Below are 57,671 nucleotides of genomic sequence, written 5' to 3'. Positions count from 1 at the left end.
TTGCTGGTTTGCCAGCAAAACCAGCCCCGGAAGCCCAGCCATATTGTGGGCATTCACCGGGTGGCTTTGCGGTTCCAGGCAAATAAACGGCTCGTCGGCCATGCGGAATACCATCAAGTACGGCGTGGCGCATTTTAACTGCACACGCATCTCGCCCGTTTCAATCAACGCGCCACCGCTCCAGCCGGAATAGCCGACATTCAGCCACTGGTTGTCCGGGGTTTTCGGGCTGATGAAATTGGTTTGCGGCGTCAATTCGCCACACCATTGCTGCGGTAAATGATTAGCACCTTCCGGCCAGAATCCAGTGGCAGAAAACTGCACTTGCGTAGCAGGCGTAAGATGGAAAAAGGGGTGAAAGCCGAGGCCATAAACCATCGGTTTGTTGGCCTGGTGAGTCAATTCCAACTCAGCAATAAAGCGTTTTCCTTCTAGCCGGTAAATCAGCCGGGCGTGATAGTCAAACCCGCAGTCATACTGACTTTCAAGGGTAAGGACGAGTTGCAAAACATCATGCTTTTCGACCTGCCAGTCTTTCAGCCAGCCGTCGCCATGCAGAAAGAATTGCTTATCCGCCGGGCTTTGCGGCAGTTCGATTTTCTCGCCATGAAGGGTAAAACTATTCCCGGCGACCCGGTTTGCCAGCGGCAACATCGGGAACAAGGCTTTTTCACCGCCATACAAAATCGCCTGCTGATGTTCCAGAGAATCCAGACTGAGAATTGCCGCCCCTTGCGGGGCGACGGTTAAACGCAGAAATTCATTTTCGAGTAATAAGGTCATAGTTTAATGCGCCGTTCTTTGCGCACGCGCTTTCGCTTCTGCGCCGTATTGGTCCGCCATGCGTTTTTCCAGCGCTTCAAGGCTGACACCTTTGGTTTCAGGCACATAACGGCGCACGTAGATAAAGCCAGCTGCGCAAATCACACCGTACAGCAGGAAACTCCCCGCCGCCCCCAGCCCCGCATTCAATAATGGGAAGGTGTAGGTCAACAGGAAACACGCCACCCACAAGGCCAGCGTCCCTATAGACATCGCAAGTCCTCGCACACGGTTCGGGAAAATCTCTGAAAGCAGCACCCAGGTCACCGGTGCCAGCGTCAGTGCATAAATCGCAATCGCCGCCAGAACCAGAATCAACACCGGCAACCCCATAATACCCAGGCCATATGCCGCGCCGATTAACGCATAAATAATGGTTAAACCCGCTGCGCCAAACAACATCAGTTTGCGACGACCAATTTTGTCCACCAGCGGCAATGCGGCCAGGGTGAAGATCAGGTTAACCAAACCGGTCGCCACAATGGATTTCAACGTGCTGTTAATATCAAACCCGGCGGAGGCAAAGATTTCCTGCGCATAGTTAAATATCACGTTAATCCCGCACCACTGCTGGAACACCGCCAGCACCATACCGATGATAATGATCGGTTTGACCTGTGGCTGCCACAACGCACTCCAGGAAACTTTTTGCGTGTCTTTGTTCAGAGTTTGCAGAATATCATTGAGCGTTTCATCGGCATATTTCTGGTTACCAATGCGTTTGAGCATCTGGTGAGCACGTTCATTTTTACCGGCGCGAGCCAGCCAGCGCGGTGATTCAGGCACAAAGAACATCAGCACTAAAAATGCCAGCGCGGGAACCAGTTCCGCACCAAACATCCAGCGCCAACCGACTTGCCCATTCCAGCTTTCAGTGATTTGCTGCATGGTCGCGGTTGAGGTCACCGGTTCGGCAATCATCAGGTTAATCAACTGAGCCGCCAGCACGCCCACCACGATAGTTAACTGGTTGATGGCAACAAACTTGCCGCGTTTTTCCGCCGGACTGACTTCTGCGATGTACATCGGACTTAACGCTGAAGCCAGGCCGATGCCCACACCGCCAACGATACGAAACACCACAAACATATCGAAGTTGCTGGCCATCGCCGTACCCCAGGCCGAGGCACTAAACAGGATAGCCGACATAATCAGCGGGACTTTGCGCCCGAATTTGTCCGCACTCCAGCCAGAAATCAATGCGCCAAAAATGCATCCAGCCAGGGCAGAACTCATCGCCCAGCCAGATTGAGCCGGATCGGTAATCGAAAAATAGGCTTCGTAGAACGGTTTCGCCCCACCAATCACCACCCAGTCATAACCAAACAGCAAACCTCCGCAGGCGGCGACCAGGCAGATAGTCCAGACATACCCCATGCGTAATTGTGTCGGTGCATTAATCATGTTGTTTCCTCAATAAAATCTTGTAGAGATACAGAGGAGCGGGATTGTTCTCCCGCCGTTTATTGTTATTTCAACGCTCAGGCAAACACACCGCGCTGCACCGCAAGCTGCAATAAATGAGCTTTATCGTGAGCCGGGTTTTGCGACAGCAAGGCTTTCCGTGCTGATTCAAACTCGGGATATTCCTCCAGTCCAAGATGCCCAAGGGCGGCGACAAACAGGCAGTGCTGTTGATGTGCAGATTGACGATCGGCATCCAGCGCGACCAGATCAGGTAGCGAGACGGCGAAGAAATCTGGCTCAGAATGGTGGTTAAAATGTTCATCCGCCCAGGCAATAAAGCTGCGGAATTGCACCTCGGCCTGGTTTTTGTCACCGATACGGCTTAACGCCATCGCTTGATAGAACAGGTAATCGACCGGCTGATCGTTGTAGTAACGCCCGACTTCCAGAGTGGAGCCCCCTTCCAGCGCGCGTTCGAAATAGCGCTGCGCACGCTCCGATTGTTGAAGTTGCTGTGCACACCAGCCGAGTAGATACCAGATATCGTTATCGCTCTGACCGACTAAGCGCCCTTCACCAAGGTTTTCGGGATAGCTCAGCGCCTGCTGTAGCAGTTCTTCCGCTTTGCCATACTGCTTATTAGCAATCGCGTTCAGCGCCCGGCATTGCAGGTTAATCAGATACTGCCCGGTGACTTTGCCCTCCCCGCCTTCCCACGGATGGAATTTACGCTGCGCCAACACCTGGGCTGCCGCGTCAGTTTCACCATGAATGTTCCACAAGCTGAGTAATTCAGCGGTCAGATCATCGCGTTTGAGGACCACATCGCGACGTACTGCAAGGAGTGCGAGCCGCTGCTCGGTTGAGCGGCCAGTGAGTTTTTGCAGATAGTCGAGTTCAAACAGGAAGCGGGCGTTTTCCGGTTCAAGTTCAACCGCTTGTTGCAGATACTGTTCCGCCGCTTGCGCATTGTGTTGTTTATTCCACGCATGAATGCCCAGCACACGCTGCACCGCGCCAAATTCAGGCAACTGCTGCGCCGCAAACTCCCAGCAGGCGACCGCTTCGCCATAACGACGTTTGCTGTACCAGAAACAACCCAGCAGATATTGCGCGAAGCCATCGTGCGGCAAGCGTTGCAGCATTTGCACTTCATCCAGCGTGTTGGGGAAACGCACTTTGCGAGCAAAGACTTGCTGCGCTTGTTTCACCAAAGCCAGTTGTTGTGCGTGGTCAGTTTCCAGAGCGGCTTGCCACAACAGCGGCATCGCTTCCTGGGCATCGAGAACGCTCAACACTTTTTTGGCCGCCGTTTCCTGACCCAAACTCACCAGCCACCCTGCCAGAACACTGGCGTTGATCCCGCGCCGTCCGGTGACTCGCAGCAGTTCTGCTTTATCAGTTTCGTTTTGCGTGCTGGCCCAACGGGCGTAATGCAGCACGTAGCTCAGCGGATATTCTTCAAGCTGCTGGTCAATCCACTGTTGTGCCTGTTTTACGGCACCCGTTTGCTGTAACAGCAGGGCTTTTAGCCCCATCGCCAGGTTATTACTGCCATTAAATTTCAGACTTTGATTCACAAACGCCAGCGCCTGGGCGTCATCACCTTTGCGCAGCGCCAGGCGCGCCAGGGCATAAAAAGCCGCATCACGGCAGTTGCCACTCCAGCTCGCTTTGAAGTAATCATCAAACGCGCCTGCAAAGTCGCCCTGCTTCTCTTTTGCCGCACCGCGTAACATGCTGGCGTCGCCGTTTTGCGGATTCTTGTTCAGGCGATGGGCGCGTTTCAGTGCCGCATCTGCCAACTGCTCAGCAAGCGCCCAGTTCGCACGGTTAAATTCAAGCTGCCCTAATGCCACGTTGCAGCGGTAATCTTCGGGATCTAACGCCAGCGCACGCTGGTAGTAATCGAATGCCGAGCGGCTGGCGTGCAGATACTGCTCCAGATGCTGGCCGATAAAATACAGCTCGTCGCAGTTAGTAATTTCTTGCGGTTTGGCGGGAACGCAGGCGGGCTGTGGCAGCGGCAAGTCTTCTGCAACATGTTCGCAATAACTGAGAATCAGCTTGCCCTGCGCATCTCGCAAATTCAGGGTCAGGCGTTGCGGCCAGCTGTCTGCGAGAGTTTCCTGCCACGCCTGCGCTGGTTGCAGCGACAACGCAGTACGCCAAAGCTTTTTGCCTGCGGATTCAATCTCAAGCGTAACGCCAGCCAACGGGGCAATAGCGTACACACCGAGATGCAGCTCACCGTCATGGCGCTCCAGTTTAATTGCCGCCTGGGTGTTGGCATTCTGCAACGTACCAAGCTGGCTATACGGCAGGAAATTCTGCACGAAGATTTTTTCTTCATACGGCGCAATCCAGGTGAAATCTGGCTGATTGTCGGTGAACACCCCGGTCATCAGTTCAATGTATGGGCCATTTTCATCCGTCAGATTACGATCCCAGGCCTGGCCGAAATCGCAATTTCCCCATGTCCACTGCTTCTTACCCGGTGAAACATGGTGATCGGCGATGTGCAACAGGCCGCCTTGTTCACCGTGATGGTATGCGCCGACAAAATCGTAATCCGATTTATCCGCCATGTACGACGTTGGAACGGGAATGTTTCTGTAGCGTGAGATATCCACGCCTGCGGAATAGTCGACTTTATAGTAAGTGCCGTGGGCAATCGGGAAGGCCGATACGTCGCGTTTGCCGTGGTCGAATACTGCCGTGACATCTGGCGGGAACACGCTTTGGTGCTCATCGCCCCCTTTCACCGCCGGGTTCGCCCACCACAAGAAATGGCGCGGAGTGGCGTTGCCGTTAAATACTTTGCCGGTGATTTCAATCAGCGCTTTTTGCGGATAGAGCGTAAAGCCGGTCATTACCTGCAAACCGCGCATCGGCTCCACTTCACCGAGCCACACCGTTTGTGCGCCGTTTTCATGTTGCTGGAAAGTCACATCCACCGGCATAAAGGTGGTTGGGCGGTGGTGCTGCGGCCAGTTAAATTCAATGCCGCCGGAGATCCACGGCCCCACTAATCCCACCAGCGCGGGTTTCACCACTTCGTTGTAGTAAACGAAATCACGCTCCATCACTTTGTCATAAGCACGGTGAATACGGCCACCCAACTCCGGGAGCAGCATGACCCTGATAAAATCGTTTTCAATCCACACGGCTTTGTAATCACGCATCTCACGCTTGCCGGTGAGAGTGTCAATCACACCGTAAGGATAAACAGCGCCTGAAGATCCCTGATAGACACGGTTTTCTAAAAACATCGGATTCGGGTCTTCCGCACCGGTGGTCCAGGTGGGTAAAGCAATAGTCTCTTGCCAGACGTTAACGGCTCCGTACATTTCGCATCTCCAGTAAACATTAAACAGTTAAATAGGATATGTTTGCAGTGTAGGGAACTCATCGCGGCTTAAAACGCTTAATGCTCACGCAATATAGTTAACGGAGTTAAGTGAAATGCAGATTTCAGGGCTGAACAATCAGCGGGTGCGGCAGGTTAATCGCCAGGCCATGATGAAGCTGGTGTGGCAGCATAAGCGGCTCAGTAAGTCGCAGTTTTCCCAGTACACCGGTCTTTCTATCCCTGCGGTCAGTAAGATTCTTGATGAGTTAGTGAATGATGGAAAGCTCAACCACTCCACTGAAAATCTCAGTAATCGCGGCCTTAACAGCGGCAGTTACCAAATCCCACCCGACGGTGATTTCATTCTTTGCATGAATGTGACACCCACCAGCATTGAGAGCCAACTGTGCGATGCGCAACTTTCGCCACTGGGCGAATTTGAACGTATTCATGTCAATGCTGCCACGCCGCAGGTTTTGCTGGCAGCGATTGAGAATATCTGGCGTCATCATCATAAAAACTGGCCGAAAAAAACCATTAACCTGGCGTTGGGCATACACGGGCAAGTCGATCCGGTGACAGGTGTTTCACAAACCATGCCGCAAGCACCATGGCGTGAACCGATTGAAATCAAATACTTGCTGGAAGAAAAACTGGGTATTACGGTACGTGTGGATAACGATTGTGTGATGCTGGCGCTAGCGGAGAAATGGCAGAATCCGGAAAGCCGCCAGGATTTTTGTGTCATCAATGTGGATTACGGTATCGGTTCATCGTTTGTGATCAACGGGCAGATTTACCGTGGCAGCCTGTACGGCAGCGGGCAAATTGGCCACACGATTGTCAACCCGGACGGCATGGCGTGTGATTGCGGAAGGTACGGCTGCCTTGAAACCGTCGCCTCGCTTAGCGCGCTGAAAAAACAGGCACGCATCTGGCTTAAATCGCAACCCAGCTCGCCTAAACTTGACCCTGAAACATTGACGTCAACGCAATTAATTGCCGCCTGGCACGATGGCAACGAGCAGGTGCGGCGCTGGGTTGAGAGCGCCGCCAATGCCATTGGGCTGAGTCTGTATAATTTTCTCAATATCCTGAATATCAATCAGATTTGGTTTTACGGCAGATGCTGTGCGTTTGGTGATGAATGGCTGGCAACCGTTGACCGGCAGATTGGCTTTAATCCCTTTGATCATGGCGATGCGCTGAAAGTGAAAGCAACGCAGATTAATTTTGGCAAGCTAACTCGTGCCCAGCAAATAATGGGAATTGGCTATTTATATGTCGAAAATGCACTGGAAGCAGAGTAGCAAAACCTGGGTGGGAAATATTAAACCTGTTTTTCCACCCGACATATTTCAATAATTCACTGCAATTATTAGTAATCTCTGTTTAGTTAAATATAAACCCCCGCGCAAAGTCCCACCGATTTTAATCCACTACGCTTAGCCACCTTCGGCATATCAGCTTAATTTACCGAATATCTTTCCGAGTTAATTGTTCCATTAACACAGGAGTGGTTCGAATGGAATTAGCCCGTTCAAGTGAAGGTTCTGGTACTGAAAAAGATAGATATCCACGTGACAAAGTGTCCTGGACTACCGCCATTTCCTATGGCATTGGCAGTTACGGCGCAAATGTGATGTACGCGTTTATCGCTATTTACTTAATGTTGTATTACACCGATAGTTTTGGCATTAAAGCCGCTGCCGTCGGATTATTATTTTTAATCGCTCGTCTGGTTGATGGTGCAACAGATATTGCCCTTGGCATTCTGGTAGATAATACCCACACCAAAATGGGGAAATTCAGACCATGGATTCTGATTGGCAGTATTCTGGTATCGCTGACGACGGTCGCCTGTTTCTTAAGCCCAGACTTATCTGAAGCAGGAAAGCTGGCGTATGCCTACTCCACCTATATTTTGTGGAGTATTTGCTTCGCCATTATCGATATTCCCTACTGGTCATTGTCCGCCGCCATCACGCAGGACCCGACCGAGCGCAGTAAAGTCATCACTATCCCGCGCACCATTGCCACCTTTGGCTTTCTCTCTGTCAGTGCCGCAACGCTGTGGTTGGTCAAATTTGTTGGTAGTTGGGCAGGCGTGGCGGTGATTTACAGCGCTATTTTCTTAATCTGCATGTTGATTACATTCTTTGGTGTCAAAGAAAAATATTCCGTACCACGCAAAGAACGGCAAAGTTTTAAAGGATTCTGGACTTTATTAAAACAACATCGCCCGTTACGTCTGCTGCTGACCGGTATGTTTTTATTAGAAATGATTGGTGTTATTCGCGGCACCTTCCAGCTTTATTTCTTCATTTATAATTTGAATGCCGAAATGATGCTGGGTATTTTCCTCACGGTTTCAATGATTGCTCAGGTTGCTGGCGCGGTCGTCTCGCCGTTTATTTCCGCAAAAATAGGCAAGAAGAACACCGCACTATATAGCAGCGCGATTATGGCTGCCGCCTGTATGTTGCTGTTCTTTTTCCAGACCAACATCACCCTTATTTTCATCATTGGCGCACTGGCACCATTCTGTGGTGGCGTGGGGCAAATATCGCTTTATTCCATGGTGGCAGACTGTGTGGAATATGGCGAATGGCGCAGCGGCAACCGCTCCGAAGGCATGGTGTTTTCACTGAATATTTTTAAAACCAAATTGTCCGGCGCTATCGGCGGTGCCATTGGCGGATTTATGCTGTCGTGGGCGGGTTATATTCCTCACCAGGTACAGGCGGTGGAAACAGCCATGTGGATTGGCCTGTTATTTACCTTAATTCCTGGTGCGTTAACGCTGATTAGCCTGATCCCACTAGCCGGTTATGAAATTACCGAGAAACGCTTTTATGAAATTCTCGACGATATTCATCAGCGTAATACCAGCAAGCCTGAAGAGGTGAAAGTATGATTACCTGGAATGCGCAACAGCAAACATTTCACCTTCACAATCAGCAAATTAGCTATGTGATGGGGATTGAACACCAACGTTATCTGGTTCACTGCTACTGGGGCAAACGCATTGCCACGTTTAATCAGTATCACGATTACCCAAAACTTGATCGTTCGTCATTTTCACCCACGCCAGCAAACTGGCCGGACAGAACATTTTCACTCGATACCGTTTTGCAGGAGTATCCCGGCCACGGCGCAGGGGATTATCGCGAACCGGCATTTGAGGTGCGCTATGCGGATGGCAACCAGGTCAGCAATTTGCACTACCTTTCGCATCAGATAGTTGCCGGTAAACCCCGCCCTGAAGGGCTGCCAGCAACGTGGGTAGAAACGCCTGACGAAGCTGAAACGCTGGTTATCACGCTTGCCGATCCGGTGACTCATTTGCAGGTTGAGCTGAGCTATACGGTGTTTCGTGACCTCCCGGTTATTGCCCGCGCGGCGCGGCTGGTTAACAAAGGTGATAAGCCCTTACGCCTGCTGCGCGCTCTGAGTTGTGCCGTTGATTTCCCGGATGGCGAATTTGAGCAGATTCAGTTTCCCGGAGCCTGGGCGCGCGAGCGCCAGTGGCATCGCCAGCCGCTCAACCCAGGCATTAGCGTCCTGGACAGCAAACGCGGAGCCAGCAGCACGCATCAACAACCGTTTATCGGCCTGGTGCGCCCGGAAACCACCGAAATGCAAGGTGAAGCCTGGGGAATGCACCTCGTCTATAGCGGCAATTTCACCGCCCGCACCGAGGTCGATGCCTTTAAACAAACTCGCGTGTTGTTAGGTATTAACCCGCACGGATTCGGCTGGCAATTGCTACCGGGTGAAGGCTTCCAGACGCCAGAAGCGGTAATGGCCTGGAGCGATTGCGGCCTTAACGGGCTTTCGCAGGCGCTGCATCGGCTTTATCGCGATAACCTGGTGCGCGGCCAGCATCGCCATCAAACGCGCCCGATTCTGGCGAATAACTGGGAGTCCACCTACTTCGATTTTAATGAAGAAAAGCTGCTGCACTTTGCCCACAACGCAAAACAGCTTGGCGTGGAACTGCTCATGCTTGACGACGGCTGGTTTGGCGAGCGAAACGGCGATACCTCATCGCTCGGCGACTGGTTTGTCAATCAGCAAAAATTCCCTCTCGGCCTGCGCCCGTTAATCGACCAGGTGCACGCAATGGAGATGAAGTTTGGCCTGTGGTTTGAGCCAGAAATGATTTCCCGCCGCAGTGAGCTGTTTGCGTTACATCCTGACTGGGTACTTAGCGCAGGCGAGCAGCCCCTTTCCGAGGGCCGTAACCAGTACATTCTCGATTTAGGTCGCCCGGAAGTGCGCAACAATATTCTTGAGCAAATGAGCACCTTCCTCGAGCAGCATCCTGTTGATTACATTAAATGGGATATGAACCGCAATATGACCGAAGTGGGGTCGCACACGGCCAGCCCCGAGCGCCAACAGGAAACGGCGCACCGCTACATACTTGGGCTGTACGCACTACTCGAGGCTCTCACCACGCGCTTCCCGCATATTCTTTTTGAGTGCTGTGCGGGCGGCGGTGGGCGTTTCGACCCGGGGATGTTGCATTACATGGCGCAAGCCTGGGTGAGCGATAACACCGACGCCGCTTCACGCGTGCATATTCAGTATTCCACCAGCCTGCTCTACCCGCCGATTGTGCAATGCGCACATGTATCGGAAGTCCCCAATCACCAAATGGGGCGATCCACCAGCATGGAGATGCGGGGCGCAGTGGCAATGAGCGGCAACTATGGGCTGATGCTGGATTTGATGCGCAGCGATACCGAGCGCGACAAAGCGGTGAGCGAACAAATTGCTTTTTATAAGCAGCATCGCGAACTGTTGCAGTTCGGCACTTTCTGGCGGCTGGTTAGCCCGTGGCAGAACCCGGACTTTGCCGCGTGGATGTTTGTCTCGCCGGATAAAAGCGAGGCATTGCTGATGGCATTTTCTCTGGTCAGCGAGGCTTCTGCGCCATTACGTAAAGTGCGCCTTGCCGGGCTGGATGCGCAGGCTACTTATCAGGTAGACGACCAGCCGCGGCCTATTGGCGGGGATGAGCTGATGTATCGGGGGATTTATATCGATCCGCCACTTAGCCGCGACTACACCAGCCGTATCTGGCACCTGAAACGCCTGCCATAGCTTTTTAGGGGGCTTATCGCCCCATTCCTTACTTATTCTAAACCCTAAATAATTCGAGTTGCAGCCAACACCCCTGCGACTCGAAGTATGACGGGTATATTCATGGAAGGATTCCCTATGCGTGACATATCCTTACGGCCCCTGTTTGCCGCAATACTGGCAACAACCCCCACCCTGATGATATCGGCCCCCGTCCAGGCCGAAGGTTTCGTGGACGACTCTCATTTAACCGGCGGCATTTATTACTCGCAGCGTTACCGTGACAAACGCGATATGACCGTGGGCAGCCCGGATTACGGCCATTACGTCGAAGACCTTCACCACGCGACCTTTAACGCTAATCTCGATTTTGTTTCAGGTTATGCCGGGGGTTTTATTGGCCTTGATGTCGCCGGGTTTGCCGCCGTCAACCTCGCCACCGGCAATGCCGCACACCCCAATGAAATCAGTTTAAGTTCGGCAAACCAGCGTTGGGATGAAGACTGGTCCGGGGACAAAGGCGGTTTCAATCTCTACAAAGCCGCGCTGAAATTAAAACATGACGATTACTGGATGCGAGCCGGTTACATCCAGCCCTCCGGCCAAACGCTGCTTGCCGTGCACTGGGGATTTGTTCCCGGTGCGTATCAGGGCGCTGAAATGGGCGGTAGCTGGGACTTCGGTCAGTACGGCGCGCTTTCCAGCTCTTATTTCTGGTCTGATAAATACAAAGCGCCGTGGTACACCGAAATGTATGAATTCCGCGGCGCGGATAACACCACCAAAATCGATTATGTTCATGCCCTCGGTATACGCTACGACTTTAAAAATAAGCTGGTGCTGGAAACCTCCTGGGCGCAGGCCGCTGATTTTATGGATCAGTACATGACCAAGCTTTCATACAGCTTCCCTGTCGCGGGCAACGATCTGCGCCTGAGTTATCAGTTTTACGGCGCCAGAGATCAGGTCGGTGACAATTCCGTTGCCGCCTACGGCTCGGTCAATGACGAATACGAAGGGCTGGCCTGGCTGCAAGGCATCACGCTCGGCTACACACTCGACACGCTGGATTTCCGTCTGGAGGCGCAAACCGTCAAGGCCGAAGGAAATCAGGGTTTCTTCCTGCAACGTATTACCCCGGCTTACGCCAGCTCCAACGGGCGGCTGGATATTTGGTGGGATGCGGCTTCTGACTTCGACGCCAACGGTGAAACCTCCGTTTTCGCGGGCGTGACGTATGACCTGAAAAATTACGAACTTCCCGGCTGGGCGGTTGGCGCAGGCTATGTCTACGGCTGGGGCGGCAAGCCCTGCACGACGTGTACCGTCAACGACGAACTGGCTGACCAGAGCCAACGCATCGACGAATCGGCCTGGACGTTCAATATTGCCCACGTCGTGCAAACGGGTCGCCTGAAAGGCACGTTGTTCAATCTCCATTACATCAATTACGACAACCACGGCAGCAACCCAAACTACAGCGGTGGCTACAACAACATGTTTCAGGATGAAATTGATATCAAATTCAATGTCATTGCACCGTTTTCTATCTTTTAAGGTGTGAAAAATGATCAACAAAATAGGCTTCACTCTGGCATGCCTGATCACATTCAACGCCGCCCACGCCGCCGAGTTTTCTCAGCAGGGGCAGCAGGTTACGGTGCGCCACGGCGAGTATAAATTGCATTACGATCTTAACCGGGGAACGGGGGATTTGCTGTGGGGCAATGTCCCCGTGATCAAAACATTTCGTAGTACGGCACAATTAAGCCAGGCAAGTCTGGACAGTGCCAAAGCGGTAGGCCGCACCGCGCTTTGGCAGAAAGTAAAAGACCCGGCTCGCGGTGAAGGTGAAACACTTACCTTGAACAACCGCTTTGCCGACGGCACCACTCTGACGGTGCGTTTTTGGTTTTTTAACGATAAACGCTGGCTGCTCAGCGACATGCAGGTATCGGCACAAAAAAATCTGCACGTGACAAAACTTACGCCCATCAGCGCCTCGTTTGCCGATATTGGAGAAGGCGGAGATAAACGAATTTACACCACGCCCTACTCCAATAATTTCGACTTTGGCGTAGCGGCGGTAAATCATTTTGGCCTGAGCCAGAACGGAACGGATCGCTTTGCCAACCCTGATGAACCGATGGTGAAGTTCAACGGTGTCAGCCATTGGGTCACCGCGCTATTCGACAATACCAACCACCACGGTTTAGTCGCCGGGGCTGCAAGCGTGCAGAAATGGAAAAGTAGCCAGCTTTTGGGGGAAGCACAGCAGGCGAATGGCGCGCTCAGCGAATTCGCACTTTATAACTGGGGCGGAACCCAAAGTGGCAAACAGGTTAGCTCGGATCTGTTTTTTATCGGCTACTTCAACGACTACCGCGACGGGCTGGAAAGCTACGGCAAAGCTTACAACCAGGGTGAACCCCGCCTCAACTGGCAGGGTGCGGTGCCCGTTGGATTTAACGCGTTTTACTCGCACGATAGCTACGGTAAAGCGCGGGATATGTATGACATCACCGATTATGTTGCTAAAAATCTCAAACCGTTGGGGTACGAGTACATCAATATGGACGGTGGTTTTCAGCCTGATGGCTATCCCGAGGGAATGAAAACCTTCACCGACTATGTGCATAAGAAGGGGCTGAAAGCGGGCGGCTATTTGACGCCCTTTGCCATCTATGAAAACTGGCTGGATCTGCCGGTAGACGACACGGGTTATAGCCATCGCGACGCCTGCCTGCATGATGAAAAAGGGCAACTGGTGAAAACCTATCTGGGCAGTTACGCGCTGGATATGTCACACCCGGCGGCGCAGTACATTGTGCGGCGTAATATCAAAAATTATCTCGCATGGGGGTATGACTACATCAAGCTCGATTTCCTGGATATGGGTTTGTATGAAGGGAAACACCACAACCCGGCGGTAAACGGCATTCAGAACTACCGCATCGGCATGAAGATTATGCGTGACGAAGTACTGGCAAGTGGCCGCCCGGTATTCCTGAATGCATCCATTGCGCCACTGCTGCCCGCCGCGTTTACTCACGGCCGCCGCGCTGCCTGCGATACTTCGCTGGGCGTTGCAAACTACAGTGGTATCGAACGCCAGGCCTTTAACAGCGCAGCCTCCTGGTGGAGCAACGGCACGCTATACGATTATAACGATGCCGATATGTTCCTGCCGGAGTACATCATTCAGGGTAATAACCGCTACGGCCAGTTAGCCGCACTGCGCCTTGCCACCACGGTAGCCCTCGGCGGCGGCCACTGGCTGGTTGGCGATAATCTGCCGTTTGTCGATGAAGACCGCAGTGCATGGCTGGAAAATAAAGCCTTACTGAAGGTTGCCGCCGATGGCAGTGCCGCACGGCCAGTTTCCATGAATAATTTCTACCACGCGGGCGAACATAGCCCAGCGATGCTGGTGCGAAAAGACGATAAAGGCGGCGTGTATGTTGGGCTAACCAACTGGCAGAGCAAACCGCAAACCTTGCAACTCACGCCTGCATCACTGGGGCTTAAAGCAGGCAGCAAGTGGCAGATAACCGAACTTTATAGCGGGCAAAGCTGGCAGCAAAAACTCGGCGTTGTGAGCTACCCGCTGGCGGGAGGGGCTGCCGCGCTGCTCCACTTCAGTAAACAATCTGGCGTGACGATTCCGGTGCCTGATAACCTCGCGCAGGGCAAAACGATTACCGCAGGAATAAACAGCTATGAACTGGATTTGGGCAAGCTGACGCAATTTAACCAGATAGTGGTTAAAGAGCCTGCACCGTTTGCGATACGCAATTATGCGCTGGCTTATCAGGAAGGCGGCGCATGGCACACGTTAACGCGTGGCTTTATCCTCGGTGATAAGCGTACCTTTTCGTTCCCGGAGATGAGCGCTCGTCGTCTGCGAGTTCAGTTTGAAAACCACGAAGGGAACCTTAACGCGCCTGAAATTGAGGTTTATCAGCACACCACGGCAGTCCCCGCCATGCACATCGTGCAGGAAAGTATTGCGCCGGGCAGCGAACGGACAGACATGCAGGGCGAGCAGCAATTGATGCAGACCTTCACCCTGCAACAGCCCGATCTGCCAAAGCTCGATTTTTGGTTGTTTGAACGCTACGTGGATGCGGTGCCAGGAGATAACTTCCGGATTCAGATTGTCTTGCTCGATAGCAAAGGTAACCCGGCACAAACGCTGTTTTCGGCAGCCCTGCCACCGTTTAATCTGCCGTCCAGCCCGGCGGTTTACTCCCTCTGGCCGCGTCTGACGGGGTTGGATATCCATAAACGCTATGCGCTGATTTTCAGCTCACAGGGATCAACCTCTCAACCTACGGGAAAAAACAGTTACAGCCTCTGGGTAAGCACAAATAATCCCTACGCCAGCGGAGAACTTCGCCATTCTGTGGACAACGGAAAAACCTGGCAGACTGCTACCAACCAGGATTTGTTATTTGCCCTTTATAGCCGCGCGCCTTTCAAATCAGGAGTGAAGTGATGTTCAAAGCAGGAGTCATACTTTGCGGGATATTATTAAGCGGATGTGCCGCCCAGACCGTTAACACGCCACCGCCGATGTCGCCAATGGACGAGTGTAACCAGGCAACAAAAAATGGCGATACCGTGACTATTGCTGAGAAATGTTCGGCAATTACGCGCGATCGGCAGTAACGCTAAAAACAACAAAGCCCACATGATGTGGGCTTTCAGATTGCTGACAAAGGGTGATAAATGTGTTTTGTAGGGTGGATAAGCGTTAGCGTCATCCACCAGTTGTGTCGGATGACGCTGCGCTTATCCGACCTACTCTTACAAGTCTGGGATTATGCGTAAACAGGCAAACGTGCGCAGATATCCAGAACTTTTTGCTTAGTACGCTCGATAACCGCTTCGTCGTTGATGCTATCCAGCACATCACACATCCAGCCAGCCAGTTCACGAACGTCAGCTTCAGTGAAGCCACGACGAGTCACCGCAGGGGTACCGATACGGATACCGGAAGTCACAAACGGGCTCTTCGGATCGTTTGGTACGCTGTTCTTGTTGACGGTGATGTTCGCACGACCCAATGCAGCATCGGCTTCTTTACCGGTCAGGTTTTTATCAACCAAGTCCAGCAGGAACAGGTGGTTGTCAGTACCGCCAGACACCACTTTGTAGCCACGCTCCAGGAACACAGCAACCATCGCTTTCGCATTTTTGGCCACTTGTTGCTGGTAAGTTTTGAACTCTGGCTCCATCGCTTCTTTCAGTGCGACAGCTTTACCCGCGATGACGTGCATCAGTGGGCCGCCCTGCGCGCCTGGGAATACTGCAGAGTTCAGTTTCTTGTACAGCTCTTCGCTGCCGCCTTTAGCGAGGATCAAACCACCGCGTGGGCCTGCCAGCGTTTTGTGCGTAGTGGTAGTCACAACGTGAGCATGTGGAACCGGGTTCGGGTAAACGCCTGCGGCAATCAGACCCGCAACGTGTGCCATATCAACGAACAGTTTCGCGTCAACCATGTCGGCGATTTCACGCATTTTTGCCCAGTCAACCACACCAGAATAAGCAGAGAAACCACCGATGATCATTTTCGGTTTGTGTTCTTTGGCTTGCTTTTCCAGGTCTGCGTAGTCGATATGACCGGATTCATCGATGCCGTAAGGAACGATGTTGTACAGCTTACCGGAGAAGTTTACCGGGGAGCCGTGAGTCAGGTGGCCGCCGTGTGCCAGGTTCATACCCAGAACGGTGTCGCCTGGTTCCAGCAGCGTGGTGTAGACCGCGAAGTTAGCCTGTGAACCGGAGTGCGGTTGCACGTTAGCGTAATCAGCGCCGAACAGCTCTTTTGCACGGTCGATAGCCAATTGCTCAACCACGTCAACATATTCGCAACCGCCGTAGTAGCGTTTGCCTGGGTAACCTTCAGCGTATTTGTTGGTTAACTGAGAACCCTGAGCCTGCATCACGCGCGGGCTGGTGTAGTTTTCGGAGGCGATCAGTTCAATGTGCTCTTCCTGACGTACTTTTTCTTGCTCCATAGCCTGCCACAGTTGGGCATCATAATCGGCAATGTTCATTTCACGCTTTAACATCCGCATCTCCTAAACTCAGCTAACAGTAAAAATTTACAGCAACGAGGGTGCCCTTTTGGGCGACGGGCAACAGTGTAAACCGAAACAGTGCTGGGTGATAGGCCTTGACAGAGGTTTTTACGCAAACGATTGGCTTGGCGTCCTGCAAGGGTTTGAAGGGGAAAGTGGCAAGCTATTTCAGCGGATATTAATTCATCATCAACATGCATAAATTTCACGTTCTGTGAGCCGAATCGACTCAGTCAGTATCCATTTACAATGTAGTGCTTTTTTTTTAGCGGAGAGTTTTATAAGATGCATTTTAAATGCACTATTAAATTTTAATGTCAGAAAATGGAGCTATACCATGCTTGATGCCCAGACTATCGCTGTTGTGAAATCCACCATTCCCCTGCTTGCAGCAACCGGCCCAAAACTTACCGCACACTTTTACGATCGTATGTTCAGCCATAACCCTGAGCTAAAAGAGATCTTCAATATGAGTAACCAGCGCAATGGCGATCAGCGTGAAGCGCTGTTTAATGCCATCTGTGCTTATGCGACGAATATTGAAAATCTGGCGGTGTTACTGCCTGCGGTAGAAAAAATCGCCCAGAAGCACACCAGTTTCCAGATTAAACCTGAGCAGTACGACATCGTCGGCGGCCACCTGTTAGCAACGCTGGATGAGCTGTTCAGCCCAGGCCAGGAAGTGCTGGATGCGTGGGGCAAGGCGTATGGCGTGCTGGCGGGTGTGTTTATCAACCGTGAAGCGGAAATCTACCAGGATAACGCGGCGAAAAATGGCGGCTGGGAAGGCACGCGTGCTTTCCGCATTGTGGCAAAAGAGCCGCAAAGCCAGCTTATCACCAGTTTTGAATTTGCACCCGTGGATGGCAAACCGGTCGCGGATTATCAGCCTGGCCAATACCTCGGCGTGTGGCTGAAACCAGAAGGGTTCCCGCATCAGGAAATTCGCCAGTATTCACTGACCCGCAAGCCAGATGGTAAAAGCTATCGCATTGCGGTGAAACGTGAAGACCAGGGCCAGGTTTCAAGCTGGCTGCACAATTACGCACAAGTAGGCGATGAACTGCATCTTGCCGCTCCGGCGGGTGATTTCTTTATGAACGTCAACGCACAAACTCCAGTGACGTTGATTTCCGCAGGCGTCGGCCAGACCCCGATGCTGGCGATGCTGGATACGCTGGCGAAAAATGCCCATCACGCCCCCGTAAACTGGTTCCACGCCGCAGAGCATGGCGACGTGCATGCGTTTGCCGACGAAGTGAATGTGCTGGGTGCGCAGTTGCCACGTTTTGATAGCCACGTGTGGTACCGCACACCGAGCGCGGACTGCCGTGCACAGTCAAAATTCGATAGCGAAGGCTTGATGGATTTGGTTGCACTGGAGAGCAAAATCAATACGCCGGATATGCAGTTTTACCTATGCGGCCCGGTGAGCTTTATGCGTTTTGCAGCGGAGCAGTTAGTGAAGTTGGGCGTTGAGCAGAGCCGAATTAACTATGAGTGTTTTGGCCCGCATAAGGTGATGTGATTTTTCAGCCGAAAACATGCCCTCCCCCTAGCCCTCTCCCACTGGAGAGGGGATTTTCTTTCCCCCTCGCCCCTTTGGGGAGAGGGCCGGGGTGAGGGGTAAAAATTAAATCGCGGCGTCGTCTTCTTCCCCAGTACGGATACGCACCACGCGCGCCACGTCAAAGACAAAGATTTTACCATCGCCGATTTTACCGGTTTGCGCGGTACGAATAATGGTGTCCACGCAGGTATCGACGATATCGTCGGTCACGACAATTTCAATTTTCACTTTCGGCAGGAAATCCACCATGTACTCAGCGCCACGGTACAGTTCGGTATGCCCTTTCTGACGACCAAAACCTTTTACTTCTGTTACCGTCATGCCGGTGATGCCAACTTCTGCCAGCGCTTCGCGCACGTCATCCAGTTTGAACGGTTTAATAATCGCATCAATTTTTTTCATAATTCTCTCTGTCATCCCGCACTTCGTCGATTGCTCAAACTACCACAGACTACTCTTTAAAGTCATTGGCATCGAGTTCATGCCGTGAGAGTAGTTTGTAGAATTCTGTCCGGTTACGCCCCGCGATGCGTGCCGCTTGAGTGACATTTCCCTTGGTCATTTGCAGCAATTTGCGCAGGTAATTCAGCTCAAACTGATTACGTGCTTCGACAAAAGTCGGCAGTGCGGTGTTTTCCCCTTCCAGCGCCTGTTGAACCAACGCTTCGCTGATAACCGGAGCGGAAGTCAGGGCCACGCACTGTTCAATCACGTTGACTAACTGGCGCACGTTACCCGGCCAGCTTGCTGCCATCAGGCGTTTCATGGCGTCGGTCGAGAAACTACGCACGAAAGGTTTATGGCGATCGGCTGATTGCCGTAACAGGTGATTTGCCAGCAACGGCACATCTTCGGCGCGTTCATGCAGTGCCGGGATCTTGAGACTCACCACATTCAGGCGATAGAACAAGTCTTCACGAAACTCGCCGCGCTCCATCGCTTTGGGTAAATCACGGTGAGTTGCCGACAGGATACGTACGTCGATATCGAGGTCGCGATTACTGCCCAATGGGCGCACTTTGCGTTCCTGCAACACACGTAACAATTTAACCTGTAACGGAATCGGCATATCGCCAATCTCATCAAGAAACAATGTCCCGCCTTCTGCGGCCTGGAACAGCCCTTCTCTGCTGCTGACTGCGCCGGTGAATGCGCCGCGTGAATGGCCGAACAGTTCAGATTCCAGCAATTGTTCCGGCAACGCGCCACAGTTAATGGCGATAAAGGCCTTTTTGCTGCGTGGGCTGGCGTTATGAATCGCCTGGGCGAGAATTTCTTTACCAGTACCGCTTTGCCCGTTAATCAGCACGCTAACATCAGACTGCGCGACCATGCGTGCTTGTTCCAGTAAACGCTGCATGACTGGGTTGCGGGTGACGATTGTATCGCGCCACATTTCATCTCCGGCGATGTGCGAGTGCGACAACGCATCGTCGATGGCTTTGTAGAGCGCGTCTTTATCAACGGGTTTGGTCAGGAAGCTAAAAACACCCTGCTGTGTGGCGGCAACCGCGTCAGGAATAGAGCCGTGGGCGGTCAAAATAATGACCGGCATCCCTGGCTGCACTTTCTGGATTTCGGCAAATAATGCCATCCCATCCATTTCATCCATTCGCAGATCGCTGATAACCAGGTCGATTTTTTCTCGACCCAACAGACGCAACCCCTCAGCACCACTTTCCGCGGTTGAGACGGTGTAACCTTCGCTGGTCAGACGCATGCCAAGAAGTTTTAGCAGACCAGGATCGTCATCAACCAACAGCAATCTGGCGGGTTTACGCTGTGTCATGGTTTCGCCTCCTGCGCGGGTTTGGTGTTGTCCGGTAGTTCGGCAACAGCCGGTTTACGGTTCGAAAGCTGGCGTTCAATATCCGTAAGGTTTTCCAGTTTCCGGGTGGTCAAACTTAACTGGCTTCTGAGCCGTTGCTGCTGCTCACGCAGCGTATCGAGTTCATTGTCTGAACTTTGCTGCAATTTGCTATAGCGCGAGCGTTCGTCAGAAAGCGCCAGTAGAGAAGCCTGGCCATCACGCCAGACCTGGAACAACGAACGCACTTGCGCCGGGACATCAGCGGCCATGGCATCCAACTTCGTCATGTAACGACGACGCTCAGTTGGGGAAATTTTGGCGTTAGAGAGCAAAATGCCGCGCTTGAAGGTGTCACGCCAGTTATCGGCCGGCCAGCGACGGGCTTCCGCTCGTGCTTCTGCGGGCGCTAAACGTTCAGAGCAATCCATCGCACGCAGCCAGTACAGCGGGTTGCTCATGGAATCCTGGCTCTGGTTTTGCCAGATATCATCACAATTCGTCGACAGGTAATCAGCCAGTTGTTGTTCTGGTTCTTCAACGTGTGGCGGGTGTTTAACATCTTTCGGTGCTGTGTTTTGTACACAACTCGCCAGCAACAAAGGCAGTAGCAATGCTGACAGCGGACTAAAAATCGTCACTTTCATTTTTTATTTTTCTCGGGAAATACAGGTAACTCGATCCGGAAGCAAACATCTGCCGTTTCATCGTCAATCAGGTGCAATTCGCCACGCATGCGACGAATACAATCCAGGGCAATACTCAGACCCAGACCGCTACCTTTTACCGCACCTTTACGCTGGTGGCTTCCCTGATAAAAAGGTACAAAAATCATCTCTCGCTCTGCAGCCGGAATGGGGTCGCCGGTATTCGCGACATCAATCAGTAGCATGTTTCCGACCTGCGAGCTTCGCAGATAAATGGTACCGGATTCAGACCCATAGTGCACCGCATTGGAATAGAGATTATCCAGCACACTGGCTAACAACATGGGTTCAGCGAGGCAAGCCTGCGGGCTAAAGTGGCACTCGGTACGCATCATTTTAGCCCGTGCTGGCAAACTGTGAGCGGCGATAATCACATCCATCAGCGGTTTGATCTCAACTTTTTCAAGTTCGACCGGAACATCCGCTAGTTTGCGGTTGTAATCCAGTAATTGCTCAATCAATTTTTGTAAGTGACGGCTACTATTATCGAGAATTTCTACCACTTCTTTTTGGTCGTTAGTCAGTGGCCCGACGACCTGGTCGGCAAGCAGTTCGGTGCCTTCACGCATACTGGCGAGTGGCGTTTTTAGTTCATGGGAAATATGGCGCAAAAATTCATGGCGCTGGGATTCGAGCCACGACAAGCGCTCGCTTAACCAGACAATCCGCTGCCCGACAGAACGCAGTTCGCGCGGCCCGCCTTTAAACAATACCGTATTGCCCAGTGAATGCCCTTCGCCAAGCAAATTAATCATCCGCTCAATCCCTTTTACCGGACCGATAATCATGCGCGTAAAGATCATTACCAACGCGAAACTCAACAGGAATAAAACCAGCGCCTGCCAGCCAAAGAATTGCCCGCGCTCGGCGATTTCTTGCTGAAGTTGTTGCCCACGGGAAAAGACCACCGCGCGTGTGGCTTGTACCATTTCGGCATTTTTGGTGGCGAAGGTTTCAAGGTGTGCAGAAGCGGCGACATCTGGCCCGCTATTTTTACATTGTATTTCGGCAAGATCGTTTAGCGACTGGCGTAGAGCGCTATAAAGTTGATTGTCCGGTAAAACCCCTTGATGGGCTTCTAGCATTTGCGCATAACGCTTACGCTGCCCTTGATAAAGCGTGGCAAGCGTGGCGTCATCCAGCACACAGTACTGCCGGTAGCTACGTTCCATTTCCAGCGCCACGTTCGTCATAGCCTGGCTACGACGGGCATCCACCAGCGTAGTGCGGTTGGTGAGTGCCGCTTGATCGCTAAGTGCATTGAGGCTTTGCCAGGCTTGCCATGCCAGAACCAGCAGCGGCACCAACACCAACAAAAAAGCCATCATCACAAGCTGGCGTAAAGAGCGCGGGAAAAAATGCCACTGGTTCAATAGCTTCATCTCATTGGGATTGTGAATAATTCGATGCTAGCTGGGAATGGGGGGAGTTTAAAGTTCAGAAATGACAAAGGCAGAGAATAATCTCTGCCTTTGTTCTGAAATCAGGCGGTGCCTTACTCAACGTTTCGCCCGGAGCATGATAAAGCAGCACGAAGCTGGCAATAATCAAAAGTCGGACGGCAGGCACCTTGTGTGCGTCATTCTATGGTTTATGTAGCACTACCCTTGCGGGGGCTGACATAAGAAGGTGAATGAGCCACTGCGCAGTATTATGCAGTATGTGTGCCACATTTGCTACAAAATAGACAACTAAATGTTTTTATTATGTTTATTTGCAGTAATGCTTGTTTATGAATTTGTTTGTTTTTTGCACATAGTGTCGCTAATTTGCAACAATATTATTAATGAAAAATTAAACCACTTTAAATCAATAAGATAAATGTCTCCTTTAGGAGACATTCAGGGTGAGGTAGTGTCGGGGATTGGGGACATATTTGTTTGCCCTTACCCCGGCCCTCTCACACGGGAGCTGTCTCTTATACATACACAACTTACCCTGGCAATTTTGTCAGGGTAAGATCTGTTAGCCTCGCAGGTATTCCGTTCACCCGTGCGTTCAGCTATCTCTTTAATTCCTGAAAACGGTGAACGTATCAAGGTGTTAACGCCAACACCTTGATAATCCAGGCGCCCGGCAAATCAATCGCCGCTAAAGCGGTAAACACCGTTTTTTACCCTTCATTCGGGGTCGTTCGCGATTCGTTCCCGACGATCGCTCTCTCACGAGGTTCCCGACCACGTGCCCCCGACTGAAGGGCGAAAAACGGTGCGATTGAAGCCGGGAACAAGGTCAAAACCGGCCTGGTTTTTGACTTTGACCTTGAATTTCTGGTCCGGCTTAAATCGCCTCCATTTTGACTCCAGGTGGCAGGGTCCAGCCGTCGGGAGCGGCCCTCAAAGATGTGACTAAGAGACAGCCCCCAGGAGAGGGGGAAAGTCAAAGTCCCTTCTCCCTCAGGGAGAAGGTCAGGATGAGGGTGGTTAATTAACCCAGTTGCTTACGCGCATTGCGGAAAATACGCATCCACGGGCTATCTTCGCCCCACTCAGCAGGGTGCCAGGAGTTGCTAACGGTACGGAACACGCGCTCCGGGTGCGGCATCATAATCGTGACGCGCCCGCTTTCGTTGGTGACCGCCGTGATGCCGTTTGGTGAACCGTTCGGGTTCGCCGGGTAGTTTTGTGTCACTTTGCCGAAGTTGTCGATAAAGCGCAGCGCCACCAGACCTTTGCTTTCGAGTGCCGCGAGATGTGCCGTATCGCGTACTTCAACATGCCCTTCACCGTGAGAAACCGCGATTGGCATGTGCGAGCCCACCATGCCTTGCAGCAGCAACGACGGGCTAGAAGTGACTTCCACCAGGCTGAAGCGCGCTTCAAAGCGGTCTGAATGGTTGCGCACAAAACGCGGCCACAGTTCGCTGCCCGGAATCAGTTCACGCAGGTTCGACATCATCTGGCAGCCGTTACACACGCCCAACGCCAGGGTTTGTGGACGGTGGAAGAAGGTTTCGAACTCATCACGCACGCGGGAGTTAAACAGAATGGACTTCGCCCAACCTTCACCTGCGCCCAGTACGTCGCCGTAAGAGAAGCCACCACAAGCTACCAGCGCCTGGAAATCTTCCAGACCGCGACGGCCTGCCAGCAAGTCACTCATATGCACGTCGATGGCATCAAAGCCCGCACGATGGAAGGCCGCAGCCATTTCAACGTGTGAGTTAACGCCCTGCTCGCGCAACACGGCTACTTTCGGGCGCGCACCCGTCGCGATAAACGGTGCTGCGATATCTTCTTTGATATCGAAGCTCAATTTAACGTTCAGGCCAGGATCGTTGTCATTAGCTTTCGCTTCATGTTCCTGATCGGCACACTCTGGGTTGTCGCGCAGACGCTGCATCTGCCAGGTGGTTTCTGCCCACCACATGCGAAGCGTTGTACGGCTTTCGCTAAATACCGCGTGGCCGTCAGCTGACAGTGTAAAACGGTCACCCGCCACGGCTTTACCGAGGAAGTGGACACAATCAGCCAGGCCATGCTCTGCCAGGGTTTTCTCAACCGCATCACGGTCAGCAGCTTTAACCTGAATCACTGCGCCCAACTCTTCGTTGAACAGTGCTGCCAGATGGTCTTTACCGAGGGTTGCGATGTCAGCTTCCACGCCGCAGTGACCCGCGAAGGCCATTTCGGCCAGTGTCACCAGCAGGCCGCCGTCAGAACGGTCGTGGTAGGCCAGCAATTTCTGCTCGGCAACCAACGCCTGAATCGCGTTAAAGAAGCCTTTCAGTTGTTCAGCACTGCGCACGTCCGCAGGTTTGTTGCCCAGTTGACGGTAAACCTGAGACAGCGCGGTAGCGCCCAATGCGTTGTGGCCTGCGCCTAAATCAATAAGCAATAAGGCATTATCTTCAGTTTGCAGTTGTGGCGTCACGGTACGACGAACATCTTCCACACGGGCAAATGCAGTAATAACCAGCGACAGCGGAGAAGTCATCTCACGCTGTTCGTTACCTTCCTGCCAGCGGGTTTTCATCGACATGGAGTCTTTGCCCACCGGAATAGTCAGGCCGAGCGTTGGGCAAAGTTCTTCACCCACGGCTTTCACGGCTTCGTAAAGACCGGCGTCTTCACCAGGGTGACCGGCTGCGGACATCCAGTTTGCAGAGAGCTTAATTCGGTTCAGCGCGCCAATTTGCGTCGCCGCAATGTTAGTCAGTGCTTCACCAACCGCCAGGCGACCTGATGCCGCAAAGTCCAGCAATGCAACTGGTGCGCGTTCGCCAAGAGACATCGCTTCACCGTAGTAGCTATCGAGGCTTGCAGTGGTGACCGCACAGTTAGCGACCGGAATCTGCCACGGCCCAACCATCTGGTCGCGAGCAACCATACCGGTTACCGAACGGTCACCAATGGTGACCAGGAAGGTTTTTTCTGCCACGGTCGGCAAGTGCAGCACGCGATTGACCGCATCAGCAATGGTGATATTGCGGCAATCCAGCGCATCACCTGTTGCTTTCAGGGTTTCAACGTTACGTTCCATTTTTGGCGTTTTACCAAGCAGAACGTCCAGCGGCATATCAATCGGCTGGTTGTCGAAATGGCTATCGTTGAGTGTCAGATGTTTTTCTTCGGTGGCTTCACCAATGACGGCGTACGGCGCGCGTTCGCGGCGGCACAGTTCGTCAAACAGCGGCAACTGGTCTGGAGCAACCGCCAGGACATAACGTTCCTGGGATTCGTTACACCATACTTCCAGCGGGCTCATGCCCGGCTCGTCGTTCAGAATGTCACGTAGTTCGAAACGCCCACCACGCCCACCATCGCTCACCAGTTCTGGCATTGCGTTGGAGAGGCCACCCGCGCCGACATCATGAATAAACAGGATTGGGTTGGCATCGCCCAACTGCCAGCAACGGTCAATAACTTCCTGGCAACGACGTTCCATTTCTGGGTTGTCGCGCTGTACGGATGCAAAATCCAGATCCGCGTCAGACTGACCTGAAGCCATAGAAGAAGCAGCACCGCCACCCAAACCGATGTTCATAGATGGGCCACCGAGCACGATAAGTTTCGCACCAACGGTGATTTCGCCCTTCTGAACGTGGTCAGCACGAATGTTGCCAATACCGCCCGCCAGCATAATTGGCTTGTGGTAACCGCGCAGTTCTACGCCGTTGTGGCTGTTGACTTGCTCTTCGTAAGTACGGAAGTAGCCCGTCAGCGCCGGACGACCAAATTCGTTGTTAAATGCCGCACCGCCCAATGGGCCGTCGGTCATAATATCCAGCGCCGTTACGATACGGTCTGGCTTGCCAAAATCTTCTTCCCACGGCTGTTCAAAGCCAGGAATACGCAAGTTGGAAACCGAGAAACCGACCAGACCGGCTTTAGGTTTAGCACCACGGCCTGTCGCACCTTCATCACGGATTTCGCCACCGGAACCGGTCGCCGCACCCGGCCATGGGGAAATAGCAGTTGGGTGGTTGTGGGTTTCGACTTTCATCAGGATGTGCGCATCTTCCTGGTGGTAGTCATAGCGGCCCGCTTCATGATCGGCAAAGAAACGCCCGACGACCGAACCTTCCATCACTGCGGCGTTATCTTTATAAGCCGATAACACGTAGTCCGGGGTTTTCTCAAAGGTATTTTTAATCATTTTAAACAGCGATTTAGGCTGTTCTACGCCGTCAATAATCCAGTCGGCGTTGAAAATTTTGTGGCGGCAATGTTCGGAGTTAGCCTGCGCGAACATATACAGCTCGATATCGTTCGGGTTGCGCCCCAGTTTGCTGAACGCATCCTGCAAATAATCGATTTCGTCTTCTGCCAGTGCCAGACCCAGACGGATGTTAGCTTCAACCAGCGCTTCGCGACCTTGCGTTAACAGATCAACACTTTGCACTGGAGCAGGCTGATGTTGAGAGAACAGTTGCTGGGCATCATTGAGCGAGTCAAACACGCTTTCCATCATGCGGTCATGCAGTAGTGCGGCAACTTGCTGGCGCTGTGCATCTGTCAGCGAGCTACCAGACACGTAATAAGCCACACCGCGTTCCAGACGCTTAACTTTGGCTAAATCGCAGTTATGGGCAATATCAGTCGCTTTAGAGGACCAGGGTGAGATGGTACCAGGACGCGGCGTGACCAGAATCAGGTGGCCGGTCGGGGCATGGTCGGCAAGGGTTGGACCATATTTCAACAACCGTTGCAGACGGGTTTGCTCATCAGCGCTCAGCGGCGCGTCAAGATCGGCAAAGTGAACATACTCGGCATAAATGTCGCTGACCGGAAGGTTGGCGTCATTAAAGCGGGCCAGTAATTTGTTAATACGAAATGCCGATAAAGCGGGCGAACCACGCAGAATTTCCATCATCAAAGATCTCTCGTCTTCGAAACGCCAGGGGGACGCTTCAGTGGGCGCAAGGGGAAAACGGGCGCCATTATAGAGAATCCGCGGCCTTGACGAAACCGTTTGCGTATAAATAAACGGATTAGTTTTCAGTGGCGAGAATTTAGCCATAAATGTTGAATAAGTTGCACAGTGGCGTTTTGTTAAGCAAAATGCGCCACACCTTATTGTATAACCTCCATTTTTGATGCTCTGTTGTTAGCGAAAACTCGACGCCTCGTTGCAGATTAAATACTTGAAAAGATTTAAGATTAATTATCTGCTTATCGGTGCCGTAACCGTGTTGCTGGCAGTGGCGCTCTGGCCCTCCATTCCCTGGTTCGGACAAGCCGAAAACCGCATCGCCGCCATTCAAGCGCGGGGGGTTTTGCGCGTCAGTACTATTGAGTCACCGCTGACCTACACCCTTTATCAGGGTAAAAAAATTGGCCTCGATTATGAGCTGGCGGAACAGTTTGCCAGGTATCTGGACGTGAAGCTGGAAGTGACTGTTCGCCCAAATATTCAGGAACTGTTTGACGACATTGATAGTGGCCGGGCCGATATTATCGCAGCGGGTCTGGTGTATGACACACAACGTAGCCAGCATTACCAGGCGGGGCCGGCATATTATTCCGTTTCCCAGCAGATGGTTTATCGCATGGGTAGCCAACGCCCAAAGACGTTGGCGAGCATCAAAGAAAACCAGCTGGTGCTGTCACCTGGTGTCACATCGCTGGGCGCATTGAACAAACTTAAACAACAGAAATATCCGGATTTAAGCTGGCGCATTGATAATCAGCTCAGCAGTACAGAGCTGATGCAGCAAGTCGTGGATGGGAAGATTGCATTTACCATTGCCGATTCCGTGGCCATCAGCACCTTCCAGCGCGTTCATCCACAGTTGGCTGTCGCACTGGATATCACCGACGAGCAGCCGGTGACGTGGTTTAGCGCATTAGATAGCGACGACAGCCTTTCCGCTGCCCTGCTCGACTTTTATAACCGTCTCAATAGCGACGATACCTTTGCGCGCCTCGAAGAAAAATATCTCGGCCATGTTGGCGATTTTGATTATGTCGATACCCGCACCTTCCTCAAAGCGGTAGATTCCGTGCTGCCAGAGCTACAGCCACTCTTTGAAAAACATGCCACCGAAATAGACTGGCGTTTGCTGGCTGCCATCTCTTATCAGGAATCACATTGGGATAACCAGGCGACCTCGCCAACCGGTGTGCGTGGGTTGATGATGCTGACCAAAAATACCGCACAAAGCCTTGGAGTGACTGACCGGTTAGATCCAGAGCAAAGTATTGAAGGAGGAAGCCGTTATCTGAGAGATATGATGACGAAAGTCCCTGACAGTGTGCCAAAGGATGAACAAATTTGGTTTGCGCTGACCGCCTATAACATGGGATACGCTCATATGCTGGATGCCCGTCAACTGACGGCGAAGCAAAAAGGTAATCCGGACAGCTGGGCGGACGTCAAAATGCGCCTGCCGCTACTTAGCCAAAAACAGTACTACTCGAAAACAAAGTATGGTTATGCCCGTGGTCATGAGGCGTATGCCTATGTGGAGAATATCCGCAAATATTACATTAGCCTGGTGGGATATTTGCTCGAAAAAGAGAAACTGATAGCGCAAACGGAAAAACAAGAAGAAGAAAATGCACTACAAGATCCCGTCGCTGACGCTGAAGATCAGGCTACTCCGCACTTCGGGCCTTTTCCTTTAGGGCCTTTTTCTCAAGGCGACGAGCGCGAAAAAAATCGCTCAACATTGCCGAACACTCTGCTGCCATTACGCCCTCAGTCACATTAACCTGGTGATTCATACCAGGGTGGCCCAGCACATCCATTAGCGATCCAATCGCGCCAGTTTTGGCATCACGCGCGCCAAAGACTAAATGACCGATGCGGCCATGAACCATCGCGCCTGCACACATGACGCAAGGCTCGAGGGTGACGTAAAGTGTGGTTTCCAGCAGGCGATAATTTTGCAATACCAACCCACCCTGGCGCAGTGCCATAATTTCCGCATGCGCTGTCGGATCGTGTCTACCAATCGGTCGGTTCCAGCCTTCGCCAATCACCTGGTTGTTATGCACCAGCACCGCACCAACCGGAACTTCACCTTCTTCCCACGCACGACGTGCAAGGGTCAGCGCATGACGCATCCAGTGTTCGTGGGTAAATTCACTTTCTGACAAGGGACTCTCCGGGCTAGCTTAGGGCGGCGCATTATACACAGTCGTTACAAGAGACGGAATTATTCGAGTTGCTGGAGATTACCCTGCGGTGTAACCCTCCAGCGGTGCTGGCAGAAAAAGAGTAGCGGGTTGTCTTGATTGCTGTCGCTGTAACCACTGTAGAGTTGCAGTGGCGTGCCGATTTGTTGTTCCAGCTGTGACACTTTTTCATGCCCGAGGCAACGCAATGTGAGTACCCACCCACCGTGGGAGCGCTTGATTTGGCTGGCGATAAGCTTCACTTTTGGCAGCCACGGCGTATCGAAATAAACCTGCTGCACCAGCGGTTGTGGGGAGCCGGTGATAAGCCAGACATCAGCATCTGAACTGGTCAGGTAATCGGTCAGGCGCTGTTGTACTACGGGGAATGCAGTCACGCGCTCACGGAACCACGTCACGAAATTCGTTTCCAGTTGCTTGAGGCGCGTTTCGCTGTGACCGAAGGTTGCGCCCCACAACAACAGGCTCATTGGCCAGCGAGCGGCGCGCCCCTTAAACAATAACGCGCCACCGATCACCGGCAGAAGCGGAATGACAAGTAACAGATTGAGGGGCTGATGGCGCAGCAAGTAGCGCAAGAAGCTGCCGAACATATCCTGCTGATGCAGCGTGCCATCTAAATCGAAAAAAACTACCCGACGCTCACTCTGAGTTGCCAAACGTTACTCCTCTGGATCATTAAAGCCCATAAACCATGTAAATAAGAACCCGGCGATAACCGCTATCAGAAAGCCTAACAGATAGAACATCACTTTTCCGGCAACAATGGTTAATGCCAGCGGTAAACCTGAAATTCCGAAGGTGATGACAGTCGCCACTTTCCAGTAACTGATGAGCGCCCCACCCACCGCGCCGCCTAAACAGGCGCCGATAAATGGTTTACCCAACGGCAACGTTACCCCGAAAATCAACGGTTCACCGATACCCAGCAACCCAACGGGTAATGCGCCTTTAATCAGTTTTTTCAGGCGTTGGTTACGCGTTTTCAGCAATACCGCCAGTGCCGCCCCGACCTGCCCGACACCGGCCATCGCCAGAATGGGCAGCAAAGCGTTTTGGCCGTGTGTCTGGATAAGCTCAACATGAATCGGCACCAGTCCCTGATGTAACCCCGACAAGACTAGCGGCAGGAAGACGCCAGAAAGTATTGCACCGACCACCAGTCCACCTTTATCAATTGCCAGGGTCGCACCGTGGGCAATCGCATCAGAAATCAGGCCACCCAGCGGTTGTAACGCCACAATCGCAATCGATGCAGTAATTAAGGTGGTCAGCAGTGGGTTGAGGATCAGCTCAATTGAACCTGGCAATAACTTGCGTAACCGTTTTTCAATCCAGCACATCAGCGCCACCACCAGCAACACCGCGATAACCCCGCCGCGCCCCGGTTGCAGGTTTTCGCCAAACAGGTGGATTTGCGCCAGTTGCGGGCTGGAAAGAATCCCGGCCATCACGCCGCCCATCGCCATTGAGCCGCCGAATACTTTAGCGGCATTTACGCCCACCAGAATATTCATGATAGCAAACACGGCACTACCGAAGATGGCAAGTAAGCCGAGAATGTTCGGATACTGCGTGGCAAGGTCACCCACAATATCCGGGCGTTTGAGGATATTAATAATCCCGGTGATAAGCCCTGAAGCAATAAAAGCAGGAATCAATGGAATAAAGACGTTGGCCAGTTTACGCAGCGCTTCGCTCATCGGAGCCTGATAACGCGCTTTCGCCTGAGCTTTATTCTGCGCAATATCGTCTTCTGCTAAGAGCGTTTGACCATTGCTTTGCAACAGTTCACGCATGGCATCGACTACCTGAGCTGCACGACCCGGCCCAACAATAAGCTGATGCTGCGTTCCTTGTTTCACATAGCCGCTAACTCCCGGCAGTTTCTTCAGACGGGCAATATCAAGCTGGTTATCGTCATGTACTTCGACGCGTACGCGTGTCATACAGTTTTCCAGACGGGCGATATTTGCCTGCCCACCGATTCCAAGCAATATTTCACTGGCAAGAGTTGCTGTCATATCCATGATTCAGTGCCTGCTTTTAGTTTTTCAGTGCTGGGCGAAGATAACCATTGCTGTCTGCCAGACGCGTGTAAGCCGTCTGCGCATCCACACCAGTGAGTATCATTAGAATGGCGGGCTTCACTTCGTAATCTGTTTGTTTGAGCGCATTTTCAGCATCAATACGAGCGGCTCCGGTCGCTTCCATGACAATACGACACGCCCGATCCACAAGCTTAATATTGGTGGCTTTCATATCGACCATCAGGTTCTGGTAAACCTTACCCAGTTTCACCATCGCGCCAGTGGAAACCATATTCAGCACCAGTTTTTGCGCAGTGCCTGATTTCAGACGCGTGGAACCCGTCAGGGCTTCCGGGCCGACGACCGGAGAAATGGCAATTTCAGCTTCCAGTGCAATGGCAGAACCTGGATTACAGGAAATCGCTGCGGTACGACAGCCAAGATTGCGCGCATAACGCAGGCCACCAATCACATACGGCGTGCGGCCTGACGCAGCAAGCCCAACCACCATGTCGTTGGCGGTTAGCTCCAGGGCTTTCAGGTCGTCCTCGCCCAATTGCTGGTTGTCTTCAGCACCTTCGACGGCTTTCAGTAATGCGCCAGGGCCACCGGCGATTAAACCAATCACCAGACCGTGTGGCACGCCAAAAGTCGGCGGGCATTCTGAGGCGTCCAGCACACCTAACCGTCCGCTAGTTCCCGCGCCCATATAAATCAAACGGCCACCCGCCTGAAGCGACACAGCGGCAGCATCAACGGCTTTGGCAACTTCGGGCAGTGTTTTCTCAACAGCCTCGGCCACCAGGGCATCCTGTTGATTAAAGCGCTGGACCATTTCAAGTGTAGAGAGACAATCGAGATCCATGGTTTGTGGATTACGAGTTTCAGAAACGAGTGAGCCGAGATTCATCATGTGCCTTTGAATATTTAATTCCTTAAAGTTTCTACATGATGGAATATTAAATTCATTCAGGCGAGCGTAATTTACGTTATTATGGAGCCGCTCACATAATTGACCCGACGGACTGGAGAGGACATGAACTGCTTATTGCGTATTCGAAGCCGCTACCCAACCCTGGCACAAAGCGACCGTAGACTGGCTGACTTTTTGCTGGAGAAGCCCGACTACGCGCGCCATTTAAGTTCACAGCAGCTTGCCACCGAGGCAGGTGTCAGCCAGTCCAGCGTGGTGAAATTTTCCCAAAAACTGGGGTTCAAAGGCTTTCCGGCTCTGAAACTGGCAATCAGTGAAGCACTGGCCAGCGGCCAGGAACCACAATCTGTGCCTGTTCATAATCTGATATTGGGTGATGACCCACTGCGGTTAGTGGGCGAAAAGCTGATTAAGGATAATTTGGCCGCGATGCGTGCCACGCTTGATGTCAACAGTGAAGAAAAACTGCTAGCGAGTGTGGATATGTTGCGCAATGCACGCCGGGTGCTGCTGGTAGGTATTGGCGCCTCTGGCCTGGTTGCCAAGAATTTTTCCTGGAAGCTGATGAAAATTGGTATTAATGCGGTGGCGGAGCAAGACATGCATGCATTACTGGCGACGGCCCAAGCTTCAAGCAGTGACGACGTGCTATTGGCTATTTCCTATTCTGGTGAACGGCGTGAGATAAATCTTGCCGCTGATGAAACCCTGCGTACCGGAGCAAAAATCCTCGCGATTACCGGTTTTACACCTAACGCTTTACAACAACGCGCCACTCTTTGCCTGTATACCATCGCTGAAGAACAGGCGACACGCAGCGCGGCAATTTCATCCACCAGCGCGCAAATGATGCTGACCGACCTTCTGTTTATGGCGCTGGTACAAAGGGATTTGGAACATGCGCCGGGGCGAATTCGCCACAGTGAAGCACTGGTAAAAAAACTGGTTTGACCGGTGATTGGGCGTATAATGCCCGCCCTGTTTCTGTTGTTATCGAGATCTTCCCATGGCACTGCTCATCACTAAAAAATGTATTAACTGCGATATGTGCGAGCCGGAGTGCCCGAACGAAGCTATTTCCATGGGGGAGAGCATTTATGAGATCAACACCGATCGCTGCACTGAATGCGTCGGGCATTACGAAACGCCAACCTGCCAGAAAGTCTGTCCGATCCCGAATACTATCATTAGCGATCCGGCGCATATTGAGAACCAGGAGCAACTGTGGGACAAGTTCGTTCAGTTGCATCATGCAGACAAACTTTAGTTCTCAATAATTACCGTTGCACACGCATAGTGCCGTTCATCGGCAAGCGTAACATGCACTGAGCGCACGCCCATTCTTTGCGCGACTCGTTCCGCCTCTTCCCAAAACCGTAATTGCGGTTTGCCTAGTGGATCGTTAAAAACCTCGAACTGATTAAACGCCAGGCCATTGCGAATTCCTGTCCCAAACGCTTTGGCTGCAGCTTCCTTTACTGCAAAGCGTTTGGCAAGAAAGCGCACCGGCTGCTGGTGCGCCTGGTATTGCAGCCATTCATTGGCACTAAGCACACGCTTCGCCAGGCGGTCGCCGGAACGTGAGATAACGCTTTCGATACGCGCTATCTCCACGATATCGGTGCCAAGGCCAAGAATAGCCATTAGCTACGTGCTTCCAGCATCAGACGTTTCATTTCTGCTACCGCTTCTTTCAAACCGCTCATTACCGCACGGCCAATTATTGCATGGCCGATATTCAGCTCATGCATTTCTGGCAAACGGGCAATAGCTTTGACGTTGTGATAAGTCAGCCCGTGTCCGGCGTTCACTTTCAGGCCTTTTCCGGCGGCATAGGTTGCAGCTTCGGCAATACGCGCCAGTTCTTTGGCTTGAGTCACGTCGTCTTTTGCATCAGCGTAGCAGCCGGTGTGAATTTCGATATATGGCGCGCCAACAGCTACCGCTGCATCAATTTGCGCGTGGTCAGCATCAATAAACAGAGAAACCAGAATGCCAGCATCGGCCAGCCGTTTGCAGGCATCACGCATTTTATCCAGTTGACCGGCGACATCTAGCCCGCCTTCGGTAGTCACTTCCTGACGCTTTTCTGGCACAAGGCAGCAGAAATGAGGCTTGGTTTCGCAAGCAATATCAAGCATCTCTTCGGTAACGGCCATTTCCAGATTCATACGTGTGTCGAGGGTCTGGCGCAAGATGCGTACATCGCGATCGGTGATGTGCCGGCGATCTTCACGCAGGTGAACGGTAATACCGTCAGCCCCTGCTTGTTCGCAGATAAATGCCGCCTGCACTGGGTCTGGGTATGCCGTGCCACGTGCGTTACGTAAAGTTGCGATGTGATCGATATTGACGCCTAACAGTAATTTAGACATGCCTTTCCTCGGGTCAGAACGGTTTGAGTTCAGGCAGTTTACACCGGGTAAGGAAAGCATGGCTACGACCAGACGTTATTGCGGGTCTTGTGGTGATTTGAGTGGTGGAATTTTAGGCACAAACTGGCGGAATAATTCGCGGCTTTTAAGCGGTTTGCCACCGAGGTAAGGTTTCAGCGCCATTCTGGTAAAACGTTTCGCGGCGCGTAAGGATGCAATATCAGGGAATTCGCGATTGGCGAGAGCTTTGAGTTCATGCCCAGTGAAACTACGGTTATCCACCACCAGGCTCGCGATAAACCCTTTCTCTTCACGATAGCGATAAGTCATGGTGTCGCTGACTTCTTCCCCGCTTCCTGCGCAGTGCAGGAAATCCACGCCATATCCCAGGTGCCCCAGCAGAGCCAATTCAAATCGGCGCAATGCCGGTTCCGGCGAGCCGCTGGTTCCCGCTAATGCCTGAATGCAATGAAGGTAGTCGAAAAATAATTCAGAGAAACGGGTTTCATCTTCCAGAACGCGTGAAACCAGTTCATTCACGTACAGGCCGCTGTAGAGCGTAATACCACTAAGTGGAAGTGCCAGTGAGACAGCTTCGGCGCTACGCAGTGTTTTGACTTCACCACGACCGCCCCAGCGAACCAGCAAAGGGGTAAAGGGTTGTAGAGTCCCTTTAAGGTTAGAGCGGCGAGAACGAGCGCCTTTCGCAATTAAACGAACGCGCCCGGACTCTTCAGAAAAGAGGTCTAGCAGAAGGCTGGTTTCGCTCCAGGGGCGACTATGCAGGACAAAAGCCCGTTGCCAGCCTTCCATTGGTTAGTCGTCTGTGTAGCCGAGGCTGCGCAACGCGCGCTCGTCATCTGCCCAGCCGGATTTAACCTTCACCCACAATTCCAGGTGAATTTTCGCTTCAAACATGTCTTCCATGTCTTTACGCGCTTCGATACCGATGGTTTTGATTTTGGCGCCTTTGTTGCCAATCACCATTTTCTTCTGGCCTTCACGTTCAACCAGAATCAAACCATTGATGTCGTAACCACCGCGAGCGTTAGTCACAAACTGTTCAATTTCAACGGTCACGGAATACGGTAATTCCGCGCCAAGGAAACGCATCAGCTTTTCACGGATGATTTCAGAAGCCATGAAACGCTGAGAACGGTCAGTGATGTAATCTTCCGGGAAGTGATGAATCGCTTCTGGCAGACGTTTACGCACGATGCTGGCGATAGTATCCACGTTCATGCCGTTTTCAGCAGAAATAGGCACGATATCGAGGAAGTTCATCTGGCTACCGAGGAATTGCAGGTGCGGCAGCAAAACGCCTTTATCCTGGACGTTATCGACTTTGTTCACCGCAAGAATTACCGGCGCTCGCGCGTCACGCAGTTTGTTAAGCACCATCTCGTCATCTGCGGTCCACTTAGTGCCTTCAACCACAAAGATAACCAGCTCAACGTCACCGATGGAGCTGCTGGCAGCTTTGTTCATCAGGCGGTTGATGGCACGTTTTTCTTCCATATGCAACCCTGGGGTATCGACGTAAATCGCCTGATACGGACCTTCAGTATGGATGCCCATAATGCGGTGACGAGTGGTCTGCGCTTTACGGGAAGTAATAGAGATTTTTTGCCCAAGCAACTGGTTTAGCAGCGTGGATTTGCCGACATTCGGGCGACCAACGATGGCCACGAATCCGCAAAAGGTTTGTTCTTCGCTCATTATTCCAGCTCCAGCTTGATAAGCGCCTGCTCAGCTGCAGCCTGTTCCGCTTTACGGCGGCTTGAACCGGTACCAACGACCGGCTCAGGCAGGCCACTCACCTGACAGTGAATGGTAAATTCCTGATCGTGCGCTTCACCACGAACCTGCACCACCAAATAAGATGGCAGTGGCAAGTGGCGACCCTGCAAATACTCTTGCAGACGCGTCTTAGGGTCTTTTTGCTTATCGCCTGGGCTAATTTCATCCAGACGAGATTGATACCAGGAAAGAATTAAGCGCTCAACGTTCTGGATATCGCTGTCGAGGAAAACACCACCAATTAAGGCTTCGACGGTATCGGCCAGAATAGATTCGCGGCGGAAACCACCGCTTTTCAATTCACCCGGCCCAAGGCGCAGACATTCGCCTAATTCAAATTCGCGGGCAATTTCTGCCAGCGTATTTCCGCGCACCAGCGTCGCACGCATACGGCTCATATCGCCCTCGTCAACACGAGGGAAACGATGGTAAAGCGCGTTTGCGATAACGTAGCTAAGAATTGAGTCACCCAGGAATTCCAGACGCTCATTGTGCTTGCTGCTGGCACTGCGATGCGTTAATGCCTGTTGCAACAGATCCTGATGTACAAAAGTGTAGCCCAGCTTACGCTGCAGCCTATTTATTACGATGGGGTTCATGCGATACCAATTAATGAATGCGTCAATTATTCAGCACACGGAACAGACCTGAAAAAGAGAACCAACGCTGTTTCGTTTGCCGTGGCTCCTCTAAGAGGAGCCAACCTTAATACGGGGGGATATTCTATAGATAACGACATAGAAAGTCGTTATCTGAATAGATTTAATTGATCAATGAATTCCGCCAATACGGCTTAAACGAACACCCGTTGGCCATTCACCTTCTTGTTTCTCAAAACTCATCCAGATTGCCGTCGCTTTACCGACCAGATTTGCCTCAGGAACAAAGCCCCAATAACGGCTATCAGCGCTGTTATCGCGGTTATCACCCATCATGAAGTAATGGCCTGGTGGAACAATCCAGGTCGCCAGTTGTTGGCCTGGTTGCTGGTAGTACATCCCCAGTTGATCCTGAGCGATTGGCACCGTCAATATGTTGTGAGTTACATCACCCAACGTTTCTTTGCGCTCAGACAGACGGATACCGTCTTCTTTGGTCTGGTTCAGCGGCAACTGGAAAAAACCAGAATTCGCTTCACTGCCGTTACGGCGCGCAAAGGTCTGAACGAAATCGCTCGGCTCTACGTTGCTGTAAGTAATTGGCAGAGCGTTATCACATGCCTGGCCAGAACTGCAATTTGGCTGGACCGTGACTTCTTTTGCAACGGGATCGTAACTGACGCGATCGCCTGGTAAACCAACAGCACGCTTGATGTAATCCAGACGAGGATCTTGCGGGTATTTAAAGACCACAATATCACCGCGTTTTGGATGACCCGTTTCAATGAGCGTTTTCTGGTAAATAGGATCTTTAATGCCGTAAGCAAATTTCTCCACCAGAATAAAGTCGCCAATTAATAACGTTGGCATCATTGATCCTGATGGGATCTGGAACGGTTCATAGATAAACGAACGCACGATCAAGACAATAGCGAGCACCGGGAATACGGATGCCCCCGTTTCTAACCAACCTGGCTTAGGTGCCACTTTTTTTAGCGTTTTGCTATCAAGTGCATCACCAGTGGCAGCTTGCGCTGCCGCCTGTTTTTCCTGACGCTTTGGCGCGAAGATAAATTTATCGATACACCATAAAAGGCCCGTTACCAGCGTCGCTATCACGAGGATTAGCGCAAACATATTCGCCATGCCAACTCCTTAATTTATTTGCTGTCTTTGCCGACATGCAGAATGGCGAGGAACGCTTCCTGAGGCAATTCGACGTTACCGACTTGCTTCATACGCTTCTTACCGTCTTTCTGTTTCTGCAACAGCTTTTTCTTACGGCTTACGTCACCGCCGTAGCATTTCGCCAGAACGTTTTTACGCAACTGTTTCACGGTAGAACGCGCAATAATATGTGCGCCGATTGCCGCCTGAATCGCAATATCGAACTGTTGACGAGGGATCAGCTCCTGCATTTTCTCAACCAACTGACGGCCACGGAACTGCGAGTTGCCACGGTGAGTGATCAATGCCAGAGCATCAACACGGTCACCGTTAATCAGTACATCAACACGTACCATGTCAGAGGTCTGGAAACGTTTGAAGTTATAGTCCAGAGAAGCATAGCCACGGGATGTTGATTTCAGACGGTCGAAGAAGTCGAGTACTACTTCTGCCATCGGGATTTCGTAAGTCAACGCAACCTGGTTACCGTGGTAGACCATGTTGGTCTGTACGCCACGTTTTTCGATACACAGAGTGATGACGCTGCCCAGATATTCCTGTGGCATCAGCATATGACATTCAGCGATTGGCTCACGCAGTTCAGCAATGTTATTCAGTGCTGGCAGCTTAGATGGGCTATCAACATAAATTGTTTCGCCGCTGGTGGTTTCAACTTCGTAAACTACGGTTGGCGCTGTGGTAATCAGGTCAAGGTCGTATTCACGTTCCAGACGTTCCTGAATGATTTCCATGTGCAACAGACCAAGGAAGCCACAACGGAAGCCGAAGCCCAGTGCCGTTGAGCTTTCTGGCTCAAAGAACAAGGAGGCATCGTTCAGGCTCAATTTACCCAACGCATCACGGAAGTTTTCGTAATCGTCAGAGCTTACCGGGAACAGACCCGCATAAACCTGTGGTTTCACTTTTTTGAAACCTGGCAGCGCTTTATCTGCTGGGTTACGCGAAAGGGTCAGGGTATCGCCAACCGGTGCGCCGAGAATGTCTTTGATCGCACAAACCAACCAGCCAACTTCACCACAACCCAGTACATCGCGATCAACACGTTTTGGCGTGAAGATACCCAAACGGTCAGCGTTATAGACCTGGCCGGTGCTCATAACTTTGATTTTGTCGCCTTTTCTCATGGTACCGTTTTTGATACGAACCAGAGAAACAACGCCGAGGTAGTTATCGAACCAGGAATCGATGATCAGTGCCTGTAATGGCGCATCTGGATCACCTTCTGGGCCCGGGATATCACGCACCAGACGTTCAAGTACATCTGTTACGCCAAAGCCGGTTTTAGCCGAGCAGCGCACTGCATCAGCGGCATCAATGCCAACAATATCTTCAATTTCCTGCGCAGCGCGTTCAGGATCGGCAGCTGGCAAGTCAATTTTGTTCAGAACTGGAACCACTTCCAGATCCATTTCCATGGCGGTATAGCAGTTTGCCAGGGTCTGAGCTTCTACGCCCTGACCAGCATCGACCACCAGCAGCGCACCTTCGCAGGCTGCCAGAGAACGGGAAACTTCATAAGAGAAGTCAACGTGGCCTGGGGTGTCGATGAAATTCAGATGATAGGTTTCGCCATCTGATGCTTTGTAATCCAACGTTACGCTTTGCGCTTTGATGGTAATACCACGTTCACGCTCCAGATCCATGGAGTCAAGAACCTGAGCTTCCATTTCACGGTCAGACAAGCCGCCGCAAATTTGGATAATACGGTCAGACAGCGTCGATTTGCCGTGGTCGATGTGGGCAATAATAGAAAAGTTACGTATATTCTTCATAGTTAGAGGTTTTTATGCCTTACAAATCCGGGAAAGCTCGGCGCAATGCGCTGTACAGAGCGTGATGTCAATGGCTGTCTTTTGCCTGAAACGCCGCATTCTACACTACAACGAGAAAGCGAGGAAACAGGTCATCATGCAAGCGTAGCTGAGAGATGAAAGACCTATAGAAAGTGTGTCTAACAGATTGCGGATATCGGAGACTCTACTGGCTATCCGCAGGAGTCGTCGTTTCGACTCTAAGAACATTTGGTGGTAGTGCGACACTGAGAATAACAGGTTGCCAGGTTTCACGGCGGCTGAGCTTTAATGAGAACCCGCGCGCGATCAGAAAACCGCCCACGCCGCCCAGAACAGCACCGCAAATCGCCGCAAGGTTGGTACCAAACAGCGCCTGAAACACTCCCGAAACCAGAAATAAGCCCAGCAATGGGGACATATAAACCAGCAACGCAGAACCTATCAGGCTGCCTTCAGCAATACCCAATTCGACTTTTTGCCCCGCCACCAGCGGCGTATCGCAAGCAACAGACAAGGTGTGGCTGGTTTGTGGGCCGAGTTTGTTGAGAATGCGGCTGCCGCAGCCTGCGCGCGAAGCACAGCTACTGCATGACGCTTTTACGTCACAGCTTAACAGTGCTTCACCTTTTTGCCAGGAGATAACGGTAGCCCACTCCTTGATCATTGCGCTGTCCTGAATTTGATACTGTCAGCAATACGTTTCGCTGTTTGTGGCGGAAGCTCACCGACGATCGTAATTTCAGTTTTATCCCGAACTTCAGAACTCACCGTGCGGCGCCCGGTGCGCAGTAGCTGATCGGTGCTATTGCTGGCTGCACGGCTAATGTTGACCGAGAAGCTGAACAGACCATCAGAATACAGGCGAGATTCGATAGGAACATCAACAGTCGGCAATGGACGACGGCTGCTGGAGACCTCACTAAAACCTTGCGGCAACCAGGTCGGTGCCCAGGCAAAATTGATTTTTTCAGCACCCGGCACTGACAGCAATGGCGGTAAATTCGCCTTCGCCAGGCTTTGCATCATGCCGTTGGCTTCTTTGCTGACGTTGAAGGAAATAACGCGGAATTGCTCCAGCGTTTCACCATCACGGTCCAGCAAATCAACACGCATAGGTAATTTGGTTTCCGAGTCCAACCACACCATATAGCTGTAACGCGTGCCATCTCGTGCCACGACTCGGATTACTTCGCAAAGCCTGTCGGCAATACGAGTGCGTCCGACAGAAATGAAGTCGTAATAAGGTGTTAAGCGTTTGAAATCGGTGTAGACGATTGATGGAAGCGAGTCAACAATGTAATCACCAGTGAGCGTAAACGGCTCAAGCCCTGGTTCAAAATAGCTGATTTCACTGCCACGCTGGACAACTTCTCGGCGTGGGCCATCCATCTGAAGCAATTGCGCAAGTGGACGATTATCAAGTCTTGCATGGCGATAGCGTAAGGACTCTATCCCTTGCTTATTAATACTGATAAATGCCAACTCATAATTGAGTGACTGACTCGCCTGGTTCATTTGCTGCAACAACGCCCCGGACGAAACTGTGTCCGCCGAGGCATTTGAGCTGAACAACAGGCTGCTTGTCATAAGAGACAGTGCATACCAAAGTTGCTTCATTACTGCGATTGAGTTCCTAACGTTTGGTTTCCTGGCACTTGTACCGCAGCTTGCTGGGTTTGTGCCTGTTCAAACTGGAGTTGCTCGGCGTGTAAACGACGCTGCAATTCGTAATCTTGCAGCATAGCATTGATACGTCGACGTTGTTCCTGTACCTGCTGCTGACCAGTACTTGCAGTGCTGTCAGACGGAACACCCAAGCTTACCGGGCTCGCTTTACCCATCATCGGTAAAGTGTTGAACACAGGAGCTTCAGGCTGCGCAGGATTGTCAGATTGGCCATTATATTGCTGCACACCAACGATTACCGCAAGCGATACGCATGCTGCAACACCCACTTGGGTAAGCTGGCTGGCCCACGGACGTACCTTTTTCCAGAACGACATTTTCTGCCATTGCTGAGGTTCAGGCTGCTGTTCAGTAATAAGTGGCGTGACATGACGCACTGGTTCATTTTCGATTGCCGCCATAACATTGGCTGCAATATCAAAATGAAGCAATTCACTGGTATCGCCGCGCATAGTATCGCGGATTAGGTGGTAGCTCTCCCAGCTTTGCTGCAATGATTTGTCTTGTGACAAGACACTTAGCAGTTCGCTATCCAGAGTTTCCCCATCCATTAAAGCGGAAAGCTGTTCTTTCTGCATGCCTAATTACCCTTCCAGTAACCCGCTATCGTCAACGCCTGATAAGCGGTTGAACTTTATTATCAATAGCTTCCCGCGCACGGAAAATACGAGAACGTACTGTCCCTACCGGGCAATCCATGATGGCGGCTATTTCTTCATAGCTCAAACCATCCAACTCCCGCAACGTAATTGCCATGCGTAAATCTTCCGGGAGTGACTCAATAGTACGGAAAACTATTTGTCTCAGTTCTTCAGACAACATTAAGTTCTCAGGGTTCGAAATTTCTTTCAATGCACTGCCACTTTCGTAGTTTTCCGCATCAATTGCGTCCACATCGCTTGATGGAGGACGACGACCCTGAGCAACCAGATAATTTTTTGCCGTGTTGACCGCGATGCGGTACAACCATGTATAAAACGCACTATCGCCACGGAATGAATCCAGTGCGCGATAAGCTTTGATAAAAGACTCCTGCACCACGTCAGGAACATCTCCTGAAGGTACATATCGGGAAACCAGACTCGCCACTTTATGCTGATAGCGAACCACCAGTAAATTAAATGACGTCTTGTCTCCCTTCTGGACCCGTTCGACGAGGACCTGATCCGTTAACTGCTCACTCATCCGAGGTAATGTCTCCCCAAACCTATTTCCACGCGTAATTGAAAAGCCACCCGAACTCTGCATAAATGAGCAAGTTCACGGTTGGAGCACTCGATTTGAGCAAAGTTCCATTACGCCGTTGTTTTCCTGATCTGTCCCACGAATTATCTCTTCTTGATTATAAGTTTCATGGCACAAATGGTGGCACCTTTTTTGTCCGAAAAGGCGATCGCTAGATTCATGCAGAGTATCGCATGAATGATGATTTTTCATTAGAAAATCTGCCACTAACAGTGAACTGGCACGAAAAAGTGCTTAAAGACACTATTATTCGGATGAAACTGAGCTTTGCCTTACTTTTGTTTAGTTCATATAACACCAGTTTAAAAAAAGCGTGTTACAGCCCACATCGGGTGATATGCTGGCCTGACCTTTGTTTAGTAAATTAAACACGATGAACGCAAATTCCGAACTCGCTTGTGATGTATTAATCGTTGGTAGCGGAGCTGCTGGCCTCTCTCTAGCCTTACGGCTTGCCGAAAACTGCAAAGTTATTGTTCTGAGTAAAGGGCCAATTAATGAAGGCTCAACGTTTTATGCTCAGGGTGGCATTGCCGCGGTGTTTGATGAAACGGATAGCATCGATTCACATGTCGAAGATACGCTGATTGCAGGCGCCGGAATTTGCGATCGAGATGCGGTGGAGTTTGTCGCCAGTAACGCACGCCATTGCGTGCAATGGTTAATCGATCAAGGTGTGTTGTTTGACACTGAGATCCAGGCTAATGGCGCGGAAAGCTATCATTTAACTCGCGAAGGTGGGCATAGCCATCGCCGTATTCTCCATGCTGCAGACGCCACTGGCAAAGAAGTTGAAACCACACTAGTCGGCAAAGCACTGAGCCATCCAAATATTCGTGTTATCGAGCGTAGTAACGCCGTCGATCTTATTGTTTCAGACAAGATCGGTCTGCCTGGCACGCGACGTGTCGTGGGGGCCTGGATCTGGAACCGTAATCGCGAGAAAGTGGAAACTTGCCGTGCGAAAGCCGTGGTTTTAGCCACTGGCGGCGCGTCGAAGGTTTATCAGTACACGACTAATCCAGATATTTCTTCAGGTGATGGCATTGCCATGGCGTGGCGTGCAGGTTGCCGCGTTGCCAATCTGGAATTTAATCAGTTCCATCCAACAGCCCTCTTCCATCCTCAGGCTCGTAATTTCCTGCTAACCGAAGCATTGCGCGGTGAAGGTGCTTACCTCAAGCGCCCAGATGGCAGTCGCTTTATGCCAGATTTTGATGAGCGTGGCGAACTGGCTCCGCGTGATATCGTCGCTCGTGCCATCGACCATGAAATGAAACGTCTGGGTGCCGATTGCATGTATCTGGATATTAGCCACAAGCCCGAAGAGTTTGTGCGCCACCATTTCCCAACGATTTACGAAAAGTTGATGGGGTTGGGTATCGATCTGACTAAAGAACCAGTACCTGTGGTGCCCGCTGCCCATTACACCTGTGGCGGTGTGATGGTTGATGAAAATGGCCGTACTGACGTTGATGGGCTATACGCTATTGGCGAAGTGACTTATACCGGTCTGCATGGTGCAAACCGTATGGCGTCGAACTCGTTGTTAGAATGCCTGGTTTATGGCTGGTCTGCTGCAGAAGATATTATGAAGCGTATGCCATACGCGCGTATTTCCAGATCATTACCTGACTGGGATGACAGCCGGGTCGATAATCCTGATGAGCAGGTCGTTATCCAGCATAACTGGCATGAACTGCGTTTATTTATGTGGGATTACGTCGGTATTGTGCGTTCCACGCGCCGACTGGAGCGAGCATTGCGCAGAATTACCATGTTGCAGCAGGAAATTGACGAGTACTATGCCAACTTCCGCGTGTCGAACAATTTACTGGAACTGCGCAACCTTGTGCAGGTTGCCGAGTTAATTGTGCGCTGTGCCATGATGCGTAAAGAAAGCCGGGGTTTGCACTACACGCTGGACTACCCGGATTTGGCTGAAAATTCTGGGCCAAGCATTCTTTCACCGCTTTACATAAACAAATAGAAGTCCTGGGTCAGGCCACAGTAACCTTCGGAATAGTGTTGGTCTGGCCCACGAATCGTCAAACGCTCGGTAAAATACTCACCATCAGTTGGTGACAGTGCCAACATCACACGATGCGGCAAGCGAGTTTCATTATCTGCGATATCCGTACGGTAACGTACAAACCATCCCTGTGTTTTTGCCAGTTCACAAAAAGCCGTTCCCGACGTTTCAGGCATGATCACACAGAAAAAACCATCTTCAGTGATCAACTGTGCGGCACTACTCAACAACGCGTTATGATCAAGCGTTGTGGTATAGCGAGCCTGAGCGCGCTCCGGCGAAGCACAATCACTGCCCTGGGAAAAAAATGGCGGGTTGCTGACGATTAACGAGTAACGTTGCGTGGCTTGTTGCGCCCATTCACGAATATCAGCGCAATGAACTGAGATACGCGAAGACCACTTGCACCCTGCGGCGTTTTCCGCAGCTTGCTCAGCGGCAACAGGATCAAGTTCTACTGCATCGATCGTGACATTGTCAGGCGTGCGCTGCGCTAGCATTAATGCCAGCAAGCCGCTTCCAGTGCCAATATCCAACACGTTTTTCACATTTGCTACGGGTACCCATGCGCCCAGCAATGTGCCATCGGTACCGACTTTCATTGCGCATCGATCGTGCGCTACAAAGAACTGTTTGAAGGTGAATCCATCGCGACGCAATACTGCTTTTTGACTGCACATCTTAGCTACCCTGTAGAGAAACGGGTGTAGCATAGGGGAAAGTCGCTGCCAGGAAAAGCATCAGTTATCCACACAAACAGATGAAGATCGCAGCCATAACGTCTATAATCGGCGCCCTACATAGAGGAAGACCATGACTGTAACCACTTTTTCCGAACTGGAACTTGACGAGAGCTTGTTGCTCGCGCTCCAGGACAAGGGCTTTACCCGCCCGACAGCTATTCAGGCTGCCGCCATTCCACCTGCACTTGAAGGGCGTGATGTCCTTGGTTCCGCACCAACCGGTACCGGTAAAACAGCCGCTTATTTGCTGCCTGTGTTACAGCATTTGGTCGATTTCCCGCGTAAGAAGTCTGGACCACCACGTATTTTGATTGTCACGCCAACACGTGAACTGGCAATGCAAGTAGCCGATCATGCTCGTGAACTGGCAAAACATACCCATCTTGATATCGCAACCATCACGGGTGGCGTGGCATATATGAACCACGCTGAAGTGTTCAGCGAAAACCAGGATATCGTTGTTGCAACAACGGGTCGCCTGCTGCAATACATTAAAGAAGAAAACTTTGATTGCCGTGCAGTAGAGACACTGATTCTTGATGAAGCCGATCGCATGTTGGATCTGGGCTTTGCGCAGGATATTGAAACCATTGCTGCTGAAACTCGCTGGCGCAAACAAACCATGCTGTTCTCTGCAACGCTGGAAGGCGATGCGATTAAGAATTTCGCAGAACGTTTGTTAGAAGATCCAGTTGAAGTTTCCGCGACATCATCAACACGCGAGCGCAAGAAAATCCACCAGTGGTACTACCGCGCCGACAACGTTGAGCACAAAACTGCACTGCTGGTGCATTTGCTGAAACAGCCGGATACCACCCGTTCGATCGTTTTTGTTCGCAAACGTGACCGTGTGCATGAGCTGGTTGCCTGGCTGCGTGAAGCGGGTATCAACACCTGCTACCTCGAAGGCGAAATGGTGCAGATGAAGCGTACCGAAGCTATCAAGCGTTTGACTGATGGCCGCGTGAACGTATTGATCGCTACAGATGTTGCCGCACGTGGTATTGATATTCCAGAAGTCAGCCATGTCTTCAACTTTGATATGCCGCGTACAGCCGATACTTACCTGCACCGTATTGGGCGTACAGGCCGTGCTGGCCTCAAAGGAATCGCTATTTCTCTGGTTGAAGCGCATGACCATTTGCTACTTGGCAAAGTGACGCGTTACATGAAAGAACCCATGAAATCGCGCATAATTGAAGAGCTGCGCCCAACGACCCGTGCACCAAGTGAGAAGCTCACTGGTAAGCCGTCGAAGAAAGTGCTCGCTAAGCGTGAAGAAAAGAAAAAAGACGATAAAGAAAAGCCGCGTGTGAAGGTCCGTCTACGCGATAAAAAGAATGTCGGTAAGCGCCGTAAACCAAGCAGTGCGAAAACCGAATCCGCTGAATAATTCGTCAGCAGCTATAGAAACCGTCTCCCAGGAGGCGGTTTTTTTATGATTTGAGTTAGAGTTTTAACCGTTCCGTTACATTCTTGAACCAGAACCATAAAAAAAGCCGGTGCAACTGCCACCGGCTTTTTAAATATTTTAAGAATTACAGGCTTGCAGTGAAAGTACGAGCAATAACGTCACGCTGTTGTTCTGGAGTCAGTGAGTTGAAACGTACCGCATAGCCAGACACACGAATGGTCAACTGTGGGTATTTTTCTGGGTGCTTAACAGCATCTTCCAGAGTTTCACGACGCAGAACGTTCACATTCAGATGCTGGCCACCTTCTACACGAACTTCAGGTTTTGCTTCCACGCCGATTTCGCGATATTCGAACTCACCCAATTTGCTCACTGCGACAACTTCGTCTTCTGCAAAATCAGCTTTAGCACATACACAACGCGCTTCACCTTTTTCGCTATCTAACAGCCAGATAGAGTTCAAGAGTGAATCATTTGCAGCTTTAGTAATTTGGATACCAGTAATCATTTTATTTCTCCCTTTGGGCTAATTTTGTGATTCTATTTCGGGCCATAAACTGGCTCATTGGTAAAACCATTGTTGCGTTACTGATCTTTATACTAGCCAAACCAGCTTCAAACCTTGATTTAAATCAATTAAATCCATGCCATCAATGTGCCTATGATATCATTTATTTGTTTTACATCAACTTAGCGAGTCTCGTGAAAATTAAAAATTATGTAAATTTTCAACTTTTTTTAAGTTTATGGCGCTTCCGTTGCTGATTCATTTCCTTAGAAGAAAGAAGCCGTTAAGCTAGTCGCATTACGAATCGCAGGAGAGCGAGATGACTACCCCCCTCACCTGGCACGATGTGCTAGCGCAAGAAAAACAACAACCCTACTTCACGAATACTCTGGCAACCGTTGCTGAACGACGTGCTGCAGGGGTGACGGTTTATCCACCTCAGAAAGATGTCTTCAATGCCTTCCGATTTACTGAGTTGGCTGATGTGAAAGTCGTGATTCTTGGGCAAGATCCTTACCATGGTCCTGGGCAAGCGCATGGCCTGGCTTTTTCTGTTCTGCCGGGGGTTGCTGTGCCACCCTCTTTAAAGAATATGTACAAAGAGTTGCAGAGCGACATTGCTGATTTTGTGCAACCAAACCATGGTTATCTCGAAAGCTGGGCGCGTCAGGGCGTGCTTTTACTCAACACGGTATTAACCGTCGAGGCGGGTAATGCGCATTCGCATGCGAAATTAGGCTGGGAAACATTCACAGATAAGGTGATTGCGCTGATTAACGAACACTGCGAAGGCGTCGTCTTTTTACTGTGGGGGTCACATGCACAGAAGAAAGGCAGCTTTATTGACCGGAACCGCCACTATGTATTACAAGCCCCTCATCCGTCACCTTTGTCGGCACACCGTGGTTTTCTGGGGTGCGGCCACTTCTCGAAAACCAATCAATATCTGATGGAACATAACCAGCCAGCAATAAACTGGACGCCGGTATTACCAGATTAAACAGACAAAAAAGCCAGCTTTCGCTGGCTTTTCAAATCAGTCATTAACAATGCATTACGCTTTGTTTTGACGCCACCACTCAGACAGCAACACACCGGTTGCCACTGATACGTTCAGACTTTCAACGTTACCAGTACCTGTGATAGCAACGCTCATGTCAGCATTTTCAAAGGTTGCGTCAGACACACCTTCGCGTTCCTGACCTAACACCAAAACCATTTTCTTCGGCAGCTCAGCTTTGAAAAGCGGAGTCCCTTTGTGGCTTGATGTTGTGACTATCGCGTAACCGGCTTTACGGAACTGCTCCAGACCTTCTTCGAAAGTCTCGCCGCTGATAGCTTCAACATGCTCTGCACCGCCTTCGGCAGTACGAACTGCAGCGCCAGACTCCAGCATTGCTGCATCTTCCACCAATAAGCCTTTCACACCAAAGTGTGCACAGCTGCGCATAATGCCGCCGAGGTTGTGCGGGTTAGCAACGTTTTCCAACGCCAGTACACAATCTTCTTCGCCAGCTTTAGATAACCAGCTGTCAACAGTAATGCCGCGACGCTTTTTAATGATGAAGCAAACGCCACCGTGGTGTTCTGTACCGGATGCTTTTACCAACTCCGCATCATCTACCACATGGTAGGCTTTACGGTTTGCAGCCATCCAACGTAATGCTTCTTTGAAACGCGGTGTCACGCTCTGGATAAACCAGGCGCGTACGATGCAATCAGGGCGGCTAAGGAACAGAGCCTGACATGCGTTCTCACCGTAAACACGTGTTTCTTCCGCACGTTGGCGGCGAATGATTTCAGGGTCAACAATAGGTCTGCCATTGGCACCCATTTGCTCGCCTGCATCAGACACTTCTTCTCTTGGCGGTCGTGAAACCGTGCGCCATGGATTATCACCACGATCTTCACGATCGTCACTACGATTCCGCTCGCGCCCTGCGCCAGGTTTATCATCGCGACGTGGACCACGACGGCCCTCACCCCGTGACGGTGCTGCTGGACGCCCACCGCCTTTACCTGTGCGCGGGTTTTGGCTGCGTTTTTCGCTGTCATCGTCACCGCGGACATACATCACTTTGACCTTGCCGCTTTTACCTTTAAATTCGTCGTTCATGCTTTTCTCCACCTGGCTGAGCGCGTGGCGCGCAGATTACCCGATGTGGCACTGGTTAGCCATTAACTTTGGTCAAAAGCCGGCAACTATTGTAGCCATCGAATAAATCACTTGGCTGGCACTCGACTAATCGCCAATAATATTTAACATATGAGAAACATCATCTGTGATTTTCGTCATTTTTGGACAACACATCCTTTAGAGGTTAGTTATGAATACCGTTTGTGCCGCCTGCCAGGCAATTAATCGCATCCCCGATGAGCGTATTGATGACGGTGCTAAATGCGGCCGTTGTGGTCATGAACTGTTCGATGGTGAGGTTATTAATGCCACCAGCGAAACCCTGGATAAATTGCTGCAAGACGACTTACCGGTAGTTGTAGATTTCTGGGCGCCATGGTGCGGCCCTTGCGTCAACTTCGCGCCAATCTTCGAAGACGTAGCCGAAGAACGCAGTGGCAAAGTACGTTTCGTTAAAGTTAATACCGAAGCGGAGCCTGCACTTAGCGCACGTTTTCGTATCCGCAGCATTCCGACCATTATGGTTTTCAAAAAAGGTGAGATGGTCGACATGCTAAACGGAGCAATGCCGAAAGCACCATTTGATAGCTGGCTGAACGAAAATCTCTAAGTTCACAGGTACGTTTCTTTGTACCCGTGAACTTCATCTACGTTAGAATGGCGTTTTTAAGCTTGTTTATCTGATGACTGAAAACGCCGTCTTACGTCTTCGTGCCGAACGCCTGGCGCGTGCAACTCGCCCATTTCTTGCTCGTGGTAACCGCATCCGCCGTTGCCAGCGCTGCCTGCTGCCGCTAAAACAATGCCTGTGCGAAACACTACAGCCACAGAATGCACGAAGCCGTTTCTGCCTGGTTATGTTTGACACAGAGCCAATGAAGCCGAGTAATACCGGGCGACTTATTGCAGATATTTTGCCAGACACTGAAGCATTCCAGTGGTCACGAACAGAACCACCACAGGCACTGCTCGATTTAGTCAGCTCCCCAGATTACCAACCAATGGTTGTGTTCCCTGCATCTTATGCAAGCATTGAGCGAGAAGTCCTGACTACGCCTCCAAAAAGTGGCAAACCACCACTTTTTATCATGCTCGATGGCACATGGACTGAAGCCCGTAAGATGTTCCGCAAGAGCCCATATCTGGATAATCTGCCGGTCATTTCTGTGGATTTGAGTATTGTTTCTGCCTACCGACTGCGTGAAGCCCATGCCGATGGACAATACTGCACCGCCGAAGTTGCTGCAGCGTTGCTCGCACTTGCAGACGATGAGCACGCAGCCGTCGGGCTGACAGAGCATTTTACGTTGTTCCGTGAACGATATCTGGCAGGTAAACCTCATCATCAATCCAGTGTCACAGCAGCGGAGCCAGAAAGCGTTTAAACTCACTGGGTTAATTCTCAGGGGAGAGAACAATGAGTCAACGTGGGCTGGAGGCGCTACTGCGCCCCAAATCAATCGCTGTTGTCGGAGCTTCTGCAAAAACAGATCGGGCCGGTTATTTAATGATGCGCAATCTGTTGGCCGGAGGCTTTAATGGCCCGGTAATGCCAGTGACACCAACCCATAAAGCGGTGTGTGGTGTTCTTGCCTGGCCAGATATCGCAAGCCTCCCCTTCCCCCCTGACCTTGCGGTAATTTGCACTCATTCGAAACGTAACCCGGAATTACTGCAATCACTGGGAGAAAAAGGGTGTAAAGCCTGCATTATTCTCTCCGCTCCACCAGAACAACTTCCCGAATTATTAGCTTGTGCTAATCAATGGCAAATGCGTTTGCTCGGTCCAAATAGCCTTGGGCTGCTTGCGCCATGGCAAGGCCTTAATGCGAGTTTCTCACCCGTTCCGATTCAGAAGGGCAAGTTGGCATTCATCTCGCAATCTGCAGCGGTGTCCAACACCATTCTTGACTGGGCTCAACAACGAGAAATGGGATTCTCGTGGTTTATTGCGCTGGGTGACAGTCTGGATATTGATGTTGATGAGCTGCTGGATTATCTGGCTCGCGATACCAAAACCAGTGCGATTTTGCTTTATCTCGAACACCTGAGCGATGCGCGACGTTTTGTCTCGGCGGCACGAAGTGCTTCACGTAACAAACCCATTCTGGTGATTAAAAGCGGAAGAAGTGGCAAAGCCCAGGAGTTGCTCAAAACACATATTGGGCTTGATGCAGCGTGGGACGCAGCCATTCAACGAGCCGGTTTATTGCGCGTTCAAGACACTCATGAACTCTTTTCAGCTGTAGAAACGTTAAGCCACATGCGCCCACTGCGCGGTGAACGCTTAATGATTATCAGTAATGGTGCGGCGCCCGCGGCACTGGCGCTGGACGAATTATGGTTACGCAACGGTAAACTTGCGACCCTGAGTGACGAAATCCTCGGTAAGCTAAAAAGTGTGTTGCCAATCAGTGTTGAAACTGGAAACCCGCTTGATTTACGCGACGATGCGACACCTGAGCGCTATCTCCGGGCAGTGGAAACCCTGCTTGATAGCCAGGACTTTGACGCATTAATGATTATTCATGCCCCGAGTGCAGCAGCCCCGGGAACCGAAAGTGCCACGGCCTTAATTGAGTTAATACACCGTCATCCGCGTAGCAAATATATAACTTTGATCACCAACTGGTGTGGCGAGTATTCCTCGCAGGAATCCAGGCGATTATTCAGCGACGCAAGCATTCCCACTTACCGTACCCCTGAAGGTGCAGTCACCGCCTTTATGCACATGGTTGAATATCGCAGAAATCAGAAACAACTGCGTGAAACCCCAGCGTTACCCGCCAATTTGAAAGCCAATGCCAGCGATGCCCATCTTCTTATCCAGCAAGCATTGAGCGAAGGTGCAACGTCGCTCGATACACACGAAGTACGTCCGATTTTGCAGGCTTATGGGTTGAATACGCTACCCACCTGGATTGCCGGTGACAGTGCAGAAGCAGTGCATATTGCTGAACAAATAGGTTATCCGGTCGCGCTGAAGCTACGCTCCCCAGATATTCCGCATAAATCTGAAGTTCAGGGGGTAATGCTGTATCTAAGAACCGCCGCTGAGGTTCAGCAAGCCGCTGATGCAATTATTGACCGAGTGAAAATGGCGTGGCCGCAAGCTCGCATCCATGGGCTATTGGTACAAAGTATGGCTAACCGTGCTGGCGCTCAGGAGCTCCGAATCGTGGTTGAGCACGATCCGGTGTTTGGCCCGCTGATTATGTTGGGCGAAGGTGGTGTTGAATGGCGTCCGGACCAACAGGCTGTTGTGGCTCTTCCACCACTCAATATGAATCTTGCCCGCTACCTTGTTATTCAGGCGATCAAAAGCGGCAAAATCCGTGGACGCAGTGCATTACGCCCCCTGGATGTGCCAGGTATTAGCCAGATCCTGGTTCAGGTTTCAAACTTAATCGTTGATTGCCCGGAGATTCGTCGCCTGGATATTCACCCACTATTGGCTTCAGGCAATGAGTTCACGCTTCTGGATGTCACATTGCAACTCGATAAGTTTGAGGGGGATCCGGAAAGCCGCCTTGCAATACGCCCATATCCGTACCAACTGGAAGAAAGCATCACTCTCAAGAATGGCGAACAATGTCTGTTCCGCCCGATCCTCCCGGAAGATGAACCTTTGTTGCAACAGTTTATTTCCCTGGTAACCAAAGAGGATCTTTACTATCGCTATTTCAGCGAGATCAACGAATTTACCCATGAAGATTTAGCCAATATGACCCAGATCGACTACGATCGAGAAATGGCTTTTGTGGCTATTCGTGAGCTAAACGGATCACCGGAGATAATCGGTGTGACTCGTGCGATCTCAGATCCCGACAACATTGATGCCGAGTTTGCTGTGCTTGTACGTTCCGATTTGAAAGGACTCGGGTTAGGGCGGCGTCTGCTGGAAAAACTGATTAGTTACACCGGCGAACATGGGCTGCAAAGATTGAATGGCATTACCATGCCGAACAACCGAGGTATGGTCTCTTTGGCGCGAAAACTCGGATTTGATGTCGATATACAACTGGAAGATGGCATCGTCAGTCTGACTCTTCCATTGATAAAAAGCATGGATTCGTGAGTAAGGTACTGGAAAACTTACTCACTTTGCGGGTCAGTAGTGGTATTATCAGCAAGTTCTGACGTCTGGATTTTGCAGAAGGCCATCCAATGAATAGAGAAGATACGCACTGTGATGTTGTCTAAATTTAAACGTAATAAACATCAACAACACCTTGCCCAATTGCCGAAGCTTTCTCAGTCAGTTGATGATGTAAAGACTCTTTTCTCCCCAGCAGATTTCCGTGAAGTTCTGCTGCAAAAAATCGCGAGCGCCACCCGCCGCATCTGTATTGTTGCTTTATATCTTGAGCAAGATGATGCCGGTAAAGCCGTGCTAAATGCTCTCTACCAGGCCAAGCAACAACGCCCGGAAATTGAAGTGACCGTTCTGGTGGATTGGCATCGTGCTCAACGAGGCCGCATTGGCGCAGCTGCAACCAACACCAATGCTGACTGGTATCATCGTATGACCGAGGAATATCCCGGCGTAGAAATTCCAGTTTATGGCGTGCCTGTAAATACCCGCGAAGCGTTAGGTGTTCTACACTTCAAAGGTTTTATTGTTGATGATTGCGTGATTTATAGCGGCGCGAGTATTAATGATGTTTATCTGCATCAGCATGACAAATATCGTTATGACCGCTATCAGGTTATCTGTAACCCTCAGCTTTCCGACGTCATGTATAACTGGATGCACGAAAATCTGGTGGGTGGTCGTGCAGTACATCGATTAGACAAACAACACAGACCCAAAAGCCCAGAAATCAAAAATGATATCCGCTTGTTCCGTCAGGAATTACGCGATGCCAGTTTCCATTTTCAGGGCAATGCCGATAACGAGCAACTTGCCGTTACGCCGCTGGTTGGGCTGGGTAAAGCCAGTCTGCTCAATAAAACTATCTATCATTTAATGCCGTGTACCGAACGCAAGTTGGTTATCTGCACGCCTTATTTCAACCTACCCGCGGTACTGGTACGTAGCATCATTGAGCTGTTACGCGAAGGAAAACAAGTCGAGATTATTGTCGGTGATAAGACAGCGAATGATTTTTATATTCCAGAAGATCAGCCGTTTAAGATAATTGGTGCGTTACCCTATCTTTATGAAATTAATCTTCGCCGTTTCCTGAGTCGCTTACAATACTACGTAAACAGTGGCCAGTTGGTGGTACGTCTGTGGAAAGATGACGACAATACTTTCCATCTCAAAGGCATGTGGATAGATGATGAGTGGATGCTATTGACGGGTAATAACCTTAACCCGAGAGCATGGCGACTGGATCTGGAGAATGCGATTCTAATTCATGACCCTAAACAGGAACTGGCTGTACAGCGTGACCATGAATTAGAATTAATCCGTACTCACACGACGGTAGTTCAACACTATCGTGACCTACAAAGCATCTCGGAATATCCGGAGAAAGTCCGTAAGCTTATCCGCCGCCTGCGTAGAATCCGTATCGACCGCTTGATCAGTCGCATTCTGTAATTCATCGCTATATTTAAAGCCCTGCTTGCAGGGTTTTTTTATAGCCAGAGGATCATGAATGCAGCGTCTTTTACTCCCTTCGATAGTACTTCTCAGCGGTTGCAGCCATATGGCGCAAGACCAGTGGCATGGCCAGGACAAAGCACAGCACTTTATTGCATCGGCTATATTATCCGCAGCAGGTAATGAGTATGGTCAACATCAGGGCTGGAGCGATTCCCGTAGCGCAAATTTCGGTTTCTTATTTTCGGTCAGCCTAGGCGCAACAAAAGAATTCTGGGATAGCCGGCCCGCTGGAAGCGGATGGAGCTGGAAAGATTTCACATGGGATATAGCCGGTGCCGCCACCGGCTACGCTATCTGGCAACTCGCCAAATATTAAAGTTTGATCCCTTTCCCTTTACGGTGCAACAGCAGTGATACCAGGAATGCCACTGCTCCCATCACGGAGACATACCAGAAAAATGCGGTTTCCATTCCTACCGATTTCAGTGAAAGTGCGACATATTCAGCCGAACCACCAAACAACGCATTCGCTACCGCATAGGACAGGCCAACACCTAATGCTCGAACTTCAGGTGGAAACATTTCTGCTTTCAAAATACCGCTTATAGAAGTGTAAAAGCTGGCTATCAGCAAAGCTAATATAACGAGACCAAATGCTGCATACGGTGAATTTACGTTTTGCAAAGCGGTAAGAATAGGTACAGTCATTACTGTAGCAAGGCCACCAAAGCAGAGCATGGAATTACGCCGCCCAATCTTGTCAGACAGCGCACCAAAGAAGGGTTGTACCAACATAAATATCAACAATGCAAACGTCATTAATGCACTGGCTGTATTGGCGTGCATTCCAGCGGTATTTACTAAATATTTCTGCATATAGGTGGTGAAAGTGTAGAAGCTTAGCGAACCACCGGCTGTAAATCCAAGAACCATAATAAAGGCACGGCGGTTCTTCCACAGCCCCACCAGGCTACCTGCATCTTTATGTTCCCGTGTAGATTTATCTGAGGTCTCATCAAGTGAGCGACGTAAATAGAGAGCAACCACTGCCAGCACGGCACCAAGTGCAAAAGGAATTCTCCACCCCCATTCACGTAATTCGCCTTCGCTGAGTATTTGTTGAAGTACAACAACCACCAACAATGCTAAAAGTTGCCCGCCAATAAGCGTTACATATTGAAAAGACGCATAAAAACCTTTTCGCCCTTCAATGGCAACTTCACTCATGTAAGTCGCACTCGTGCCGTACTCACCGCCTACGGATAACCCCTGGAATAAACGTGCCAGCAATAGAAGTGCAGGAGCCCAAGTCCCAATGGTGGAATATCCTGGTAAACAGGCAATTACCAACGAGCCAAAACACATCATGCATACTGAAATCAGCATTGAGTTTTTACGCCCATGCTTATCGGCAATGTAACCAAACAGCCAGCCGCCAATTGGTCGCATCAAGAACCCTGCTGCAAATACGCCTGCTGTTTGTAGAAGCTGTGTTGTGTTATTACCTGAGGGGAAAAAGATATGGGCAAAATACAAAGAGCAAAATGAATAAACGTAGAAATCAAACCATTCAACCAGATTCCCTGATGACGCGCCTACAATCGCCCGAATACGCCGGCGCGAATCTGAGCTAGTAATAATAGTTTTATCCTGATGCGTTGTTGTTGCTTCGGTCACTTTATTAATCTCCTGTCTTCCTGAATCGGAACAAATTCCACAGATCCAGTAAAGCAGGTGGTAATGCAGATGTTATATAGAATTATCTGGTATTGATGTTGCAGTGCCAAAAACTGTGAACAAGCTAATCTTTTGGATTTCTGTTGAGGAATTTCATAAATCGCAGACAGCAAAAAGCCCTGTACGTCAGTACAGGGCTTTTTGCTTAATTGGAGCCTGGCAGTTCCCTACTCTCGCATGGGGATACCCCACACTACCATCGGCGCTACGGCGTTTCACTTCTGAGTTCGGCATGGGGTCAGGTGGGACCACCGCGCTAGTGCCGCCAGGCATATTCTGTTTCATTAACCGTCACAGTGTTATCTGCAACCATTAACTTAAAATCTCGGTTCAAGCTGAAAATCAAAATGCTTAGTCTCTCAACCAAAACACCTTCGGTGTTGTAAGGTTAAGCCTCACGGATCATTAGTACTGGTTAGCTCAACGTATCGCTACGCTTACACACCCAGCCTATCAACGTCGTAGTCTTCAA

Annotated in this window: 47 protein-coding genes and 2 rRNA genes (1 of these 49 running past the window's edge); 18 read left to right on the top strand and 31 right to left on the bottom strand. The window is 51.0% G+C overall.

Annotation, left to right across the window (positions count from 1 at the left end; translation table 11 throughout):
- The 3 genes from MES37_RS04005 to MES37_RS03995 all read right to left on the bottom strand — a co-directional run.
- On the bottom strand, positions 1–783 hold the 5' portion of the coding sequence (locus tag MES37_RS04005) for an aldose 1-epimerase (RefSeq protein WP_237930100.1). 36 nt of this gene lie to the left of the window's left edge; the window shows 783 of its 819 coding nt (coding positions 1–783); the start codon lies at positions 781–783; the stop codon falls past the left edge of the window.
- Positions 784–786: 3 nt separating this feature from the next.
- Entirely contained in the window at positions 787–2,226 is a 1,440-nt protein-coding gene (locus MES37_RS04000; protein WP_064544408.1) for a sugar porter family MFS transporter, read from the bottom strand.
- Positions 2,227–2,303: 77 nt separating this feature from the next.
- Entirely contained in the window at positions 2,304–5,579 is a 3,276-nt protein-coding gene (locus MES37_RS03995; protein ID WP_237930099.1) for a DUF5107 domain-containing protein, read from the bottom strand.
- Between the two features lie 115 nt (positions 5,580–5,694).
- Between MES37_RS03995 and MES37_RS03990 the strand changes: the two genes are divergently transcribed.
- The 6 genes from MES37_RS03990 (at position 5,695) to MES37_RS03965 (ending at position 15,343) form a co-directional block, all read left to right on the top strand.
- Positions 5,695–6,891, top strand: coding sequence for an ROK family protein (locus MES37_RS03990; RefSeq protein ID WP_237930097.1), 1,197 nt, complete (start codon positions 5,695–5,697; stop codon positions 6,889–6,891).
- 215 nt (positions 6,892–7,106) lie between these two features.
- Positions 7,107–8,498, top strand: a complete 1,392-nt coding sequence (locus MES37_RS03985; RefSeq protein WP_064544403.1) for an MFS transporter — start codon at positions 7,107–7,109, stop codon at positions 8,496–8,498.
- Positions 8,495–10,693: an alpha-galactosidase gene (locus tag MES37_RS03980; protein WP_133522028.1), complete on the top strand. Its 2,199-nt coding sequence runs from the start codon at positions 8,495–8,497 to the stop codon at positions 10,691–10,693. The genes MES37_RS03985 and MES37_RS03980 overlap by 4 nt, the downstream gene beginning before the upstream one ends.
- A gap of 102 nt (positions 10,694–10,795) precedes the next feature.
- Positions 10,796–12,229 carry an OprD family outer membrane porin gene (locus tag MES37_RS03975; RefSeq protein ID WP_370918341.1) on the top strand — a complete coding sequence of 478 codons (1,434 nt, stop codon included), beginning with the start codon at positions 10,796–10,798 and terminating at the stop codon, positions 12,227–12,229.
- Between the two features lie 10 nt (positions 12,230–12,239).
- Positions 12,240–15,170: a hypothetical protein gene (locus tag MES37_RS03970; protein ID WP_237930096.1), complete on the top strand. Its 2,931-nt coding sequence runs from the start codon at positions 12,240–12,242 to the stop codon at positions 15,168–15,170.
- A complete protein-coding gene (locus MES37_RS03965; protein ID WP_157092929.1) occupies positions 15,170–15,343 on the top strand; it encodes a hypothetical protein in 174 nt (57 codons plus the stop codon). The genes MES37_RS03970 and MES37_RS03965 overlap by 1 nt, the downstream gene beginning before the upstream one ends.
- Before the next feature lie 152 nt (positions 15,344–15,495).
- Here MES37_RS03965 and glyA read toward each other — a convergent pair whose 3' ends face one another.
- Positions 15,496–16,749: a serine hydroxymethyltransferase gene (gene glyA, locus MES37_RS03960; RefSeq protein WP_121815087.1), complete on the bottom strand. Its 1,254-nt coding sequence runs from the start codon at positions 16,747–16,749 to the stop codon at positions 15,496–15,498.
- Positions 16,750–17,095: 346 nt separating this feature from the next.
- Between glyA and hmpA the strand changes: the two genes are divergently transcribed.
- The gene (gene hmpA / locus MES37_RS03955; RefSeq protein WP_232886336.1) at positions 17,096–18,286 is read left to right on the top strand and encodes an NO-inducible flavohemoprotein; all 1,191 of its coding nucleotides are present in this window, start codon (positions 17,096–17,098) and stop codon (positions 18,284–18,286) included.
- Between the two features lie 105 nt (positions 18,287–18,391).
- Here hmpA and glnB read toward each other — a convergent pair whose 3' ends face one another.
- The 5 genes from glnB to purL all read right to left on the bottom strand — a co-directional run bounded on the left by glnB (position 18,392) and on the right by purL (position 27,157).
- A complete protein-coding gene (gene glnB, locus MES37_RS03950; protein ID WP_002438074.1) occupies positions 18,392–18,730 on the bottom strand; it encodes a nitrogen regulatory protein P-II in 339 nt (112 codons plus the stop codon).
- Positions 18,731–18,779: 49 nt separating this feature from the next.
- A complete protein-coding gene (gene glrR / locus MES37_RS03945; RefSeq protein ID WP_064544391.1) occupies positions 18,780–20,117 on the bottom strand; it encodes a two-component system response regulator GlrR in 1,338 nt (445 codons plus the stop codon).
- Complete coding sequence (qseG, locus tag MES37_RS03940; RefSeq protein ID WP_237930095.1) at positions 20,114–20,782, bottom strand: two-component system QseEF-associated lipoprotein QseG; 669 nt, start codon at positions 20,780–20,782, stop codon at positions 20,114–20,116. The genes glrR and qseG overlap by 4 nt, the downstream gene beginning before the upstream one ends.
- Positions 20,779–22,215 carry a sensor histidine kinase gene (locus MES37_RS03935; protein WP_202914406.1) on the bottom strand — a complete coding sequence of 479 codons (1,437 nt, stop codon included), beginning with the start codon at positions 22,213–22,215 and terminating at the stop codon, positions 20,779–20,781. Before MES37_RS03935 ends, qseG begins: the two co-directional genes overlap by 4 nt.
- 1,054 nt (positions 22,216–23,269) lie before the next feature.
- Positions 23,270–27,157 (bottom strand): phosphoribosylformylglycinamidine synthase, encoded by a 3,888-nt coding sequence (gene purL, locus MES37_RS03930; RefSeq protein ID WP_237930088.1) that lies wholly within the window; start codon positions 27,155–27,157, stop codon positions 23,270–23,272.
- A 271-nt stretch (positions 27,158–27,428) separates the two neighbouring features.
- Here purL and mltF point away from each other — a divergent pair, with 271 nt between their 5' ends.
- Positions 27,429–28,997: a membrane-bound lytic murein transglycosylase MltF gene (gene mltF, locus MES37_RS03925; RefSeq protein WP_064544383.1), complete on the top strand. Its 1,569-nt coding sequence runs from the start codon at positions 27,429–27,431 to the stop codon at positions 28,995–28,997.
- Here mltF and tadA read toward each other — a convergent pair.
- The 4 genes from tadA to murQ form a co-directional block, all read right to left on the bottom strand.
- Positions 28,882–29,352: a tRNA adenosine(34) deaminase TadA gene (tadA, locus tag MES37_RS03920; RefSeq protein WP_370090881.1), complete on the bottom strand. Its 471-nt coding sequence runs from the start codon at positions 29,350–29,352 to the stop codon at positions 28,882–28,884. The two genes, mltF and tadA, sit on opposite strands and share 116 nt — an antisense overlap.
- A 92-nt stretch (positions 29,353–29,444) precedes the next feature.
- A complete protein-coding gene (yfhb, locus tag MES37_RS03915) occupies positions 29,445–30,083 on the bottom strand; it encodes a phosphatidylglycerophosphatase C (protein ID WP_064544381.1) in 639 nt (212 codons plus the stop codon).
- A 3-nt stretch (positions 30,084–30,086) separates the two neighbouring features.
- Positions 30,087–31,454, bottom strand: coding sequence for a PTS transporter subunit EIIC (locus MES37_RS03910; protein WP_064544379.1), 1,368 nt, complete (start codon positions 31,452–31,454; stop codon positions 30,087–30,089).
- A gap of 16 nt (positions 31,455–31,470) precedes the next feature.
- Positions 31,471–32,364 (bottom strand): N-acetylmuramic acid 6-phosphate etherase, encoded by an 894-nt coding sequence (gene murQ, locus MES37_RS03905; protein WP_064544600.1) that lies wholly within the window; start codon positions 32,362–32,364, stop codon positions 31,471–31,473.
- Positions 32,365–32,490: 126 nt separating this feature from the next.
- On the opposite strand from murQ, the gene MES37_RS03900 reads away from it, so the two are divergent.
- Both MES37_RS03900 and MES37_RS03895 read left to right on the top strand, forming a co-directional pair.
- A complete protein-coding gene (locus MES37_RS03900; RefSeq protein ID WP_064544377.1) occupies positions 32,491–33,339 on the top strand; it encodes a MurR/RpiR family transcriptional regulator in 849 nt (282 codons plus the stop codon).
- 55 nt (positions 33,340–33,394) lie between these two features.
- A complete protein-coding gene (locus MES37_RS03895; protein ID WP_064544375.1) occupies positions 33,395–33,655 on the top strand; it encodes a YfhL family 4Fe-4S dicluster ferredoxin in 261 nt (86 codons plus the stop codon).
- On the opposite strand, the gene acpS is transcribed toward MES37_RS03895, so the two are convergent.
- The 12 genes from acpS to MES37_RS24910 form a co-directional block, all read right to left on the bottom strand.
- Positions 33,652–34,032 (bottom strand): holo-ACP synthase, encoded by a 381-nt coding sequence (gene acpS / locus MES37_RS03890; RefSeq protein WP_064544373.1) that lies wholly within the window; start codon positions 34,030–34,032, stop codon positions 33,652–33,654. The two genes, MES37_RS03895 and acpS, sit on opposite strands and share 4 nt — an antisense overlap.
- A complete protein-coding gene (gene pdxJ / locus MES37_RS03885; protein WP_064544371.1) occupies positions 34,032–34,763 on the bottom strand; it encodes a pyridoxine 5'-phosphate synthase in 732 nt (243 codons plus the stop codon). The genes acpS and pdxJ overlap by 1 nt, the downstream gene beginning before the upstream one ends.
- Positions 34,764–34,838: 75 nt before the next feature.
- Complete coding sequence (gene recO, locus MES37_RS03880) at positions 34,839–35,576, bottom strand: DNA repair protein RecO (RefSeq protein WP_064544369.1); 738 nt, start codon at positions 35,574–35,576, stop codon at positions 34,839–34,841.
- 3 nt (positions 35,577–35,579) lie between these two features.
- Positions 35,580–36,482, bottom strand: a complete 903-nt coding sequence (gene era / locus MES37_RS03875; protein ID WP_064544367.1) for a GTPase Era — start codon at positions 36,480–36,482, stop codon at positions 35,580–35,582.
- Positions 36,482–37,162, bottom strand: a complete 681-nt coding sequence (gene rnc, locus MES37_RS03870; protein ID WP_064513123.1) for a ribonuclease III — start codon at positions 37,160–37,162, stop codon at positions 36,482–36,484. The genes era and rnc overlap by 1 nt, the downstream gene beginning before the upstream one ends.
- A gap of 171 nt (positions 37,163–37,333) precedes the next feature.
- Positions 37,334–38,308 (bottom strand): signal peptidase I, encoded by a 975-nt coding sequence (lepB, locus tag MES37_RS03865; RefSeq protein ID WP_064544365.1) that lies wholly within the window; start codon positions 38,306–38,308, stop codon positions 37,334–37,336.
- Positions 38,309–38,322: 14 nt separating this feature from the next.
- A complete protein-coding gene (gene lepA / locus MES37_RS03860) occupies positions 38,323–40,122 on the bottom strand; it encodes a translation elongation factor 4 (RefSeq protein WP_064544363.1) in 1,800 nt (599 codons plus the stop codon).
- A gap of 205 nt (positions 40,123–40,327) precedes the next feature.
- Positions 40,328–40,807, bottom strand: coding sequence for a SoxR-reducing system protein RseC (rseC, locus tag MES37_RS03855; RefSeq protein ID WP_064544361.1), 480 nt, complete (start codon positions 40,805–40,807; stop codon positions 40,328–40,330).
- Entirely contained in the window at positions 40,804–41,760 is a 957-nt protein-coding gene (gene rseB / locus MES37_RS03850; protein WP_064544359.1) for a sigma-E factor regulatory protein RseB, read from the bottom strand. The genes rseC and rseB overlap by 4 nt, the downstream gene beginning before the upstream one ends.
- Positions 41,760–42,407, bottom strand: a complete 648-nt coding sequence (rseA, locus tag MES37_RS03845) for an anti-sigma-E factor RseA (protein ID WP_064544358.1) — start codon at positions 42,405–42,407, stop codon at positions 41,760–41,762. Before rseA ends, rseB begins: the two co-directional genes overlap by 1 nt.
- Positions 42,408–42,438: 31 nt before the next feature.
- Positions 42,439–43,014, bottom strand: a complete 576-nt coding sequence (gene rpoE / locus MES37_RS03840; RefSeq protein WP_064544357.1) for an RNA polymerase sigma factor RpoE — start codon at positions 43,012–43,014, stop codon at positions 42,439–42,441.
- 22 nt (positions 43,015–43,036) lie between these two features.
- Positions 43,037–43,093: a hypothetical protein gene (locus MES37_RS24910; protein ID WP_370090880.1), complete on the bottom strand. Its 57-nt coding sequence runs from the start codon at positions 43,091–43,093 to the stop codon at positions 43,037–43,039.
- A gap of 354 nt (positions 43,094–43,447) precedes the next feature.
- On the opposite strand from MES37_RS24910, the gene nadB reads away from it, so the two are divergent.
- Entirely contained in the window at positions 43,448–45,064 is a 1,617-nt protein-coding gene (nadB, locus tag MES37_RS03835; protein WP_064544353.1) for an L-aspartate oxidase, read from the top strand.
- Here the strand turns inward: nadB and trmN are convergent.
- Positions 45,049–45,786 carry a tRNA(1)(Val) (adenine(37)-N(6))-methyltransferase TrmN gene (gene trmN, locus MES37_RS03830; protein WP_064544351.1) on the bottom strand — a complete coding sequence of 246 codons (738 nt, stop codon included), beginning with the start codon at positions 45,784–45,786 and terminating at the stop codon, positions 45,049–45,051. The genes nadB and trmN overlap by 16 nt on opposite strands.
- Before the next feature lie 133 nt (positions 45,787–45,919).
- On the opposite strand from trmN, the gene srmB reads away from it, so the two are divergent.
- A complete protein-coding gene (gene srmB, locus MES37_RS03825; protein WP_121815084.1) occupies positions 45,920–47,242 on the top strand; it encodes an ATP-dependent RNA helicase SrmB in 1,323 nt (440 codons plus the stop codon).
- 145 nt (positions 47,243–47,387) lie between these two features.
- Here srmB and grcA read toward each other — a convergent pair whose 3' ends face one another.
- Positions 47,388–47,771: an autonomous glycyl radical cofactor GrcA gene (grcA, locus tag MES37_RS03820; protein ID WP_064544347.1), complete on the bottom strand. Its 384-nt coding sequence runs from the start codon at positions 47,769–47,771 to the stop codon at positions 47,388–47,390.
- 319 nt (positions 47,772–48,090) lie between these two features.
- Between grcA and ung the strand changes: the two genes are divergently transcribed.
- Positions 48,091–48,771, top strand: coding sequence for a uracil-DNA glycosylase (gene ung / locus MES37_RS03815; protein ID WP_232886348.1), 681 nt, complete (start codon positions 48,091–48,093; stop codon positions 48,769–48,771).
- Between the two features lie 54 nt (positions 48,772–48,825).
- Here ung and MES37_RS03810 read toward each other — a convergent pair whose 3' ends face one another.
- Entirely contained in the window at positions 48,826–49,887 is a 1,062-nt protein-coding gene (locus MES37_RS03810) for a tRNA/rRNA methyltransferase (protein WP_064544343.1), read from the bottom strand.
- A gap of 211 nt (positions 49,888–50,098) precedes the next feature.
- On the opposite strand from MES37_RS03810, the gene trxC reads away from it, so the two are divergent.
- The 5 genes from trxC to MES37_RS03785 all read left to right on the top strand — a co-directional run bounded on the left by trxC (position 50,099) and on the right by MES37_RS03785 (position 55,838).
- Positions 50,099–50,518 carry a thioredoxin TrxC gene (gene trxC, locus MES37_RS03805; RefSeq protein WP_064544341.1) on the top strand — a complete coding sequence of 140 codons (420 nt, stop codon included), beginning with the start codon at positions 50,099–50,101 and terminating at the stop codon, positions 50,516–50,518.
- A gap of 73 nt (positions 50,519–50,591) precedes the next feature.
- Positions 50,592–51,293, top strand: a complete 702-nt coding sequence (locus tag MES37_RS03800; protein WP_064544339.1) for a tRNA-uridine aminocarboxypropyltransferase — start codon at positions 50,592–50,594, stop codon at positions 51,291–51,293.
- 32 nt (positions 51,294–51,325) lie between these two features.
- The gene (locus tag MES37_RS03795) at positions 51,326–53,986 is read left to right on the top strand and encodes a bifunctional acetate--CoA ligase family protein/GNAT family N-acetyltransferase (protein WP_121815082.1); all 2,661 of its coding nucleotides are present in this window, start codon (positions 51,326–51,328) and stop codon (positions 53,984–53,986) included.
- 114 nt (positions 53,987–54,100) lie between these two features.
- Entirely contained in the window at positions 54,101–55,456 is a 1,356-nt protein-coding gene (pssA, locus tag MES37_RS03790) for a CDP-diacylglycerol--serine O-phosphatidyltransferase (RefSeq protein WP_121815081.1), read from the top strand.
- Positions 55,457–55,514: 58 nt separating this feature from the next.
- Positions 55,515–55,838 (top strand): YfiM family lipoprotein, encoded by a 324-nt coding sequence (locus MES37_RS03785; protein WP_064544334.1) that lies wholly within the window; start codon positions 55,515–55,517, stop codon positions 55,836–55,838.
- On the opposite strand, the gene MES37_RS03780 is transcribed toward MES37_RS03785, so the two are convergent.
- From MES37_RS03780 to MES37_RS03770, 3 genes are all read right to left on the bottom strand, one after another.
- Complete coding sequence (locus MES37_RS03780; RefSeq protein WP_064544332.1) at positions 55,835–57,139, bottom strand: MFS transporter; 1,305 nt, start codon at positions 57,137–57,139, stop codon at positions 55,835–55,837. The two genes, MES37_RS03785 and MES37_RS03780, sit on opposite strands and share 4 nt — an antisense overlap.
- Positions 57,140–57,353: 214 nt before the next feature.
- Positions 57,354–57,469 (bottom strand): 5S ribosomal RNA (gene rrf, locus MES37_RS03775).
- A 114-nt stretch (positions 57,470–57,583) separates the two neighbouring features.
- Positions 57,584–57,671, bottom strand: a 23S ribosomal RNA gene (locus tag MES37_RS03770); the annotation flags it as partial.

The sequence above is a fragment of the Buttiauxella sp. S19-1 genome (genome assembly GCF_022134725.1).
GTDB lineage: Bacteria > Pseudomonadota > Gammaproteobacteria > Enterobacterales > Enterobacteriaceae > Buttiauxella > Buttiauxella ferragutiae.
This window is presented reverse-complemented; position numbering and strand designations above follow the sequence as displayed.

Excerpts from the sequence above, each read along its gene's own strand:
- MES37_RS04000 (WP_064544408.1), bottom strand. The coding sequence starts at position 2,226 with ATGATTAATGCACCGACACAATTACGCATGGGGTATGTCTGGACTATC.
- MES37_RS03995 (WP_237930099.1), bottom strand. The coding sequence starts at position 5,579 with ATGTACGGAGCCGTTAACGTCTGGCAAGAGACTATTGCTTTACCCACC.
- MES37_RS03990 (WP_237930097.1), top strand. The coding sequence starts at position 5,695 with ATGCAGATTTCAGGGCTGAACAATCAGCGGGTGCGGCAGGTTAATCGC.
- MES37_RS03985 (WP_064544403.1), top strand. The coding sequence starts at position 7,107 with ATGGAATTAGCCCGTTCAAGTGAAGGTTCTGGTACTGAAAAAGATAGA.
- MES37_RS03980 (WP_133522028.1), top strand. The coding sequence starts at position 8,495 with ATGATTACCTGGAATGCGCAACAGCAAACATTTCACCTTCACAATCAG.
- MES37_RS03975 (WP_370918341.1), top strand. The coding sequence starts at position 10,796 with ATGGAAGGATTCCCTATGCGTGACATATCCTTACGGCCCCTGTTTGCC.
- MES37_RS03970 (WP_237930096.1), top strand. The coding sequence starts at position 12,240 with ATGATCAACAAAATAGGCTTCACTCTGGCATGCCTGATCACATTCAAC.
- MES37_RS03965 (WP_157092929.1), top strand. The coding sequence starts at position 15,170 with ATGTTCAAAGCAGGAGTCATACTTTGCGGGATATTATTAAGCGGATGT.
- glyA (WP_121815087.1), bottom strand. The coding sequence starts at position 16,749 with ATGTTAAAGCGTGAAATGAACATTGCCGATTATGATGCCCAACTGTGG.
- hmpA (WP_232886336.1), top strand. The coding sequence starts at position 17,096 with ATGCTTGATGCCCAGACTATCGCTGTTGTGAAATCCACCATTCCCCTG.
- glnB (WP_002438074.1), bottom strand. The coding sequence starts at position 18,730 with ATGAAAAAAATTGATGCGATTATTAAACCGTTCAAACTGGATGACGTG.
- glrR (WP_064544391.1), bottom strand. The coding sequence starts at position 20,117 with ATGACACAGCGTAAACCCGCCAGATTGCTGTTGGTTGATGACGATCCT.
- qseG (WP_237930095.1), bottom strand. The coding sequence starts at position 20,782 with ATGAAAGTGACGATTTTTAGTCCGCTGTCAGCATTGCTACTGCCTTTG.
- purL (WP_237930088.1), bottom strand. The coding sequence starts at position 27,157 with ATGATGGAAATTCTGCGTGGTTCGCCCGCTTTATCGGCATTTCGTATT.
- tadA (WP_370090881.1), bottom strand. The coding sequence starts at position 29,352 with ATGCGTCATGCGCTGACCCTTGCACGTCGTGCGTGGGAAGAAGGTGAA.
- MES37_RS03910 (WP_064544379.1), bottom strand. The coding sequence starts at position 31,454 with ATGGATATGACAGCAACTCTTGCCAGTGAAATATTGCTTGGAATCGGT.
- murQ (WP_064544600.1), bottom strand. The coding sequence starts at position 32,364 with ATGAATCTCGGCTCACTCGTTTCTGAAACTCGTAATCCACAAACCATG.
- MES37_RS03900 (WP_064544377.1), top strand. The coding sequence starts at position 32,491 with ATGAACTGCTTATTGCGTATTCGAAGCCGCTACCCAACCCTGGCACAA.
- MES37_RS03895 (WP_064544375.1), top strand. The coding sequence starts at position 33,395 with ATGGCACTGCTCATCACTAAAAAATGTATTAACTGCGATATGTGCGAG.
- acpS (WP_064544373.1), bottom strand. The coding sequence starts at position 34,032 with ATGGCTATTCTTGGCCTTGGCACCGATATCGTGGAGATAGCGCGTATC.
- pdxJ (WP_064544371.1), bottom strand. The coding sequence starts at position 34,763 with ATGTCTAAATTACTGTTAGGCGTCAATATCGATCACATCGCAACTTTA.
- recO (WP_064544369.1), bottom strand. The coding sequence starts at position 35,576 with ATGGAAGGCTGGCAACGGGCTTTTGTCCTGCATAGTCGCCCCTGGAGC.
- era (WP_064544367.1), bottom strand. The coding sequence starts at position 36,482 with ATGAGCGAAGAACAAACCTTTTGCGGATTCGTGGCCATCGTTGGTCGC.
- rnc (WP_064513123.1), bottom strand. The coding sequence starts at position 37,162 with ATGAACCCCATCGTAATAAATAGGCTGCAGCGTAAGCTGGGCTACACT.
- lepB (WP_064544365.1), bottom strand. The coding sequence starts at position 38,308 with ATGGCGAATATGTTTGCGCTAATCCTCGTGATAGCGACGCTGGTAACG.
- lepA (WP_064544363.1), bottom strand. The coding sequence starts at position 40,122 with ATGAAGAATATACGTAACTTTTCTATTATTGCCCACATCGACCACGGC.
- rseC (WP_064544361.1), bottom strand. The coding sequence starts at position 40,807 with ATGATCAAGGAGTGGGCTACCGTTATCTCCTGGCAAAAAGGTGAAGCA.
- rseB (WP_064544359.1), bottom strand. The coding sequence starts at position 41,760 with ATGAAGCAACTTTGGTATGCACTGTCTCTTATGACAAGCAGCCTGTTG.
- rseA (WP_064544358.1), bottom strand. The coding sequence starts at position 42,407 with ATGCAGAAAGAACAGCTTTCCGCTTTAATGGATGGGGAAACTCTGGAT.
- rpoE (WP_064544357.1), bottom strand. The coding sequence starts at position 43,014 with ATGAGTGAGCAGTTAACGGATCAGGTCCTCGTCGAACGGGTCCAGAAG.
- nadB (WP_064544353.1), top strand. The coding sequence starts at position 43,448 with ATGAACGCAAATTCCGAACTCGCTTGTGATGTATTAATCGTTGGTAGC.
- trmN (WP_064544351.1), bottom strand. The coding sequence starts at position 45,786 with ATGTGCAGTCAAAAAGCAGTATTGCGTCGCGATGGATTCACCTTCAAA.
- srmB (WP_121815084.1), top strand. The coding sequence starts at position 45,920 with ATGACTGTAACCACTTTTTCCGAACTGGAACTTGACGAGAGCTTGTTG.
- grcA (WP_064544347.1), bottom strand. The coding sequence starts at position 47,771 with ATGATTACTGGTATCCAAATTACTAAAGCTGCAAATGATTCACTCTTG.
- ung (WP_232886348.1), top strand. The coding sequence starts at position 48,091 with ATGACTACCCCCCTCACCTGGCACGATGTGCTAGCGCAAGAAAAACAA.
- MES37_RS03810 (WP_064544343.1), bottom strand. The coding sequence starts at position 49,887 with ATGAACGACGAATTTAAAGGTAAAAGCGGCAAGGTCAAAGTGATGTAT.
- trxC (WP_064544341.1), top strand. The coding sequence starts at position 50,099 with ATGAATACCGTTTGTGCCGCCTGCCAGGCAATTAATCGCATCCCCGAT.
- MES37_RS03800 (WP_064544339.1), top strand. The coding sequence starts at position 50,592 with ATGACTGAAAACGCCGTCTTACGTCTTCGTGCCGAACGCCTGGCGCGT.
- MES37_RS03795 (WP_121815082.1), top strand. The coding sequence starts at position 51,326 with ATGAGTCAACGTGGGCTGGAGGCGCTACTGCGCCCCAAATCAATCGCT.
- pssA (WP_121815081.1), top strand. The coding sequence starts at position 54,101 with ATGTTGTCTAAATTTAAACGTAATAAACATCAACAACACCTTGCCCAA.
- MES37_RS03785 (WP_064544334.1), top strand. The coding sequence starts at position 55,515 with ATGCAGCGTCTTTTACTCCCTTCGATAGTACTTCTCAGCGGTTGCAGC.